Consider the following 57,671-nt stretch of genomic DNA (forward strand, 5'->3'; position numbering starts at 1 on the left):
TGATAAATTGTTAAAGAACGAAATAAAATTGGTCGGCGAGATAGGATTTGAACCTACGACCCACTGGTCCCAAACCAGTTGCGCTACCAAGCTGCGCTACTCGCCGTCTGTTACTCATTAAGAGTATATTTGAATGGGGTGGCTAATGGGATTCGAACCCACGACAACTGGAATCACAATCCAGGGCTCTACCAACTGAGCTATAGCCACCACTGTGTTGGTAGTGCTGTATTGACAACTGGCGCGCTCGACAAGATTCGAACTTGCGACCTTTGGCTCCGGAGGCCAACGCTCTATCCAACTGAGCTACGAACGCTTCGTTTAATCAATTCAACTTAATGCGTCGCAACGGAGGCGTATATTATAGACTTCGTCCTCGCTTGTCTAGCACTTTTTAAAAAAAATATAAAAAAACGCATTGTTTGGTTTTATTTTATTCAAAATGAATAATAAATATCAAAAACCTTACTTTTACTGGTTGGTTTATAGCCGGTTAGTTAGGTAATAGTAGGCATATTTAATTAAGTTTACCTGCCTTTGCCAGCGAGTCGGCTGACGTAATAAGCGGTAAAGCCACTCAAATCCATATTTTCGCCAAGAAATTGGTGCTCTTTTTATCTTGCCTGCAAAAACATCATATGTTCCCCCTACTCCCATATATAAAGCTTGAGGATATTGGTGCTTCGCCTTTTGCATAAATAATTCTTGCTTTGGTGTTCCCATTGCAACAGTAATAAATTTAGCTCCACTTTGTTTAATCTGCTTTATTATAGTTTGCTCCTCTTCAGCTTTAAAATAGCCATTTTGCAAACCAACTATATTTACATTCCACTGAGCTAACTTGTCCACTACCTTATTTAAGGTTTCATCGCTACTGCCAATCAAAAAAACAGGAATATTCAGCCGTCCTGCTTTTTGCATTAGTGTTTCCCATAGTTCTACACCTGCAATTCTGTCTAAATGATATTGTGGATATTTCTTTCTAATTGAATAAACAATGCTTACTCCATCTGCATAGTTAAATTCTGATTCTTGTAAGAATCGTGCTAGCTGTGGATTTTTTTCAGAAATAATGACCTTTTCTGCATTAATGGCAACTAATCCGCCTTGTTTAATTTCATTTTCATTCATCAAGAAATTTGCAAAATATTCTTTATTTTTAACCGCTTGTATTTCTATTCCTCGAATAGATACTTTTTTAATCATTGCGTTTACCTTGTCTTGTAGGGATTAAGTAAGCAATTAGCCAACAAGCTAAAAATACTAAACTGAAGAACATAAAGCGAGAGATAAAAGCATCTATCCCTTCTCTTACTAATACAATTAAATTAAATAAATTACCCAAACAGTAGGCTTGTATTACCGCTGAACAACAAGCTTCGCCATAGCTAAAGAGTTTGTCTAGCCCTTTTATAAAAAAAGCGACCGTAACCATTCCGATTCCGACTACCCAAAATCCCCCCATAATGTAGAAAGAGCCTAGTATTGTGGGGGAGATTGCAAGCCCTGACTGGTTTTCTAGAATAATTTTAGTGAAATAATTTGCTGTATTCCAAGCAATATCAGGACGTTCTGGCCAAATAGATTGAGGAATATAGACATAAAAATCTCTTATAATCGGCATTAAGCCCTGGTATTCAATCGGGTGGCTAAATAAGCGAGCTAGATTCTCCCAAGGTGAAAAGGTATCACGGCTTAAATATAAGAAAGTGTAGATTGCTTCGCTACCTGAAACGTCTAATTTATATCGAGCCAACGCAAGAGCAAACATTGCTACAAGGCTAATAATACCCGCTACTATAACGCCCCTTAAAGATAGATAACCTTGATAAAGCCCTATAAATAAGAAGAAAATAAAAGCTAGTGCTAAATTCGCCCTTGTTCCTCCCACGGCTAAATAGGTTATTCCACCAAATAATGCCCCTGCAATTAACAATGTCCACCAAGCTGTTTTATTCTTATACATAAAGAAGAAGATTAGTAATCCAGGTAAGAAGAAATAGAAAAAGCGTTTTAACGCTGCAGCTTCCACAATATTCTTTGCAAAAAGCTGGCTATATTTTTCTAACTTAAAGAGTAAGAATCCGTTTAAATACAGAAAATAAACTAACGTTAATGTTGCTAATAAAATCAAAATAAAAGCTGTTGATTTTGCCTGAAATCTTGCAAGATCATTAGTTTTAATATTAAGCTCTCTCTTGCTATTGGTAAAAGCAAATAAATAACAAAAGTAGTAAATTACATAGCTCACACCACTGGTAATAAAGACTTTCCATTGGGTTGAAATTTCAGGTAATTGGTAACCAAACCCAAATCCCATTAGTAAAGAGAATGGGAATCCCGCATAAAAAGTAACGAGATAGATTAAGCTAAATAGTAAATGAAAAGAAAATCTATGTTGTCGATACTCTTGATATATCAACGTTAAAATTCCGCCAACAGACAGTAAATAAAAACTAACTAGTAGAAAATAGTCTATCATTGCGTTACTAACTCATTTAATCGGGCTTGCCACAGTACAGTATAAGCTGGATAAAAAAATGCAATTTGCTCTTTATCCATTGCTTCAAGTTCTTGTTTTATTAATTGAATATTACTTTTTGTGATTGTATCAGGCTGTAAAAATGGCACTTTCTCCTGTTGCATATCCAAACAAAATGGATTATTCGGATGTAATACGCAGGGAATATTATACTCAACAAGTAAGGAAATTGTGCCGATTCCTTGCTGACGCTCAAAATTGAAATAGCCTAAATCACACTGTTTTAATAAAGTAGTATATTCCTCAAAATCGAGTTTCTCTTTTAAAATTTGCAAATTATTTGCCGAAAATAACCGCTTGCAATGTTGCTCTACCTGTAAAATATACTTTTCATTATTGGCAGGATACCCCATAGGAATAATAATTCGCACATTATTACCTAACTGTTGCTGAATTTGATTCAATGCTTCAATATGATTATTCGAGCTATCGCCAGAATTACCAAGCAAAATTGTGAATATTCTGTCTCTCTTTTTATTTACATCAGGGCTTTTCTTTGGCAACAATGTAGGAAAATAAAGAATTCGATCTTCTTTTGATCTTTCCCGAACCTTCTGCCAGAAATATGCAAGATCCCCCGAAGTCGCCCAGATCTTCCTTATTTTCTTCTGTGCCAGACGACGTATAGGGTAAAACAACTTAAACTTCCATAAGTTTGACGTTTCATATAGATCTGCTCCCCAAATATGCCAAACTAACTGCTTAGTTGGTAGCTGGTTTAGTAAAATAGCGAGCCAGATCCAAAAGTTAAATTGGCCGTGTAAAATAAAGTAAGCATTTGGATTTTTTCTTGCTTGCTTAATTATTGCTTTAGCAAGACGTAATGAAGAAGAAAATAGGCTAATATTAATGTCTGAAGAGTGCTGAATAACCGAGTTGTTTCCTACAACATAAAAAAAATGCTCCTGATTCATTAAATCAGGCAATAGATCTTGGCGAAAAAACTCGAGTAATCGGCGATTATGATGTGGAATATCCGCACCTAAAATATGATAAATATCAGTCATACTCTTCCTTAATTGAATACAAGCGGTAAGATTTTAACAAAATTTTGCAAAATTACTGCAACTTCTTTTTAAACAATCCATACTAAAAGCATCGCATATTCATTAAAAAGTGCTATGATATGTGGGCTTTTTATTTATCTATTTTCCTAATGAGGACTCTTTTTATTATGTCAAACGCCATCGCTAATGTGTCTAAACTGATTCAAGACAATGACATTAAATTTGTCTTACTAAAATTTACCGATATTAAAGGTAAAGAACACGGGGTCTCCCTGCCTGTCAGTTTAGTCGCCAACGATCTTGAAGATTTATTTGAGGAAGGCAAAATGTTCGACGGTTCTTCCGTTGAAGGTTGGAAAGCAATTAATAAAGCTGATATGCTTTTAATGCCAATCGCAGAAACCGCAGTTGTTGATCCTTTCGCCAGAATTCCTACCTTAACTATCCGTTGCTCAATTTACGACCCAAACACAATGCAGTCTTACGACCGTGACCCTCGCTCTATTGCTCAACGTGCCGAAAACTATTTAAAATCAACCGGCATTGCAGATAGCGTAATGTTTGGGCCTGAGCCAGAATTCTTCTTATTTGATGATGTACGTTTCAGTACAGAAATGAATAACGTGTCATATAAAATTGATGATGTTGAAGCAGCGTGGAATACTAATCGTAAATTTGAAGATGGTAACAATGCGTATCGACCATTAAAAAAAGGCGGATACTGTGCCATTGCACCAATCGACACCGCTCACGACATTCGTTCTGAAATGTGCTTACTTATGGAAGAAATGGGGCTTGTTATTGAGGCTCATCATCACGAAGTTGCCACTGCAGGGCAAAATGAGATTGCAACTAAATTTAACAGCTTAACCTTAAAAGCAGACGAAACCCAAATTTATAAATATATCGTTCAAAATGTTGCGGTTGAACACGGTAAAACCGCTTGTTTTATGGCGAAACCTTTCGCAGGCGATAATGGCTCAGGTATGCACTGTAATATGTCATTAAGCAAAGAAGGCAAAAATGTGTTTATGGGCGACAAATATGCAGGTTTATCCGAAACTGCCCTTTACTATATTGGTGGGATCATTAAACACGCAAGAGCATTAAATGCTTTTACCAATCCAACCACTAACTCTTATAAGCGTTTAGTGCCGGGCTTTGAAGCTCCAGTATTGTTAGCTTATTCTGCAAGTAACCGTTCGGCTTCTATTCGTATTCCTGCGGTAACTAGCCCGAAAGCTACACGTGTTGAAGCTCGTTTCCCAGATCCGATGGCAAATCCATACTTATGTTTTGCGGCATTATTAATGGCGGGTCTTGATGGTGTAATTAATAAAATTCACCCAGGTGATGCAATGGATAAAAACCTTTACGACTTACCGCCAGAAGAGTTGAAAGATATTCCAACTGTTGCTTCTTCTTTAGAGTCTGCTCTTGATGCATTAAGCAACGACTTTGAGTTCTTAACTCAAGGTGGGGTATTTACTAAAGACTTTATTGAAGCTTATATCGGTATTCGCCGTAAAGAAGTTGAGCGTGTGAATATGACGCCACACCCAGTAGAATTTGAGCTTTACTACGCTTAATTGCTTTTAACTAAACAAAACGGTTGAATTTCAACCGTTTTGCTTTTTTAGGAACTCACAAACCGCCTTAATGACTCTATTCTGAGCTTGTTCTGTTAAGTTATAAAATAGCGGTAATCTGACTAAACGCTCGCTTTCCCGTGTTGTCCATTTATCTTCTCCCACAAAACGCCCATATTTTTTCCCTGCAGGGCTTGTATGCAAAGGAATATAATGAAAGACCGTTAAAATATCTCGTGCTTTCATAAATTCAATAAAAGCGGTTCTTTCTGTTAAATCTCTTAACTTTAAATAGAATAAATGTCCATTATGCAAGCAATTACTTGATATTGAAGGAAGTTGAAAATTACTCGTTCCAAAAGGCTTAAACGCTTGGTAATAACGTTGCCAAAGAATTTGTCGGGTATGATTAATATGCTCAGCCGCATCTAATTGTGCATATAAATAAGCTGCTTGAATTTCCGACATTAAAAAACTCGAACCAATGTCCTGCCAACGGTATTTATCAACTTCCCCTCGAAAAAATTGATGACGATCCGTTCCTTTTTCTCGAATTATCTCTGCCCTTTCAATCAATTTAGGATCATTAATAATAATTGCCCCGCCTTCCCCGCCAGCACTATAATTTTTGGTTTCGTGAAAGCTATAACAACCAATATGCCCTATTGAACCCAATGCTTTTCCGTTATAAAAAGACATCACTCCTTGGGCGGCATCTTCTATAACATACAAACCATATTTTTCAGCGACCGCCATAATCGTATTCATTTCGCAGGGCAGCCCTGCATAATGAACCGGGACTATTGCTTTAGTTTTAGTTGTAATAGCTTGTTCAAGCAGTTTTTCATCAAGATTCATTGTATCAGGGCGAATATCTACAAATACAATTTTTGCCCCTCGTAAGACAAAAGCATTTGCAGAAGAGACAAAGGTATAACTAGGCATAATTATCTCATCGCCAGCTTGAATATCTAATAACATTGCGGCCATCTCTAAGGCTGCAGTACAAGAAGGAACTAGCAATACCTTAGAATGCTCTAAATTCTGCTCTAGCCACTGCTCACAGAGACTGGAAAACTTACCACCACCAGATAATCTCCCAGTTGTGATTGCTTGATGTATATAATCTAACTCAGTACCTACAACAGGCGGTTGATTAAAAGGTATAAAATGCGAATTCATCATATTTTTAACGTTTAGGGTAAAACCAATAATACACAGCTTTTATTTTTGCACCAATATGTTGGTATAAGCGTATTGCGTGAATATTGCTACTTTGGGTTGCGATGTGCAATTTCGTTCTATTTTGTTGCAAAGCCCAAATAACAGCTGCATTTAGTAATATTTTCCCAATGCCTTGTTGCTGAAAAGAAGGAGCTACCGCCAACAAACCAATTTTTGCGTGCTGATTTTGCTCAAGCTTTACTGTAATGCCTCCTTGCAACTGCCCTTTTTCACTGCGTTTAATCAGGCAAATATCATCAAACTGCCCACTGACTGCATTTGCAACCCAAGTTTGGTAAAAGCGTTGATTTTCTTCCAATGAAAAATAAGGCGGGCGAAACCGACTTTTCAAAAAAGCTGAACCAAAAAGTGTTTGTAATTCCACAAGATCGTGTTGCTGTGCTATTTTACAAGCGGTCTGATTTTCTAAAAATATTGCAAATTTCTCTAAATTATTAACCGCTTGGTTTGTATTCCAGAATGACGTTTGAGTAAGATCTAACTCAAATTCAATTTCCCCTTCGACAAAGCTAAACCTCTGTTTTTGTAACTGTGCAACCTGTTTTAGATCGGTTGCACTCACTTTTACTTGCACAATCTCTCTATTAAAAAATGTAGAAAGCCATTTATCAGGTTGGATCATTTTTGCCAGACTCCTCGGCAATCAATAATATATTGTTGTGAAATCTGTTTAGTATCTACTTTTTTAAAGGCAGAATGATCTACTAATAATACTAAAATATCAGCTTGAGTCAGAGCGTCATCTAACTCGACTAACTCAATATTATTCAATGATAATGATTGAATATTAGGCTCTACAGCAACTACATTACCACTGTGCCAACTCGCTATTTGTTGAGTAATTCGCAAAGCGGCACTTTCACGCAAATCATCAATATCTGCTTTAAATGTTAAACCTAAGCAAGCAATAGTTAATTCACTTAACTTACAATCTTTTTTAATTGCACATTCCGTTAAGGTAATTTTCACTTTTTCGACTACCCATTGTGATTTCTTGTCATTTATTTCACGAGCTGTGCGAATTAACTTAGCAAGCTTAGGCACGCTTGAAACAATAAACCAAGGATCAACTGCAACACAATGCCCACCAACCCCAGCACTTGGTTGTAAAATATTTACTCGAGGATGGCAATTCGCTAATTCAATTAGCTCCCATATATTAATATTCAACTCATCGCAAATCATTGAAAGTTCATTAGCAAATGCAATATTAACGTCTCTAAAACTATTCTCTACCAACTTACACAATTCAGCGGTACGGGCATCCGTTTTCAAGCATTGCCCTTTTGCAAAAATTTGATATAAAGCGACCGCTTGCTCAGTGCATTTTTCACTTAAACCACCAATCACACGATCGTTATTTACGATCTCTTCCATCGCCTTACCTGGCAAAACTCGCTCGGGGCAATAAGCAATATAAATATCGGTTTGTTCTTCAAAAGGAAAACGTAAATCAGGGCGAGCTTGTTTTAGCCATTTAGCGAGTTGTTCTGTGGTTCCAACAGGCGATGTTGATTCCAATACGATAAGATTGCCTTTAGATAAATGTGGTGCAATAGACAATGCGGCGGCCTGAATATAAGAAATGTCTGGTTGATTATTTGTTAGTGGCGTAGGTACGGCAATAATAAATGCATCGGCAGGCTTTGGGGTTGTTGTTGCAAAAAACAAACCATTTTCAACCGCTTGTTGTACGATTGGCTGAAGTTGTGGCTCAACAATATCTATTCTACCCTGATTAATATTCGTTACTTTTTCTAGTTGAGTATCTACACCAATAACTGATTTGCCACTACGGGCAAAAATAGCAGCCGTGGGCAATCCAACATAACCTAACCCTAAAATAGAAATCGTGCTAAAAGTTGCTTGAGGCATATTTAACTAACTTACCATTTATAATTGATAAATGGCACACTCAATTAAAGTGTGCCATCTTGAAATAATTATCTTAAATTTGTTTACTACGTTTAGAGCGTCGTTTTAAGCGTCGAACCAGACGGGTTACTCGCCAAGCGTGTGTAATAGAATAAGCATATAACAAGAATAACCCAATAAACATCAACATCATCATCCATTGGTTCCAATAATATACTTCACCTAAAACACCAATGGTTGAACAAAAACCTGCCCATAATGTAATGGCTAATAATGCTTGGCGAGAGGTTAAGCCTGCTCTCATCATTAAATGGTGTAAGTGCAAGCGATCGGGTTTAAAAGGGCTTTTACCTTTTTTTAAACGACGAATAATCACTGCCACCATATCAATAAGTGGCACCGCAATCAGCCATAAACCTGTAATTGGGCTAATTGGTGAACCTTGTCCTTGCGTACTTAAAAGCAGAATCCAAATAATGGTAAAGCCAATTAAGGTGCTTCCTGAATCGCCCATAAATACTTTCCATTTAGCCCCAAAAACACTTAAATTAAATAGGGCATAAGGTAATAAGACGAAAATAAGAGAAAAGCACCAATACCCTAATGTTGGCTCACCATTAATAAACATTAATGCACCTAGGCCTGCAAAACTCACGCTAGAAAGACCTGCTAATAAACCATCAATACCATCAATCATATTAAAGGCATTAATCACACCAATGGTAATAAAAATAGTAAATACAACGCCGAGCCAACCTAGTTCAATACTGAAAGGTGCGATAATCTGTCCTAAACTTTCTAGTGATAAACCGCTATAAATCATTGCTCCCGCTAAGCCTGCCTGAATGCCTGCACGTAATAACGGGCTAATATCGAATCTATCATCTAACACACCAATTACCAATAAAATGGTAACCGCTGAAAGATAAAGCTCAGGCAATCGCATATCTTGCCACTGCATAAAATAAAAGGTGAGATTACCAATAAATAAAGCAATACCACCAATTAATGGAATAACACCTTGATGACGTTTACGAAAATTTGGTTTATCAACTAACCCTATCATTTCCGCAACAGGACGCATTACAATCAAGGCTAAAAAAGAAACAATAAAGACTGTTAAAAAAGTAAGCCACATTGTGGGGTTATCTCGAAAATAAGCTTAAAAATATGCTTGCAGAATAGCATAAGCCTGCAAAGTCGTAAAATTTTTTAGCCAAAATTAGCCCTTTTCAGTACAATAGTAAACAGATTGTAAAAGCAAAAGGAATCATTATGTCTATTTCAGAAAAATTATTTGAACAAGCTCAAAAAGTTATTCCTGGTGGAGTAAACTCACCTGTTCGAGCATTTAAAGGTGTCGGCGGCACACCTGTTTTCATTGAAAAAGCAAAGGGAGCTTATATTACAGATAGCGATGGCAAACAATATATCGACTATGTAGGTTCTTGGGGGCCGATGGTATTAGGGCATAACCACCCGAAAATTATTGATGCGGTGCTAAAAGCAGTACCAAATGGATTGAGTTTCGGTGCACCTACTGCTGCTGAAATTACCCTTGCAGAATTAGTTTGCAAACTAGTGCCTTCAATCGAAATGGTCAGAATGGTAAGTTCTGGCACTGAAGCGACAATGTCGGCAATTCGCCTTGCTCGAGGCTACACAGGCAGAGATAAAATCATTAAATTTGAAGGTTGTTATCACGGGCATTCTGATTCATTATTAGTTAAAGCGGGTTCTGGTGCATTAACCCTTGGCCAGCCAAGTGGTCCGGGCGTACCTGCTGATTTTGCCAAACACACTCTTACTTGTACTTATAACGATTTAGATTCTGTTAAAGCCGCATTCGAGCAATACCCAAATGAAATTGCTTGCTTAATTGTAGAGCCTGTTGCCGGTAATATGAACTGTATTCCGCCGCATAAAGGTTTCTTGCAAGGTTTACGTGAGCTTTGTACTCAATATGGTGCAGTCTTTATTATTGATGAAGTGATGACAGGCTTCCGTGTTGCATTAGGCGGTGCTCAATCTTACTATGGCGTAACACCAGATTTAACCACGCTCGGTAAAATTATTGGTGGCGGTATGCCAGTTGGTGCTTTTGGCGGTAAAAAAGAGATTATGGAACACATTGCTCCAACAGGCCCAGTTTACCAAGCTGGTACACTTTCAGGCAATCCGATTGCAATGGCAGCAGGGCTTGCGTGCCTAACGGAATTAGCAAACGAAGGTAATGAAAAAACATTAGCCGATAAAACAAAAACCTTAGCAGAAGGCTTTAAAACACTTGCAGATAAACATAATGTTCCACTTACAGTGCAATATGTTGGAGGAATGTTCGGTTTATTCTTTACAGAACAAAAAGCAGTAACAAACTTCCAAGAAGTGATGAAATGCGATGCGGCTAAATTTAACCGTTTCTTCCATTTAATGTTAGAACAAGGTGTATATCTTGCACCATCTGCATTTGAGGCTGGCTTTATGTCTCTAGCACATTCTGATGCTGATATTGAAGCCACTTTAGCAGCTGCCGATAAAGCGTTCGCTCAACTATAACTCGCTCTATTACAAGCGGTTAAATTTAAAAATTATATTGCAAAATTTACTTAAATTTAAACCGCTTGTATTACTTTTCTAATCATATCAGCGAAGTGTTGTACAACCTTATCTTGCTTATCTAAATATAATGCAGGCTCAATTAATTCCAATTCATTCAGCAAAAAACGCTCGCCAATAATTGTGCCGTCCACCCGCACGTAATTCGGCATTTCGGGCAATGTAGTTAAAACGTTTTGAGCTTGTTGGATAATACTTTCACTTACTTTTTGAGCAGAAATCTGTACCCCGTAAGCAGAATTCGCCCGCCATTCATTTTCAGCCGGTTGTCGCTTAATACTATGACTAAATTCCCCACCGAAAAAAATTAGGCTGGTTTCACCATTGCTTGCAACTTCAGGAATATAAGGCTGTAAAATAATACCTGATTGATAATGCTCTAATTCAACAAGCGGTTGATTTTTGCAAACTTTTTGCACAAAACGACCGCTTTGCCCGATTACTGGTTTAATTACCACATCTTGCCAGCCTTGCTGAAGCAAGGTTTGCTGTAGAACTTTCGGATCTGCCGGCAATATTTGGCTAGGAATCACATCAATGCCCCACTGTTGCAGATCGACTAAATAACGCTTATTCATATTCCATTGCATTAAGGCTATGGAATTAAGAAAAACAGCCCCTTGTGCCGACATTTTACGCAACCATTGCTGAAAGAGTTCGGGTTGCTCGGCATAGTCCCACGCACAGAGCGGCAAAATCACATCGCTTTGTGCAGTAGTCTGCCAAGGGGTAATTTCCACCTTGAAATCATTGCTAAGTTGATTAACTAAAGGCTGTAAATTTTGTGGTAGCTGAGGGTATTTTAGGCAAGTTGTGAGCCTAAGTGTTTTCATTTGGATAACAGCGTTTAAAAAGCACAAACATTGAGGTCTGTGCTTTTATTTAAAGTAAATGGTTATTCAACCAAATCCATATAATCGAATAAACGTCCTTTATTTTCTTTAGTACGCTTCTCGATTTTCTCAACTTCTTTTTGAGCTTCTTCACGATTTACTGCGTTGCCTACTTGGATAATACCGCTCATATTCATTGTGCGGTGCGGTGGGCAATAGTAAACATAGACACCTTCGTGCGTGAGCGTAATAGTAAATTCTTCATCTTCTTTAGATAAAAATTTCTCCGCCCCTTCCGGAATGGCTCGGCTTTGCACCCAATGCCCTTTGTGAGTTGGTACGAATGTCACGGTATCACCCACTTCCGCTTTTAGATAGCCTGGCTCAAAGACCATTCCGCCTTCAGCATTATTATCTAACATTTTAATTTCGTGATGGGCAGCCATTGCTGTTCCCGAAAAAGCCACAAGGGCGGTTAATAATAATTTTTTCATTATGATTTCCTCTAAATTCTTAGTTTTTCTTTTTACGTAACGGGCGAATCACAGGTTGCCCCGTGCGGTCGTATAAGATTTCGGTTTCAACATTATACAATCGGCTGATTAAATCTGCCTGCAAAACTTGTTTTGCCTCGCCAAAACCTTGTAATTTGCCGTTACCGAGCAAAATAATATCATCTGAAAATTGTGCCGCTAAACTTAAATCGTGTAGCACCATAATCGTAATCAGTTGGTTTTGCTTCGTGTACTCGCAAACGTGTTCAAGCAGGTTGATTTGGTGATGCATATCTAACGCACTCACTGGTTCGTCCAACATTAAAATTTGCGGACTTCGTAGCAATACTTGTGCAAACATTACCATTTGCCGTTGCCCACCACTAAGCCGCATAATATCTTTATGAGCCAAGTGAGCAATGCCCAATTTTGCCATAATGGTTGCAGCTTCGGTTAAAAGTTCATCACTCACGTGCATATTAAGTGCATCTAATCTGCCGAGTAAAATCACTTCCAATGCGGTTAAAGAGGCTTCCACTTGGGTATCTTGCGGCATATAGCCAATCGCTTTTCGCCAAGCTAATAAATGGTGTTTATTTAATGTTTTATCATTAAATTGAATATTCCCTGTAAAGGGAACTTCGCCAAAAATTGTTTTAATCAGCGAAGATTTTCCTGCTCCGTTCGGGCCTAAAATCGTATAGATTTTGCCACGTTCTAAGTTCAATGACAAATCTTCGGCAATCACTAAACTCCCTCGTTTAATCTGTAAATTTTCCAGTTTTAACATTATCCGCCCCGTTTGCTCAGCACAATCCAGAAGAAAAACGGCACACCGACAAAAGAGGTAATAATGCCAACTGGGAATAATGCCCCCGGAATAATCGCTTTCGATAACACCGATGAAATGGATAAAAACGCTGCCCCGACTAGCATTGCTCCAGGTAAGAAAAAGCGTTGATCTTCGCCTAATAACATTCGAGCCACGTGCGGTGCTACTAATCCGATAAAGCCGATAATACCGACAAAGCTAATGGCGGTGGCGGTCATTATTGCCACAATAATCAAGGTTTTTAAACGTAATAACTGCAAGTTAATACCAAGACTTAATGCCCGCTCTTCCCCCAAGCGTAAAGCGGTCAATTTCCACACATCTTTTGCAAGTAAGGTAGTGCAAACAATGGTCACCACTGTTGTAACCGCTAAATTCTCCCACGTGGCTTTGGTTAGGCTGCCAAATAGCCAGAATAAAATCTGTTGGGAAATTTCAGGTGCGGCGATAAATTGAATCAGTGAAAGTAAGGATTGAAATAAGAAAAGTAAGGCAATTCCGACTAACACTAACATTGCGGAATTAAAACGTCGCATTGAAGCAAAAATAAAAAGCACGATCGAGGCAATCATTGTCATCACAAATGCCCCAATCGGTACGGAAATGGAGGAAGGAAGCCCAAAACCGCCAAACGCAATTACTGCCGAGGCTCCAAGCCCTGCCGCTGCCGCTAAACCTAAAGTATAAGGGCTTGCCATTGGGTTATTTAGCAAAGTTTGGATTTCTGCCCCACCTACTCCTAGAGCGGCTCCGACCACTAATGCCATTAATGCCATCGGTAAACGTAAGTCGTAAACAATAACCTTTGTTGTCGTTTCTGCTTCACCTATCCCAAATAGAGTAGAAACAACCTCCTCTAACGGCAACATTGAAGGCCCTGTAGCAATATCAAAGACAACACCAATCAAGCTAATTGCTAAGAATATAAGCACAACAAACCAACGCTTACGTTCTAGCAAGCGTTGGTTCCTGACAATATCTTCTACGGCTTGAGCTTGTTTTTTCTGTTCAGCCGAATCTACCATTATTTGCTCTCAGGCTCTAAGTAGAAGGTACCAGCTGGTACAATAGGAAGATATTTTTTATAAAATTCAACGTAGGTTTTGGTTGGGTTAATATCTTTAAATAATTCAGGGTAAATCGCTTTTGCGATAAATTGAATAGATGCACCATCAGAAACTGTGCGAGAGTTTGCGTGATAAACTCCGTATAATCTGTTATTTTTAATTGCTGGTAATTCAGACCAACCCGGACGTTTTGCAAAACCAGCTAAGCGTTTACGGGCTTCTGCTTCATCAATATTAAAACCTGCAACCATTGCATCTGGGTTTTTCTTCAACTCAGTTTCACGGCCACTGATAATCACCACATCTGGTTTTGCCGCTACCACTAATTCAGGGTTAATCGGGCTATAAAATTCCACCGCATTTTTGGCAATATTATCGCCGCCAACAAGATTTACCATTGCTCCCCACATACTTTTACCAAAGGTAAAACTATGCTCTGCTGGGCCTTTGTTCCCAAATTCCACATAAACTTTCGGTTTTGGTAAATTCGCTTTCGCAACACGGTCTTGAATATCTTTAGCTAGTGCGGTGTATTCTTCGTTAATTTGTTTTGCTTTCTCTTCTTGCCCAGTTAATTTACCGATAATTTCAGTCGATTGAACGTGTTTATCTACCGTTTGTGCCAAATAATCAACGACTACCACAGGAATACCAGCAGTTTCTAATGGAGCTAAATCGGAATCTAAAGCTTCAAACTGCCATTTTGCCATTAATACATAATCAGGTTTTAATGCTAATACTTTCTCAACAGAGAATGTTCCAACCTCTACTTCGCCCACATCTTCTAGCTCATTTAATTTTGGTACAGCTTTGGTAAATTCAGCCCAGCTTGCAGGTGCCCAGTCTGACCACACCGCTTTTGAGAAACCGACTACATTGTCTAATGCGTTTTCGCCACCAACTGCCATATAGTCTTGGTAGTTAAATGCCAATACCACACGTTTTGCTGGTAATTCGACGGTAAGCTTGCGATCCATCACATCGGTAATTTCAACTGGGGCGGCAAATGCTGAGCCTGAAATGGCGAGGAAAGTTGAAAGTGCCAACGCATTTAGTTTCATTTTGCTGAACATAAATTCTCCTATTGAAATATTAAACTAAGAATAACTATTATTTACTTTAATAGAAATAGCATAACAAAACAAGAATTATTCTTATTTAATAACCAAAATTGCTTAAGGTTGCAGGCTACTTCGTTCTCAGTAACTTATTAATTTTTTATGGATAGGGGGTTTATTTTGTTTTAGAATGATGTTCTCTTTTTGATAGGTGGATAAACCAATGAAAAAACTACTTTTAGTTGCCTTAGTGGCAACCTTAGGCTTAAGTGCGTGTGGGGTAAAAGGCCCGCTTTACTTCCCAGAACAAGCACCTAAACACGAACAGAAATAATATTAACAAGCGGTTGAATTTCACTAACATTTTGCAAAATTCGGCAAAAATTTAACCGCTTGTAAGATCGCTATTAAAGCTAAAACACAACGGAATCTCAATGAATCATTTTGAATATAAAAATAATCAACTTTTTGCTGAAAATGTCGCAGTGAAAGATATTGTCACACAATATGGCACTCCTGCTTACATTTACTCTCGTGCCACGCTTGAACGTCACTGGCACGCTTTTAATAATGCTTTTGGCACCCACCCTCATCTTGTTTGCTTTGCGGTAAAATCTAACTCAAACATTGCCTTATTAAATGTAATGGCTCGTCTTGGCTCGGGTTTTGATATTGTTTCGCAGGGAGAATTGGAGCGTGTACTTGCAGCAGGTGGTGATGCCTCTAAAGTTGTATTCTCGGGTGTAGCAAAATCGCACAGTGAAATTCAACGTGCATTAGAAGTTGGAATTCGTTGCTTTAATGTAGAGTCTATTCCTGAGTTACTTCGCATCAATGAAGTCGCAGGTCAATTAGACAAAATCGCCCCGATTTCATTACGTGTAAATCCAGATGTCGATGCTCATACCCACCCTTACATTTCAACAGGGTTAAAAGAAAATAAATTTGGTGTGAGCGTTACTCAAGCTCGTGAAGTGTATCGTTTAGCCAAAACGCTACCGCATATTAAAATTTCAGGAATGGATTGCCACATCGGTTCACAATTAACCGAATTACAACCGTTCTTAGATGCAACCGATCGCTTAATTGTGTTAATGGAACAGCTCAAAGAAGATGGTATTGAACTACACCATTTAGATTTAGGCGGTGGTTTGGGTGTGCCTTACAATGGCGAAGAACCGCCACACCCAACAGAGTATGCAACTGCATTACTTAATAAATTAAAAGGCTATGAAAATTTAGAAATTATTATTGAGCCGGGGCGTGCCATTACCGCCAATGCAGGTATTTTGGTGACTAAAGTGGAATACCTCAAACAAAATGAAGATCGTAATTTTGCGATTGTCGATACTGGTATGAACGATATGATCCGCCCTGCACTTTATGAAGCCTATATGCGAATCAGCGAGGTAGATAAAACTCTTACTCGTGAAACAGCCACTTATGATGTAGTTGGCCCAATTTGCGAAACCTCTGATTTCTTAGGTAAAGGCAGAGAACTAGCAGTGGCAGAAGGCGATTTAATTGCAATGCACTCAGCAGGTGCCTATGGTGCGGCAATGTCTTCTACTTACAACTCTCGCCCACAAGCTGCAGAAATTATGGTGGACGGCAACCAAGCACACTTAATTAAAGCCCGTGCCGAATTTGCTGATTTATGGCGTTTAGAAAAATTATTACCTTAATTGAGGATAACTTATGAAATTATATGGTTTAGTCGGTGCTTGCTCTTTTATTCCCCACGTAGCATTAGAATGGGTTAAAGCACACACCCAACAAGATTATGAGTTTCAAGCGGTAAGCAGAGAATTTATTAAATCTGAAGAATTTTTAGCGTTAAACCCAAACGGTGCGGTGCCGTTACTAGTAGATGGCGATCTTGTACTTTCTCAAAACCAAGCTATTTTGCACTACTTAGACGAAATTTGCCCAGAGGCAAAACTTTTTGGTAGTAAAACCGCTCGTGATAAAGCAAAAGCTGCTCGCTGGTTAGCCTTTTTCAATGCAGATGTGCATAAATCGTTTGTGCCACTTTTCCGCCTGCCAAGCTATGCCGAAGGTAATGAAGAATTAAGTAAAACTATTCGCCAACAAGCCGCCACACAAGTGCTAGAACAACTTGCTGTTGCGAATGCTCATCTAGAAAAGCACATTTTCTTTGGCGAGGCAATTTCAGTCGCCGATGTGTACCTTTACACAATGCTGAACTGGTGCCGTTTATTGGGGCTAGATTTCTCGCATCTTGAACAACTTTCTGCCTTTATGCAACGTGTTGAGGCGGACAAAGGTGTGGATAACGTAAGAATGCAAGAAGGCTTAAAAGGCTAAAACGCAGTTTGCATTCATCTCCCCTCTTTAGAAAAAGAGGGGAATTTATTTTTAGGAACAACAATGTTAAATAAAGTTTCAGAGAGCTTGCTTACACCAAGCGATATTGATTTATCACACTTAAACCAAGTGTTAGATCATTTCTCAGCTCGCAATATTGACTACGGCGATCTCTATTTCCAGCTCAGCCAAGATGAAAGCTGGAGCTTGGAAGACAGCATTATTAAAGAAGGCGGTTTTTACATTGACCGTGGTTTTGGTGTACGTGCGGTTTCAGGCGAAAAAACAGGTTTCGCTTATGCTGATCAAATTACCCTAAACCAATTAGAACAATGTGCGATGGCAGCTCGCTCCATTAGCCAAACAAGCGGTCAATTATTGGTAAAAAATTTCAAAAAAACGACCGCTTGCCCACGTTATGCCGCAATCAATCCGCTCGATACCATTAGCCGAGAGCAAAAAGTCGAGCTACTTCATTTAGTCGATAAAACCGCTCGAGCGGAAGACCCTCGTGTTATTCAGGTCAATGCCAATTTATCCGCTGTTTATGAAGAGATGTTAGTTGCCGCAACAGACGGCACACTTGCTGCCGATATCCGCCCGTTAGTGCGATTATCTGTTTCAGTTTTAGTGGAACAAAACGGCAAACGTGAACGAGGCTCAGCCGGTTCTGGCGGACGCTTTGGCTTAACTTGGTTTTTAGAGCCGAATGAAAGCGGTTATCGTCGAGCAGAATACCTCGCCAAAGAAGCGGTTCGCCAAGCGGTAGTTAATCTGCACGCTGTTGCCGCCCCAGCCGGCACAATGCCGATTGTATTAGGTGCCGGTTGGCCGGGGATTTTACTACACGAAGCGGTCGGACACGGTTTAGAGGGCGATTTCAACCGAAAAGAATCCTCTCTATTTACTGGCAAAATCGGCAAATTAGTTACCTCTCCGCTTTGTACTATTGTAGATGACGGCACGGTGGCTGATATGCGTGGCTCAATTACTGTGGATGATGAAGGTGTGCCTTCTCAACGCAATGTGTTAATCGAAAACGGAGTTTTAAAAGGCTACATTCAAGATAAACTCAACGCTCGTTTAATGGGAGTTGAACCGACAGGCAACGGCAGACGAGAATCTTACGCTCATTTACCTATGCCACGAATGACAAACACTTATCTAACCGAAGGCAATCACGAATTTGAGGAAATGATTGAGTCGGTTGAGTACGGTTTATACGCTCCCCACTTTAGCGGTGGCCAGGTGGATATTACCTCGGGTAAATTTGTGTTCTCTACTGCGGAAGCTTACCTGATTGAAAAAGGTAAAATCACCAAACCGGTAACAGGGGCTACCCTTATCGGCAGTGGTATTGATGCGATGCAACAAGTCTCAATGGTTGGTAAAAAAATGGAACTCGACCCTGGCATCGGCACTTGTGGCAAAGAAGGACAATCTGTGCCAGTTGGTGTAGGGCAACCAACAGTGAAATTAGATAAAATTACGGTTGGTGGTAGGGGGTAAAAGAGAAAATAATGTGAGTTTGCTCGAAAAGTATAGATATTGTCCTTGCACGCTAGAGCGTACAAGGTTAAGTATAAGTCAGTCCCTTTGGGACTGATGATACAAGGAGAGAGAATGAGCTATACGAGAGCTATTTATCATATTATTTTTCGGACAAAATCGGGGATACCTGCAATCACAGAAGAATACGAGACTATTTTATATAGCTTTATTTGGAAGTTTATTACGCAAAGAAAATCTGTGCTTTATCGTATAAACGGTATGCCCGATCATATCCATTTATTAGTCGATCTTCACCCTAAAATTGCCGTTGCCGATTTTGTTCAGCAGTTAAAAAATGCCACGCATCTTTTGTTAGAAAGGCATAAAGCAGAATTTCCGCTTTTTTCTGCTTGGGCTGTTGGTTATTGTGCTTTAACCTATAGCGAAAGAGATAAACCACAAATTCTTAATTACATCAAAAACCAAAAGAAACATCATCAACAAAAATACAAAACCTTCTCGGACGAAATAAAATTCTTAATGTCCGAAAATGGCATAGCCATTGATGAACAATTCTTTGAACGAAATATTTAACAGTCCCAAAGGGACTGACTCATACTTAACCCAGTACGGCTCTGCCGTGCTGAGAAAAAATAGACAATACATTTTTCAACAAAATACTAAACAGCCCCAAAGGGACTGACTTATGCTTAACCCAGTATGGCTTTGCCGTGCTGGGTTCCAAAATAAAAGGAAAAAACACTATGGCTTGGATTCAAATCCGTTTAAACAGCACAAATCAGCAGGCTGAACAGATCAGCGACTTTTTAGAAGAAATTGGGGCGGTGTCCGTTACCTTTATGGATAGCCAAGATACGCCGATTTTTGAGCCTCTTCCTGGGGAAACTCGCCTGTGGGGAAATACCGATGTAGTTGGTTTATTTGATGCTGAAACCGATATGAAAATGATCGTAGAGGCTCTTATTACCAGCACATTAGTAGCTCCTGATTTTGCTCATAAAATCGAGCAAATTGAAGATAAAGATTGGGAACGTGAATGGATGGATAACTTCCACCCAATGCAGTTTGGTAAACGTTTGTGGATCTGCCCAAGTTGGCGTGAAGTACCAGACCCAAATGCAGTAAATGTAATGCTTGACCCCGGTTTAGCATTCGGTACAGGCACACACCCAACCACCGCACTCTGCTTGCAATGGCTAGACGGTTTAGATCTAGAAGGCAAAACCGTAATCGATTTTGGTTGTGGTTCGGGCATTCTTGCTATCGCCGCACTGAAATTAGGGGCAAAAGAAGCGATTGGTATTGATATTGACCCTCAAGCTATTCTAGCTAGCCAAAATAATGCGGAAGCTAATGGTGTTGCTGATCGTTTAAAACTCTTTTTAGCCAAAGATCAACCGCAAAATTTAACCGCTGATGTCGTAGTGGCAAATATCTTAGCCGGCCCATTAAAAGAGTTGGCTCCAAATATTATGACCTTAGTAAAAACCAACGGGGATTTAGGATTATCCGGTATTCTAACCACACAAGCGGAATCCGTATGTGAGGCTTATGCTACACAGTTTGAGCTAGACCCTGTGGCTGAAAATGATGAATGGTGTCGCATTACTGGGGTAAAAAAATTCTAGTTACAGGTAGGAAGCCTAAATAGGCAAATGAATCTATCATTTGCCTATTTTTTCAAGTAATTTAGAGTAGTTATTGCATTACTTTGGGTGCTTTAAAAATTCTACCGCCGTATCAGGAAAATCAGTAAACACACCTGTGGCTCCTGCTTTATTTAATAAAGCATCGTACATTTGATTTACATCATCAAAGAATGGAGCTAAAGCATCTTTACGTACGGTGTAAGGATGAATTTCCATTTTGTATTTAGATAACTCTTGTACTAACGGAGTATATTTAATATCGCCTGTTTTTGAGTTTTTATCATCAATTAGCATATACCAACCAGGGCCAACACCATCAGCATATTTAGCAACTTCTGCCATAGCTCCTTCTTTAAACATCCAATCATAGCTATAATTTATCCATTTACCAGAACTATCTTTTTCTTCTGTTTCATTCCAATCTGTATAAGCTATCAACTGGACTAATTTCACATCCATTTCTAATTTTGGCAGTAATTCTGTTTTAATTCGTTTTAGCTCATTAAAGTCAAAGGTTTGTAAATAAACTCGATCTGTTTTTTTATCATAACCATATTTCTTCAATACTTTTAATGTTTCTAACGCAATATCTTTGCCTTCTTTATGGTGTAACCAAGGAGCTTTAATTTCAGGGTAAATCCCAATTTTCTTACCCGTTGATTTTTCTAACCCTTGAATAAACTCAATCTCTTCTTCAAAAGTATGAATTTTAAATGACGATTGCCATAATGGGAAACGATTTGGATACACTTGAACTTGTTTACCATCTTCTATTTTGAAATTTTCTGTCATTTCAAGTGTGCGGATTTCTGCTAAAGTAAAATCAGCAACATAGTAACGACCATCTTCACGCTTACGCTCAGGAAATTTCTTTGCAACATCAGTTAATCCATCTAAAAAATGGTCGTGAATAACAATTAAGCGGTTATCTTTAGTCATTGCAAGATCTTGCTCTAAATAATCCGCTTGTTGCCCAAAAGCTAATGCCTTTGATTCAAGAGTATGCTCAGGTAAGTACCCGCTTGCACCTCGATGAGCAATAACTAACTTATCTGATTGTTGAGCATAAGCACTGATTGCTACAGCAGATAATGCTAAGGCAGCGATAAGATTTTTAACTTTAAACTTCATCATAGTCTCCTTTTAGTATGTATAAAAAAGGAAGAACAAAATGCTCTTCCTTTAACAAACAATGAATTAGTTACCGTAGGTATCACCTATTTTAGCTTTATGTTTAGCTTCTTCAATCATTACGATGAAGGTTAAGATAACGGCTAATACACCACCACCGATCATTACATAGAAGCCACCATCCCAGCCAAATGTATCTGCTGCCCAACCAACAACTGCTGATGCTGCAACTGTACCACCAAGATAGCCAAATAAGCCTGTGAAACCTGCTGCTGTACCTGCTGCTTTTTTCGGTGCGAGCTCAAGAGCGTGTAAACCGATTAACATTACAGGACCATAAATTAAGAAGCCGATAGTCGTCATCCAAATAAAGTCCATTAACTGATATGGGTTTTCATACCAAGCGTGACCTTCATATAACGCAACTTCAGATTCTGGTGTTGCCGGATTTAACCATAATGCTACAACTGCCGCAGTAGTTAAAATCATAAAGATGAAACCCGTTAAACCACGTTTACCTTTAAATAATTTATCTGATACCCAACCACAAAGTAATGTGCCAGGAATAGCAGCAAGTTCATAGATTGTATATGCCCACGCAGTTCCTTTAATATTGAAATGTTTTACTTCACCTAAATAAACTGGAGACCATTTTAATACGCCATAGCGAATTAAATATACGAATACGTTAGCAATAGCGATATACCATAATAATTTATTTTTTAACACATAAGTCACAAAGATCTCTTTCGTGCTTAAATCGTGTTCATATGTTTTTTCATTATAATCATCTGGGTAATCATTACGCCATTTTTCAACAGGCGGTAAACCACAAGATTGTGGTGTATCTTTCATTACTAAGTAGATAGGAATTGCAGCCACCATCGCAGCGATACCAGGGAAATATAATGCTTGTTGCCAAATATCTTTTGCGTGAGCTTCCACTCCAAATTCACTAAAGTAAAGTGCACTTGCAAGAAGAACCATCGCACCTGGCACCATACCACCTAAGTTATGTGCAGTATTCCAAATAGAAACGATAGTACCACGCTCAGATTTTGACCACCAGTGTACCATTGTTCTACCGCAAGGAGGCCATCCCATACCTTGGAACCAACCATTTAGGAAGATCATTACCCACATTACTAAAATGCTCGATGTCGCCCACGGCATTAATCCCATTAAGGTCATACATAAACCAGAAAGCAATAAACCAAATGGTAAGAATACTTTCGGATTGGAGCGGTCTGACATACCAGCCATTACAAACTTAGATAATCCATAAGCAAGACCAGCAGCTGTACCAATTACACCAAGATCAGTTTTCGTGTACATTCCAGCTTCAATCAAACCTTTTTGTGCTAAATCGAAGTTAGCACGTACAAAATAATAAGCGGCATAGCCGAAGAAAATCCCAGCAAATACTTGCCAACGTAAGAATTTATATCTTGCATCAACTTTGTCCGCTGGTAGCTCTGCAATATGCGGAGCGGGTTTAAATGGACCAAACATAATATTCTCCAATATAACTTAGTAAAAACCCCAGAATAATTTCCCAGTTAGGGGAGGTAATAATAAAATAAAATTAAAAACTGCAAAGTATTTTTTTATAAAAATGTGATTCATTTCACAAAACATTTACTTAAAAGCACAAAAAACTAGCGAAAAAGAAAGAAAGCTACAGAAACCCCTCAACTTAGAATTAATCCCAAAACCTTTTAGTTACAAATAAAATAATTATAAAATAATATGTTATTAAAATTTTGTGACATAACTCTAATTTTTAAACAATTTTCTTTGAAGGATTTTAATTTTCGTTTATGCTAACAAAACTCAATAAAAACTCTAATTCGAGCAAAAAGGAGAAAGAGATGCAAAGAAATGAACAACTCGCTCAGCTACAACAAACTTCAAAATGGGATTTTATTATCATTGGTGGAGGTGCAAGTGGCTTAGGAATTGCAGTAGATGCAGCCTCTCGTGGATATAAAACATTATTATTAGAAAGTCACGATTTTGCCAAAGGAACATCAAGCCGTAGTACAAAATTAGTACACGGCGGTGTTCGTTATTTAGCAAATGGTGATGTAGCCTTAGTGAGAGAAGCATTACGTGAGCGAGGACGCTTAGCAAAAAATGCAGCACATTTATTTAAAAATCAAAGCTTTATTATTCCAAACTATAAATTTAAAGACTGTGTAATGTACCGTGTAGGTTTAGGTTTATATGATCTACTTTCTGGCAATTTAAGTTTAGGGAGAACAGAAAACATTAGTAAATCTGAGGCTAAAAAACGCCTACCTACCTTAAAGGATACGGGTTTACGCACTGGAACAGTATATCAAGATGGGCAATTTGATGATGCTCGCCTAGCTATTAATATGGCCCAAACCGTTGTAGAACACGGCGGTGTAGTAATTAATCACGCAAAAGTAACCGCTTTACATAAAACCGAAGCCGGTAAAATTGATGGTGTAACATTCTTTGATGAACTTAACCAGCAAGAACACCTTGTATTTGGCACTGCAATCATTAATGCTACCGGTGTATTTATGAATGATATTTTAAGTATGGATCACGGTAGTCAGAAAAAATTTGTAGTGCCAAGCCAAGGCATTCACTTAGTATTAGATCAATCGTTCTTACCAAGCAATGATGCCTTAATGATTCCGAAAACGTCAGATGGACGAGTCCTTTTTGCAGTACCTTGGCATAATGTTTTAGTGGTAGGAACAACAGATACATTAATTGAAAACCCATCTTACGAGCCAATTCCACTAGAACAAGAAATTAACTTTATTTTAGATACAGCTGCACAATATCTAACCCAAAAACCGACTCGTGATGATGTTAAAGCTGTATTTGCAGGGCAACGCCCATTAGCTGCACCGGAAAAAGAGGGGCAAAGTACAAAAGAAGTATCTCGTAGCCATAAGGTATTAACCGATGCAACAAGCGGTTTAATTACGATCACAGGAGGCAAATGGACAACTTATCGCCAAATGGCTGAAGATACCGTAGAAGAAGCGTTAAAATTACATTCAGAACTTGATAAAAAAGCTTGTATCACAGTGAACTTACCTATTCACGGCAATATTCCTGCAGAAAAAGTGAATTTACAAGATCATCTTTATGTATATGGCTCAGATATTCCAAAATTACAGGAATTAATGACAAGCCACCCAGAATATGCAGAAAAACTTCATCCAAGACTGGAACATACCGTTGCGGAGGTTATTTGGGCCGTTCGTCACGAAATGGCACAAACGGTAGAAGATGTATTAGCTCGTCGTGTTAGATTATTATTCTTAGATGCAAGAGCCGCTATTGATAGTGCAACCAAAGTTGCCGCAATTATGGCACAAGAACTTAATAAAGATGAGGTATGGCAACAACAGCAAGTTGCACAATTCCTTGAGGTTGCAAAACACTATCTATTAGTTGATTACCAACCTCAACCATAGTTTTATTCTAAATGATAGGGCATATTGATTTTTGATATGCCCTTTTCTAATATTAACTTTCCCATTTATGTTCTAATCGATTTGCCCAGAGTGAAAGCGGGTAACAAATCATAAAATAAAGCACAAAGATTAATCCATATACAAAAAAAGATGCACTTGGGTTGGTAAGCAATGAGTTTTCAATAATCTGTTGCCCAACTTTTACTACCTCAATCACACCAATTAAGGCAGCAAGCGAGCTGGTTTTAATCATTCGGGTAAATAAGTTAATCGTGCTTGGCAACACTCGACGAGTGCCTTGTGGTAATTCAATATAACGGAAAATTTGCCAGCGATTTAGCCCGATTGCTTTTGCTGATTCAACTTGATGCTTTTCAATAGAGGCGAGTGCTCCACGTACCAAATCGCCCATTTCTGCGGTTCCCCATAATGTAAAGACCCAAATGCACACCCAAAGTCCACTAATATGAATGTTAAACCACGTGGATAAACCGAAATAGAGCATAAATAACCAAACCAAAATAGGTACAATGCGGATTGTTTCTAAATAGAAACGAGATAAAGCACGCACAACTACATTATTGGAACGCATAATTAAACCAAAGAGCGTGCCAAAAATCAGCGAAAACCCAACAGAAATAAATGAAATTTTAGCCGTAAGCCACAATCCTTGAACTAAGCGAGCAGCATTCTGCCCTTCCCATAACCAATCAAATCCCATATTTTGCTTTCCTTACTCTATTTTCAAAATGACGTGCCAGAAGTGAAACAGGCAATAAAATGACCAAATAAGCAACAAACAGCATAAATAGAGCTTCGTTAGTTTTGTAATCCATTCCGATAATATCTTTGGTTACAAACATTAATTCAGCGACTGCCACCGCACTAATAACCGAAGTTTCTTTCATTAAAAACAAAATATTCGCTCCAATAGCCGGAATAGATACCGCCCACGCTTGCGGGAAAATAACATAGCGAAAAATCTGAAAAGAGCTTAGTCCGATAGATTTAGCAGCCTCAACCTGCCCTTTGGGAATAGCTTGTAAACCAGCACGCAGGCTTTCTGCCATATAGCTTGAACCTAAAAATACTAAAGCGATAATGCCACACGTAAAACCATCCCACTTAATGCCTATTTTAGGCAGCCCATAATATAAAAAGAAAAGTTGAATTAATAATGGCGTGTTGCGAGAAAGCTCAATGTAACCTCTGGTAAGGGTATAAAGCGGGCGAACTTTGTAGGTAGTAATCACTGCAATCAACAAACCAAACATTAATGAGAGAAGGATTCCCCAAAAGGAGAGTTGTAGGGTAAGCCAAGTAGCATCAACAAATTTGGGGATACTGTCAATAATATAAGACCAATTCATATAAAAAATAAATATTTTGGGAGAATGGCAACTATTTTGCAGAAAGTAAAATAAGAAAGGAAAGAATTAGAAATACTTTTTTATAGTAATTAGTTATAAAAAAATCAGCACTAAAAAGTGCTGATTTCTTAAATATTTTATTACTGCCCGTAATAAGCATTCGCACCGTGTTTGCGTAAATAGTGCTTATCTAACAACTCTTGTTGCATAGAGTTAATTTGTGGGCGAATTTGGTGGCTGATGAAATTCATATAAGCCACTTCTTCTAATACCACAGAATTGTGTACGGCATCGTGTCCGTTTTTACCCCACGTGAACGGGCCGTGTGAGTGAACCAGCACACCCGGCACCATATTCGGGTCGATTTCACGTTTACGGAAGGTTTCTACAATCACTTTACCTGTTTCTAATTCGTATTCGCCGGCAATTTCTGCGGGGGTCATACGGCGGGTACAAGGTACAGAACCATAGAAATAGTCGCCTTGCGTTGTACCTAATGCCAAAATATCTTCGCCTGCTTGTGCCCAGCCTACTGCGTGGCGAGAGTGTGTGTGAACCACACCGCCAATATCAGGGAATTGGCGATATAACTCTAAATGCGTCGGTGTGTCTGAAGAAGGTTTTTTGTTCCCGTAAACACGGTTGCCGTCTAAGTCCATAATCACAATATCTTCTACGGTCATTACATCATACTCTACGCCAGAAGGTTTGATTGCGACTAACCCTGTTTCACGGTCAATTTCACTCACATTACCCCAAGTGAATGTTACTAAACCATATTTAGGCAGTTCTAAGTTTGCTTTTAATACACGTTCTCTTAATGCTTGTAATGCAGGTGTTAATTCGGTTAATTGACTCATAGTGTGAAGCCCCCTTCTTTCATTTTTTGTTCAATCCAACGGCGAGCATTGATGATCTCGGCGATTGGTTCTTCTGCTTTTTCCGTCCACATTTCAATTAAGAATGCACCACGGTAGTTTAATTTTTGTAATACACGGAACACATTTGCGAAATCTACACAACCGTTGCCAAATGGTACGTCACGGAATTGACCTTTGCAGGTATCGGTTACTTTGTAGGTATCTTTTAAGTGAATAGCCGAGATTTTATCCATACCTAAGGTTAATTCTTCTTCCACATTGTCATTCCAAGCGGATAGGTTGCCCACATCAGGGTAAACAGTAAACCAAGGCGATTTAATGATTTCGTCCCATTTTTTCCAACGGCTGATAGAACTCATAAACTTGGTATCCATAATTTCTACCGCAATGGTGACTTGATTGCTTGCAGCAAGCTCAGTCGCCCATTCTAAACCTTCTTGGAAACGTTGAATAGTGCCTTCGTCTTGTTCTTCGTAATAGACATCGTAGCCAGCTAATTGAATGGTGCGAATCCCCGTATCTACCGCAAATTGGATCGCTTTTTCCATAATTTCATAGGCTTTTTGGCGAGTCGCTTCATCACGTGAGCCAAACGGAAAACGGCGATGCCCAGATAAACACATTGACGGAATCGTCACACCTGTAGTAACAATCGCTTTCACTAACTCTAAGCGTTGCTCTTTTGTCCAATCTAAGCGTGCTAAACGTTCGTCCGTTTCATCAACTGACATTTCCACAAAGTCAAAACCGCAAGTTTTTGCGATAGACAATCTGTCTTGCCAAGAGATATTTTTTGGCAAGGCTTTTTCATAAATACCGAGTTTGTGTTTTCTCATAATCATTCCTTGGGGATAGTGTTTTGCAAAATGCAATGAAAATATAACCGCTTGTTGGCTAAGCCAAAATAATATCTAACCCGTTCTCACGCAATTCCTGAATAATATCAGGATCGGCTTCTTTACCTGTAATCAGTAAATCAATTTTATCTAATTCTTTAAATAACATACCGACTTTTTTGCCGAGCTTTGTGCTATCTAGTAATACCACATAACGCTCAGCTTGCATTGCCATTTGTTGTTCTGCATTGGCAATAATCATATCGGTTTTAAATAAACCTTCGGTTGTTAATCCTTTACCACTGGTAAACATTGTGGTTGCAGCATAGATGATCTCATTTTGGGTATTAAGTGAGAGCATCACTTTTTTATTTTTATTATATTGCCCCCCCATAATAACTACATCATCATGAGAACCTTCAATAAGCTGATTTGCAAGCGGTAGATAATTGGTAATAATTTGCAATTTTTTACCACACAATGCGTTGCCTAGCATTTCCATTGTTGAGCCACAAGTTAAAATAAGGCTTTCGCCTTCTTTGCATAGGCGACTGGCAGCTTCTGCAATACGCTTTTTTTCTTCCGCATTATTGGTTTTTTTCGGTGCTTTTATATTTTTAGATGAAACAACCGCTTCTGCACCGTTTCGCACCTTTTTTAATTTCCCTTGCTCATCGAGTTTACTAATATCACGGCGAGCGGTTGCAGGAGAAACATCTAATAACTGCATAATATCCGCTGTTGAAAGAGCTTTTCGCTCTTCCAATAGCTGTAATAGTTCTTTGTGTCGATAGCTTTCGTTCATTATTATATTCCATTGATTATCTTCATTTTGTCATAATGAACAAGATTAAAAGAAAGCCACTCTAAGTGAGAGTGGCTTTTGCTCACTTATAACATTGATTTAAATTGAATATTTGGCTCCTGCTCGAAGCAATCATCGAATCCACGTGGGTGATGATATTCAATTAAGTCTTTATCACGAGGATAAACGTATTTGCCGCCCACTTCCCAAATAAATGGATGGAATTGATATTGTAAACGATCTTTACGCATACGCCATAAATCAATGATTTCTTGCGTGCTTGCCATAAAGTTTGTCCAAATATCGTGGTGAACAGGAATGATTACTTTTGCACGTAAACATTCTGCCATACGTAGCAGATCAATAGAAGTCATTTTATCAGCAATACCTACTGGATTTTCACCATAATTATTTAATGCTACATCAATATCAAACTGTTTACCGTGTTTTGCAAATTGGATTGAATAGTGTGAATCCGCACCGTGATAGATATTACCGCCTGGTGTTTTAAATACATAGTTTACTGCTTTGCGTCCCATTTCTTCATCTGATGGGCAAAGACCCGCTAATTCGCCACCTTGTTCATCAGCACCTTCAACAGGTAGAGTCACTAAGCAAGTACGGTCGAAAGAGTCTAAAGCGTGAATTTCAACATCTTTAATTTTTACAACATCGCCCGGTTTAACAATAATAATACGTTCTTCTGGCACACCCCATTTTTTCCATAGTTCTGCACAATGCCAAGGGCCAACAAATTTCACGTGATCTAATTTCGGGTTATTACAAATTGCAGCGGCAACATTCACATCGATATGGTCACTATGATAGTGAGAAGCCAGAATAAAATCCACTTCGTTGATTGCAAATGGGTCTAGTACCATTGGTTGTGCACGTAAGTTTGGTTGTAGTTTACGTACCCCCGCCATATTTGCCATTTGGTGACCACGCACCATATCTTTTACTTTCTTAGTTGATTTACCACGGCTACACCATAAGTCCATACAGATGTTTGCACCTGCAGGGGTTTTAATCCATACACCTACGCAGCCGAGCCACCACATTGCAAAGTTACCCTCTGGTACCACTTCTTCTTCGATTTCTTCATTTAACCAAGTACCCCATTCTGGAAATGTTGAAAGGATCCAGCTTTCACGGGTGATTTCAGAAATTTTGCTCATAATAATAGACTCCTAATTAGGCTAATAAAATAAAACTTTAATCAAAAACAATCATAAACAATCAAAACAATTTATACAACACTTTTATTTAAAAATGTGATCATTGTCTAATTTTTTCTTTAATTTTAAATTACTACACCTTTTACATCTTCTAAGGTTGATATTTAAGCTGAGAAGTGAGGCTTTTTTTATTTGAATATAGCCTCTTATATTACCAAACTATATTTAAGCAATGTGACTAAAAGCTATTGAAATAGCTATGTTATAAGAACTTTCTAGCAAGTTTATTAATTGTATCGGCAAAAAACATTGGAATAAAAATCAAAATTAATAAAATAAAATGTGATCTTGCTCACAAATAATAAAAAATAATCTTTTACAATCTTTTTTAAGCATTTATCATTATTGTGATAACTTCATTGAAGTTTTTTTAGTTCTATTTATTCTCTCAAACATAGAGGCTCACTATGGACTTTTTAACTGAAATTCTCCTTTTCTTAAAGGATCAGGTGTTAAATAAAGCACCATTCTTACTAGGTATTGTAGCTTGCTTGGGCTATATCCTTCTTAAAAAAGATACAACAACAATTCTTAAAGGTACGATTAAAACTATTGTTGGTTTTATGATTGTACAAGCGGGTTCCGGTTTCTTAGTGTCAAACTTTAAACCTGTTATTGACGGGCTTGCAAAATACCACCAATTAGCCGGTGCGGTTATCGACCCATATACCAGTATGCAATCAACCATTCAAACAATGGGCGATAATTATGCTTGGGTAGGTTATGCAGTTATCGGTGCATTATTATTAAATATCTTATTAGTGCTTTTCCGCCGTATCACTGGTATTCGTACCATTATGCTAACAGGCCATATTATGTTCCAACAAGCAGGTCTTGTTGCGGTGTTCTATATGATTATCGGTGCTTCAATGTGGGAAACTATCATTTATACATCGGTATTAATGGCACTTTACTGGGGTATCTCTTCTAATATTATGTATAAACCAACGCAAGCGGTAACAGGCGGTGCGGGTTTCTCTATCGGTCACCAACAACAAATTGCCTCTTGGATTGCAGTAAAACTTGCACCAAAACTTGGTGATAAAAATGATACTGTAGATAAAATGAAATTACCTAACTGGTTAAATATTTTCCACGACAGTATCTCTGCAACTGCATTAGTAATGACAATCTTCTTCGGTATTATCTTACTTTCTTTCGGTTTAGATAACTTAAAAGAGCTTGCAGGCAAAACCAACTGGTTTATGTATATTCTTGAAATGGGCTTGAAATTTGCAGTAGCGATTCAAATCATCGTAACAGGTGTACGTATGTTCGTTGCGGAACTTTCAGAAGCTTTCAAAGGGATTGCAGAACGCTTAATTCCAAACTCTGTATTAGCGATTGACTGTGCGGCGATTTACGCTTTCTCACCAAATGCAATGGTATTCGGCTTTATGTGGGGTGCAATCGGTCAATTTGTAGCAGTAGGTATCTTACTTGGTTTTAGCTCACCAGTATTAATTATTCCTGGCTTCATTCCAATGTTCTTCTCTAACGCAACTATTGGTGTATTTGCTAACCAATTCGGTGGCTGGAAAGCGGTAATGAAAATCTGTTTTGTGATGGGTATCATTGAAGTATTAGGTTCTGCATGGGTAATTCAAATGCTTGCAAGCCAAGGTACAATCTTCAATGGCTGGATGGGTATGGCTGACTGGGCATTATTCTTCCCACCAATTTTACAAGGTATTATCAGTGTTCCTGGATTCTTCTTCTTAATTGTGGCGGCGGCATTAGTGTATATGTTCTTTGCATCTAAACAACTTCGTGCAGAAGAAGCAGAAGCGACTGCAAAAGGTTTAACACTTGAACAACTTGATGGCTACGGCTTAGATGACGTGAAAACTGAAGAACCAAAAGCAGAAGAAGTGGCTCCACAAGCGGTTAAAAATGCAGAAAATTCTGCAAATCCGGTTCGTATTTTAGCAGTATGTGGTTCTGGTCAAGGTTCATCTATGATGATGAAAATGAAGATCAAAGGCTACCTCGATAAACGTGGCATTCCAAATATTATGGACTCTTGTGCGGTAACCGACTATAAAGGTAAAATCGGTACAGTCGATATCATCGTATGTTCCAAACATTTACAAGATGAGATTGTGGCAAACGACAACATCTCTGTATTAGGGGTGCAAAATATGCTAAACCCAAATACCTTTGGCGATGAACTACTAGAGTTAATCAAAAAATATCAATAATTAATCTCCCCCCTTCTTCTCTTTACAGAAGAAGGGGGCTGAAAACAAAGGAGTAAATAATGCTAAAAGAATCTCTTATCGAAAATAATTCAATTCTACTCAACCAAAAAGCAACAGATTGGAAAGCAGCTATCAAACTAGGAACTGATTTATTAGAAAAATCAGGTGCGATTGAACCACGTTACTACGATAGCATTATCAATAACATCGAAAAAATGGGCCCTTATATTATTTTGGCTCCAGGTCTGGCAATGCCACACGCTCGCCCAGAAGAAGGGGTAATCAAAACCTCTTTTGCTTTAGTTACACTTGCCGAACCTATTTATTTTGCAGGTGAAGAAGAACCTGTTTCAGTACTTGTTACTCTTGCCGGTAGCGATTCCGATCGCCATATGCAAGGCTTAATGGAAATCACACAAGTATTAGATGATGAAGAGAGCGAAACAGGGGTTAATTTAGAAAAAGTGTTAGCCTGCAAAACCGCAAATGATGTCTATGTGATGATTGATAACGCATTAAATGGTTAATTACCCCTAAGACCTAACAAGCGGTTAATTTTGATGATTATTTTACACATTTAGAGGAATACATTATGTCAAAACCAGCATTACAAATTGCATTAGATTCATTAACACTTGAAAAAGCCGTTGCCGATGCAAAACAAGCAGAAAGCGTTGTTGAGATCATTGAATGTGGCACAATTTTAGCTTGTGCAGAAGGAATGAAAGCCGTTTCAACTCTACGTGCATTACACCCAAATCACATCATTGTATGCGATTTAAAAACAACCGATGGCGGCGCGATTTTAGCAAAAATGGCATTTGAGGCTGGGGCAGACTGGCTGACAGTTTCAGCAGCCGCACACCCAGCAACTAAAGCTGCTTGTAAAAAAGTGGCTGACGATTTCAACGCAGCTCACCCTGAGTTAAAAGTGAAAAAAGAGATCCAAATTGAAATTTATGGTAACTGGACAGTTGAAAAAGATGCAAAAGAGTGGGTAGATTTAGGGGTAACTCAAGCTATTTACCATCGTTCTCGTGATGCAGAATTAGCGGGTAAAGGTTGGACGACAGAAGATGTTGAATTGATGAAACAACTTTCAGCTCTTGGTTTAGAACTATCTATTACCGGCGGTATCGTACCTGAAGATATTCATTTATTTAAAGAAATCAAAAATGCAAAAGCCTTCATTGCTGGCCGTGCATTAGTGGGTGAAAAAGGTAAACAAACTGCAGAAGCAATTCGTGCCGAAATAGACAAATATTGGGTATAACACAAGCTAAAATGTAGAAGATCAGACTTATTCTTCTACAACTAAAAGCGGTTGTTTTTTATTACACAAAAACAACCGCTTTTTACTTTTATCTTTTAGCTTTATTATTCTGCTGCAGCAGAAATAAAGCGGCTAGTCCTAAAGCAGAATAGCTCATACCTTTTATGGTAAATAAGCGTTTTAACATAAAATTTAATGCTACACTTTTGACTACGGGCGATGTGACTAACGATAATCCAGTTGTTCTTACCTGCTGAAAAGGTTGCATAATTTCACTTTTTGCTTTGTTTGTTTCTGCTTTAAAACGCATTCTTAATGCGTTGCCTTTTAAAATGAGAAGTTCTTTTTCAGTGAGTTTTTTTGCCATTTTACATATCCCCATTTTTCTTAAATATTAAAGCATTTTTAAATGCTGCAATATCTAATTTTAATTCATCTAATGTACTTTGCATAAAACTACGCTGTTTTCTTAAAGAGAAGAAAATCATAATGCCACAAATAACAACAAATAATAATGTTAAAATCGAAATTGTAAAAAACACTTTTACTTTTTGTTCGGGTAATAAATAATTATCTAAACCAAATAGCAAACTAATAAAAGAAACTAATAGAAATATAAAGGCTAACAAAACTAATATTAGAACAGAAATTAAATTATTTTTTTGTTCATTAATTTCTACTCTTGCCATATCTGCACGAACTTGAGCAAGCTCTAACAACGTAACAATACTGTTTCTAAATCCTGACTTAATATTCTCTAACATTGCATTGCTACTCCCTTATTCTATAAAAAATAAAGCCAAACCAAAATTATTTTGGTATGGCTTATTATCTAATTAAAACTTAATTTATAAGAATTATCTTCTTGCCACTAGAACACCTAATAATAATCCAACCACACCTGCAACAGTAATTGCTTTATAAGGGTTATCGTGAACTAAGGCGTCTGTCTGCTTGGCGACTGCTCTTGCGTTATCAACAGTATCATCTTTTAAAGTAGCAAAACGATCTTTTACATCATCAAATTGTTTAGCTAATTTATCTTTTAATTTCTTATACTCTTCAGTTGATGAATCCGATGTTTCATTAAACAATTCTTCCGCATTTTTTAAAATATCACGGATTTCATTTGTTAGTTCTTCACGTTTTGCATCTAAGCTTTTACTCATAACTCATCTCCTTATTTATTTGGATTAAATATAAGTACTGCTAAACATAATTATTTATGTTTCATATTTAAAATACTTGTACTATAAATTAATGTCAAGTCTTAATTTTTATATTATTTAATTAAAATAAAAAATTAAATTGATAAAAAAGCGATATTATTTTGCAAATTTCTTACAAAATATTACCGCTTGAAAAATATATAAAATCTAATTAAATCATCGCTTTAAGTGCTTCTGTTAGCTTTTGGTAACGCTGATATTTCGCCTGGTAAGCTTCATAATTTGCTTTATTCGGTTCAAACACTTGCATTTCCGCATTTAAAGCCTGAACTTGGCTAATATCTAAACCGACACCTTGCATCGCCATTAATGCCGCACCTAAGCAACCTGTTTCTTCTACTTGTGGAATTTCTAAACGCATTCCCGTTAGGTCTGCCAACATTTGCATCCAAACCTCTGATTTAACCGGCCCACCTGTTACACGCAATACATTGGTTTTTGGAAAACGAATAAACATACGGTTTAAATGTGTCATTAAGCTAAATAAAACACCTTCGTAAATAGCTTGTAGCAGGTGCATTTGTGTGTGATAAGACTGCATACCGTAAAAGCTTGCTTGCATTCCTAACCCAGCATTAGAGCCATAAAGGAAAGGGACAAACAATACTGAACTACCTGCTGGAGGCAGGGTTGCTATGCCTTCATTAATCTCTTGGTAACTTAAATTGCTCCATTGTTTCACAAACCATTCAAGGTTGCCTGCTGAAGTGGGGCTGGCTTCGTGTACAATAAATTTTCCAGCTTCGGCATAACGCCCATACACAAAAGGGAGTTCTTGGGTTTGATCGATATAGTCTGTAATTCCACTTACTACCGACCAAGTACCTAATACCGCATTAAGCTTGGTTTCATCTTCTAAGCCTGCACAACGTGCGGTGGAAACCACATCAAATAGTCCTCCAACAACTGGGGTACCTACCGCTAAGCCCGTTAGTTTTGCAGCATTTTCCGTCACATAGCCTGCGATCTTATTTGGCTCAATCACAGGAGGTAGCTTATCCAGAATATCTGGCATTCCTAGTAGATCCGCCAATGTCTGATCATATTTTCCTGTTGCCATATTATAGAGATTGGATTCCGAAATATTGGATTCTTCGCAATGCAATTCTCCCGTTAAACAAAAACGTAAATAGTCGTGCGACATCAAAACAGAACCAATTTGAGCATAACGCTCAGGTTCATTTTGTTGAACCCATTTTAGAATAGAAACAGGGTGTCCCGTCCATAAGGTTTGGCGGGTAATAGAGTATAATTTTTGCGGGATCCCTTCGGATTGCCACTGTTTTACAATCTCAAGCGAGCGTTGATCTGAGGATAAAATTGCTCTTCCAAGAGGCTTATTTTGTTTATCTAATAAAAATGCTCCTTTCCCCTGAGCAGAAATTCCTACACCTTTAATTGCTGAAGGCTTAATTTGGCTCTTTTCAATGGTTAAACGCACAACTTCGGCACAGATAGCCCACAGCTGCTGCATATCACGCTCTGCATAGCCTGCAGTTTCACTAATAACAGAGACATTTTCCCGATGAAGGGAATGCAAATTGCCCAGCTCATCAAAAAGAGCAGCTTTAATAAAGGTACCGCCACAATCAATGCCAAGAGTGTAGTTCATAATATTATTTCCTTTGTTTTTATTTCATTTTTAATCGATAAAGACTATTTGAACATGTAATAAATAGTGTTTGTTCATCATTACCAAATGCACAGTTTGACGTTGGTTTACCGAGTATAAAACGGCCTAATTCCGTACCATCTGGCAATAATGCAATGATTCCATTTTCGCAAGAACAGAAAATAACGCCATTACGTTTAATTCTAAAACCATCTGGAATACCTGGCGAAATTTCAGTAACATCTCGGCGATTTTTCAATTTACAGCCATCTACATCAAACACAACTAAATGATGCAATCCATCATCATTAAATTCTACACTTGACATATCCGCCACATAAAGTTGTTTTTCATCAGGCGAAAATGCTAAGCCGTTTGGTCGCATCGTATTAAAAGTGGCAATATTTAACTTTTCTGTTTTTGGGTTAAAACAATAAACATAGCAACCAATGATTTCACTTGGTGATTGCTTTCCCTCATTGTCAGATAAAATCCCATATGGTGGGTCGGTAAACCAAATCGTGCCATCCGATTTTACCACCACATCATTCGGCGAGTTTAAACGTTTTCCATCTAATTGACCAACTAAAAAGCGATACTCTCCATTAGGGGTTGTTAAACTAATACCACGATTGCCATGTTCACAGGTAATTAAATTATCTTCTGCATCAATGGCATTTCCATTAGAAAAATAGGATGGCTGACGAAAAACTTGAGTACCTTCTGCTTCCGTCCAGCGATACATTGTACAGCCTTTCACATCGCTAAAATACAATGCTTGTTGAGCATTACTCCATGCAGGGCCCTCAGCCCAAATTGCACCATCAAACAACTCTTCAATTTCAAAAAAACTTCCAACCAACTCGTTAAAACGAGTATCCGATATTTGTGGAATAAATGAATGACTCATGTGTTATAGGCTCCGTTTTGCTATAACTATAAAATTAGAAAATTATATAATTTCTATTGAATAGAATTTGCAAGCGGTCAGATTTCGCAAAAAAGTTGGATTTACCAAATCTAACCGCTTGTAATAAGGTTACTTCACGCCCCAAATTGCTTTATAAGCATCTTTATAACCATTTTGTGGATCATAAAGATTCTTATCGCCACCATCAAAAGCAACATTCTCTTTAGTAACTAAATGTGCAGGAGTTACATAACCTGATGCTTTTTCATTGGCAAATGCACGGTTAAGTTCATCAACTAACTGCCAACCGTGTAAGTTAAGTGGCTCTGGTACTGTCGCAAACTGTTTATCGCCTGAACGAATACGTTGGTAAGCCGTTACTGAGCCATCGCCTGCAGAAATGCTCAATGGTTTATCTTTATTTGCCGTACGTAATGACGGTGCCATAAAGTCAAAATAGAGATCGTTAATCGCTAATGCATATTCTAAGTCATCGCCATATTTTTGTAATAAATTGAACGTTAAGTTCGGCATACGGCTTGAAGTGTCAGCAAGTGGAGTATCAATAAACTCTAATACCTTACACTCTTTACATTTTTCAATCACTTCCTTCATCACATTTGCTTTACGTAATGCAATTTCATAAAGTGAATCGGTCAAAATAATCGCTTTTGCTTTACCATTTGATTCTGCAACAGCAAGCATTGCCGATAAACGTGCAATTTCATCAGAATCAGAAGTTACATTATAGAAAATGCCATATTTTTCAATCGCACCTGGTTCTGGTGTCGCATGCCATGCCGCTAATGTAATGCCATTTTTAGTCGCTTTTTGTAATGGAATTCTTGCTACATTTGGATTCCAACCACCAATAACAATCGCATCAGGCTTACGAGCGATTGCTTGATTCAATGCTGCAAGTTGGTTATTTACTGTACCAGCACCATCTAATACGTCTAATTTCCACCCTGTTACACCAACAGCTTCTTTCATACCATCAATAACACCTAAGACACCACCATTTTTCATATCAGATGCAATGAAAATAACTGTTTTTTCTTTTTGTAATTGAGGTCCTGTTGTTGGGCCATCCCATTTTTCCTGCTTTGCAGTTGCTGCAGCAACAAATTGTTTAGCTTCTTGAACGAAAGGATCTTCGCTCGCAAAAGCACTGCTACCGAAAGTAACCGCTGTGAATGCTGCAAGAGCAGTTAAAGTAGTACGAAAGGTATTTTTCATAATCAAATCCTCTTATTTAAGGTTAGTTAGTTGATTTTTTCTGTACAGCTTTTTGATTTAACAAGCGTTTGCGTTGAGCATAGCCTGCGATAGTGATGGAAAGAAGCAATGTTGCCCCATTAAACAATGGCTCAACCCAGAACGCTCCACCAAATTGTTGAATACCTGAAATCCCGATAGCTAAAATCGCAATACCAACTACGGTTCCCCAAACATTAATACGCCCTGGTCGGATGGTTGTACTACCTAAGAAGGCACCAACTAAAGCTGGAAGTAAGTAATCCATACCTACACTTGCCTGACCAACACCTTGCTGAGCAGAAATTAACACACCAGTGAAAGCTGTTAATACGCTGGAAACTATGAAAGGAACAATAGTATATTTTTTAATATTAATACCATTTAAACGAGCAGCTGTTGGATTTGCACCTACAGCATACATTGCACGACCTGTTGGTGTGTGTTCTGTCACTAACCACATTACAATAGCAACGGCTAAAACATAAAATGCGGAGATAGGTACACCAAACACCTCAGTGCTATTTAATGCAATAAATTCATCAGGTAAATCACCAACAATTTGACGCCCACCTGAGTGCCATAACGCCACAGCATAAAGCACAGTTCCTGAACCAAGGGTTGCCACAAAGCTGTCAATATCGGCTAATGCAACTAAAATGCCGTTTAGCAAACCGTAAAGCGCCGCAATGATTAATACAATCAGGATTGCCATATACCAAGAGAATCCGTATTGCACCTGTAAGGTAATCACAAGGATGTGCCATAACACAATCCCAAAACCAACATTTAAATCAATTTTACCTACAATCATTGTAGTTGTTGCCGCTAATGCGAGTAGTGCTATTTTCGATTTACTTTCTAAGATTGCATTTAAAGTCAGCATCGAAGCAAACGATTCCGTTGTCAGTGAAAAAATGATCACCAATAACACGCAAAGCCCCAATAAACCATAACGAGTGGACATTTGAGAGAACCACGCAATAAAGCCATCCCGTGCAATAGAAACAGGCTGTTCAAGTGCTGTAGATTTAATATTTGTTTGAGCCATAAATTACTCCAGTTAAATGTTATTGTTCTCTGTCACACTTATAAAGCAACAGAGGCAAGCTATCTATTTTTTACAAAAGACTCGCTTATTATCCTTGTTTAGATTTACTATCAGATGCAAGAGCTAGTAAGTTAGCAAAACTAACGTCCTCATTTATTAGCTCTCCTGCAATTTCACCTCTATTGAATACTAACGCTCGATTACATAAATGAGCGATCTCTTCAAAATCTGTCGAAATCACAATAATAGCTATTCCCTCAGCAAGCGCCTTGTTAAGTAAGTCATAAATCTCGGCTCTTGCACCTACATCTACACCTGCAGTCGGATCTTCTAAAATCAGTATTGGGGTATTAAGATGCATCCAGCGTGCCAACACAATTTTTTGTTGATTCCCTCCTGATAATGCACTTGCATCAATAAACAAATTTTTAGGACGAATATCAAATAATTGGAATTTATACCAACTTTCTCCCCATTCCTCACGGCGAGAATAGCGTTTTAATGCAGAATGCCCACTTAATGCAGGGTTGATAAATAAGTTTTCGCTAGTTGTCATCGACATAAAGACACTTTCACGTGTACGATCTCCTGCAACTAAAGCAATTCCTTTATGAATCGCATCTTGTGGATCTTTTGCTGAATAAGGCTGATTAGCTAAACGAATTTCGCCTTGATCTAAAGTCCTCTCACCAAATAGTAAACGACCAATTTCCTCTTGTCCTGCTCCACGCAATCCGGCCAGAGCTATCATTTCACCTTTGTGTAATTTGAAATGAACAGGGCCGGTATCGCCAACAACAACATTTTCTAACGAAAGAATTTCTGGCGTGCCAGTTGGTAAATCAACACGTTGTCTTCCACGACTTTCTTCCCCAACAATAGCTTTTACTAGACCTTTTACATCATAGAGCGTGGTTTGACCTTCTGCGACAGGGAATCCATCTCTCATAACAAGGATACGGTCTGAGATTGCAATAACTTCATCTAATCGATGCGTTACATAAATCATTCCTACGCCTTGATCACGTAAACGATTTAAAACCGTAAATAAGTGTTCCACATCAGAAGCTGGAAGAGAGGCAGTTGGTTCATCTAATACCAAAATTTCTGCATTAACAGCAATAGCACGAGCAATAGCAAGTAGTGCTTTTTCAGTACGGCTTAAATCGAAAACTCTCGTATCAGCCGAAAGCTTGATACCAACAAAATCTAATGCTTTTTGCGATTGTTCTCGAACTTTTGCCCAATCAATTAACCCGAACCGACGGGGAAAGCCCATTACAAATGCCATATTTTCAGCAATAGTCATCCATTCAATCAATCCTAAATCTTGGTGAATGAAGGCTATTGGCTTTTTATTCCCTTTCTCAAGGGCCTGAGCTGATTGGATTTTTTGGTTATGAAATAAAATCTCACCTTCATCACGGTCGTAAATACCAGCAAGAATTTTAATAAGAGTAGACTTTCCAGCCCCATTTTCTCCAAGCAGTGCAACTATTTCTCCTGGATGGATATCAAGGCTGACATCATTCACCGCAGTATGGCTACCAAAGCGTTTGATGATATGTTGTAAACTTAAAATGGGTTGTGACATTGCTCACCCCTTATATAGAAATATTTCGGCAAATAATTATAAAAATGCAATCTTAATAGATGTGTATACACACACCTATTAAGTAACCATCTATCAATTATTTAGCTAACTTATCAATCGCATCCACTAAATCCGCCCCGTTTTTCTCAATAAAGGCTTTTCGAGTGTCACTCGATACTGCATTTTTAAATGGTGTGGTATCTAAATTATCTACAAATTCAATCCCTGCTTTTTTCAGCGATTCAATAATAGTTTGCTCATTCTCTAAATTAAGCTGACGTTGATATTTTCCTGCTTCAACAGCAGCATCTGTAATCGCTTTTTGCTGTTCCGCTGAAAGTGCATCAAATTTAGCTTTATTCATTACCACAATTAATGGTGTGTAGCCGTGGTTAGTAAAGCTGAAGTATTTCTGTACTTCATACAATTTTGCCGACCAGAAAATACCAATTGGGTGTTCCTGAGCATCTACTGCTTTTGTTTCAAGGGCTGTATAAAGCTCAGAAAGAGGCATTGGCACAGGGTTTGCCCCTAAAATAGAAAACGCTTGAATATACATTGGGTTTTGATTGGTGCGAATTTTTAACCCTTTAATATCTTCAGGTTTAGTAATTGGCTGTTTAGAATTTGAGAATGCTCTAAAACCAACCTCCCAGAACGCTAAACCTTTTAAACCTTGTTCCTCAAGCGATTTTAATAAACCTTGTCCAATTTCACCATCTAACGCTGCATAAGCATGGTCACGATCTTTAAAAATAAACGGAATATCAATAACATTTAGTTGTGGCACTAAGCCGGTGAAGTTTGAAGAACTCGACATTGCTAAGTCGATAGTACCACCACGCACACCACTAATTGCAGTTTGAGCATTACCAAGCGTACTATCTGCAAATAAGCTTAACTTAAGCGATTTTGCTGATTTTTCTTGTAATAAATCATTAAATTTTTTAGCCGCAATATGCTGAGTATCAGAGCGAGGTGCTTCATAAGCAAAGCGAAAAGAGGTTTGAGCATGTGCAGTGGCAAAAATAGAAAAACTAGCAACTAATGCAGCAACAGTTTTGAGATTGAAGAGTTTCATAATATTCTCCTACATTGATGTAGAAACTCCCTCCGAAAAGGAGGGAGCTTTAATAAAAAATACGATTAGTTAGCTAACGCATCTACTTGTTTTAATAATTCATCACCGTGTTTTTCAACGAATGCTTTACGAACTTCTGCCTCAATCGCAGCTTTAAACGGTGCATTATCAACTTGTTCGATCACTTCAATGCCTTGTTTACGTAATTTTTCAATGATCTCTTTTTCATTTTTCACATTTAAATCACGTTGGAATTGACCTGCTTCTTTTGCAGCTTCCACTAATGCAGTTTGAAGCTCTGGCGATAAACCGTCGAATTTCGCTTTGTTCATTACTACGATTAACGGAGTATAGCCGTGATTTGTTAAACTTAAATGTTTTTGTACTTCAAAAAGTTTAGACGACCAGAAAATACCGATTGGGTGTTCTTGAGCATCTACTGCACGAGTTTCTAATGCAGTGTAAAGCTCTGCTAATGGCATTGGCACTGGGTTACCGCCTAACAATGTAAATGCTTGAATGTACATTGGGTTTTGGTTTGTACGTACTTTTAAGCCTTTAATATCTTCAGGTTTAGTAACTGGATGTTTAGAGTTAGAGAATGCACGGAAACCAACATCCCAGAATGCTAAGCCTTTTAAGCCTTGTGCTTCTAAATCTTTTAATAAGCCTTGACCGATTTCGCCGTCTAATACTTTGTACACGTGTTCACGATCTTTAAAGATGAACGGAATATCAATTACATTTAATTTTGGCTCTAAACCAGTGAAATTTGGCGAACCTGACATTTCAATATCAATAGTACCGCCACGTACCGCACTAATCATTGTTTGTGCATTACCTAAAGTACTATCTGGGAATAATCTTAATTTAATTTCTCCCTTAGTTTTTTCTTTAAGTAGATCATCAAATTTTTTCGCTGCAATATGTTGGCTGTCTGAGCGAGGGGCTTCGTAACCAAAACGTAGAGAAATTTCAGCCATTGCCGAAGAACTCATTACGGCAACGCCTGCCACTAATGCTGCTAAAGTTTTTAAATTAAAAAGTTTCATAGGGTTCTCCTGTGATAAAAAATGGTTTATAAGCGGTCGTTTTTTGCAAACTTTTCACAATTTTTAACCGCTTGTCTCAGAGGTTAAGGTTACTTTATTGCATCCAACTTAACGGTACTAAAATCAACGATGGGAAGAATACAAATAAGAGTAATAATACAAACATCATTATCAGATAAGGCATTACACCTTTTGCTGCTTGGTCAAACGGTAATTTTGACACACCGGTAATCACGTTTAACACATTACCTACAGGTGGCGTAATTAAGCCGATTGAAGTATTTAAAATAAAGAGTACACCGAAATAAACTGGGTCTATCCCCGCTTCTTGTACTAATGGCATTAATACCGGTGTTAAAATCAAGACGGTTGGAGTTAAATCCATTACCATTCCGATAATAAATACCGCAAACATAATCACTAATAACAATGTGGTTGGGCTTTCAATTAATGGCTCGAGCAATTCGGTCAGCATCATCGGAAGTTCCGCAATGGTAATTAACCAACCCGTTACATTAGCAGCCGCCACCAAGAACATTACTACTGCGGTTGTTTTCGCTGCGGCTAGAACCACTTTATATAAGTCTTTTAGCTTTAATTCACGATAAACGAATAATGAAACAATCAACGCATAGAAGGTTGCAACCGCCCCTGCTTCTGTTGGGGTAAACATTCCTGAACGGAACCCACCAATGATAATAACTGGAAGTAATAATGCCCAAATACTGTTTTTAAATGAGATGCAAAGCTCTTCTTTAGTTGCTTTTGAGAACGTCATTAAATCTAAACGTTTTGCTTGCCACCACCAAAGTGTTGCTAAACAAATACCCATCATAATGCCAGGGAAAATCCCGGCTAAGAACAATTTAGTAATAGAAACACCGCTTGCAACCCCAAATACAATAAACGGAATAGAAGGCGGAATAATTGGTGCAATGATACCAGCTGTACCAATTAAGCCTGCAGAACGGTCAATCGGATAGCCTGTCGTTTTCATCATCGGCAATAACATTGCCGCAACCGCTGCGGTATCTGCCACTGCAGAACCTGAAAGGCTCGCCATAATCATAGCAGCAAGAATAGCTACAAAACCTAAACCACCACATTTATGCCCGACTAATTTCATCGGCAAATCGATAATACGTTTAGATAAGCCCCCCTCATTCATAATTTCACCGGCTAAGATGAAAAATGGGATTGCCATTAACGAAAAGCTATCTGCTCCGCTTACAATCTGTTGAGCAAGAATTTGGGCATCGAATAGATCCAAATGTACCATTAATGCCACACCACAAACTAATAGCGAGAATGCAACGGGAATACCTAATAAGATAGAACCGAGTAATACGGAAAGAAAAATTACAACTGTCATTTAGCTTCTCCTTTCGCAATCACACCAATAGTTGCAACAACACGAGCAATGATTAATACACCAATTAATGCACCGGCAATAGTGCTTGCAAGAAAGGTAATTCCTTGTGGCAAACCTGAGATCGGTGCAAGGTTATTAATATTTAAGTTAAATTGCGTCCAACTACCATCTACAATTAAATAGCAACAGAACAACATTGCCAAATCAGTCAAAACACTTAACACTTTAGCTACAAATGGCGAAAGTTTATCTGTCAGAATGGTTACTCTAACGTGCTGATTTTCACTAAAAGCTAATACCGCTCCTAAAAAAGCTAACCAAACAAACATAAAACGAGAAATTTCTTCTGTTACGTTAATACTGCTATTAAAACCATATCGCAATACTACGTTTAGAAAAACCAAAATAGACATTGCCGATAAAATAAGCACCGCCAATGCTTCTAAAATTTTTCCTACTAGTTGAGCAAAGGCTTTCATAAAGACTCCTTAATCTCACTCATTGCAATTTTGACAACAATTTTGCGAATCATTTTCTCACCTGCAAAAATTGCTGTACGGTGGGCATCTTCAGGGAAAAATACGGCAAAATTGCCTGCCACACAGTGGAATTCATTTTCATTTTGAACAGATGAATAGAATTTAATATCACGCTCAGGGTTGTATTCCACTGCAACAGGGTTATTGCCTAAATCAATGGAAGTAGCCATCAACTCCACCCCTTTATGCAAATATTGCACATCTAAGTAATTTTGATGAACCTCAGGTTGGAATGCTGATTTTTCTTTTGTTTCCAGATCTAATACTTGTACATAAATGCTACGACCTTTTAACTCATAAACACCCGCATCCATTGCATCAAAATCGGTATTTTTTAAATAATCTAATGCAAATTGAATTGCCTTTGGATACTGAGCCGGATTGTAATTTGAAATATGTCCGAAAAACATAACTTGCTCCGTTTGTAAAATTTGGGGAAAATCTAACCGCTTGCATTTTCAGGTTAATAAAAAATTCGCTCTATCAGATCCCCCTCTTTAGCAAAGAGGGGTTAGGGGAGATTTGATTACAATTTCAACATCTCGTATGAACGTATTTTCTTTATAGAGACTGCAATTTCGCCCAAACCGTATCATCAACCGGAATACCATTCGCTTTGTTATCTGCAAGAATTTGAGTAAATTCGTGTCCTGGTAAACGAACCGCTACTTCAGGGTCTGCACGCTCTGCTGTGCGAACATAATCCATAATACGGTTAAGTTTTTCGTCTTTTGTTTTGCCGTCAATTAAGCGATCCACTTCAATCGCAATAAAGACTTGTGATACACAGTATTCATCATCTTTATCTTCTGTTACCGCAGCGGTTGATTCACCGTTAGATAATAGTGTTGCAATCATATCTAACACAATTGATAAGCCTGAACCTTTCCAGAAGCCCATTGGCATTAAGCGACGGTTTTTCTCAACCGTTGCTGGATCACGTGTCGGGTTCCCTTCATCATCAAAGCCGGCATCAACAAATGTTTGGCGACCTTGTAAGCGATGAATTTCAAGCATTCCGTAAGAGTACATTGAGCAAGACATATCAACCATTGTGATTGGTGTAGTTGGCACTGCCACGATAAGTGGGTTTGTCCCGATACGGCACTCTTTTGCTCCCCAAGGTGGCATAACTGCTAAAGCGTTTGTCCAGCAAATGCCGATATAACCTTTTTCTGCCGCTTGCCAACCGTAAGAACCACCACGCATCCAGTGGTTTGCATTACGTAAAGCCACCACACCGATACCGTTTTGTGAGGCAAGCTCCATTGCTCTGTCCATCATTTTTTTCGCAGTTAAGTTACCGATTGCTTGGTGGGCATCCCATTGTTCAATTGCACCTAATGAAAGTACTTTAGTTGGCACTGCTTCCGGCACAATATCGCCATTTTCTAATTGTTGAATAAAACGAGGGAAACGGTTTACGCCGTGTGAGTAAGCACCTGCTTGGGTTGTATCAGCAAATACGGTTGCACACTCTTCTGCAATCTCTTCACGTACATTGCGAGAAAGTAATACACGTTTAAACTGTGCTTTTAAATCATCATAAGAAACTCGAATAGTCATAATTAAATACCTCTAAAAATCAAATTATTTCAAATAGTAAAATCACGTTTCATAAGGTACTCTTTAGACAAACTAAAGTCAATGAAAGCAAAAATATAAAAACCATTTAAAATCAAATAGTTAAAAACATTTTTGTAAATTTGAGAGGTAGATCACACTTTAGAACAGTAATAAAATAGGAAGAAATGGGAAAAGCAAGCGGTTATTTTTTTGTAAAAATTTCACAAAAAACAACCGCTTGTAAATGGAAGATTAAAGTGGGAATAGAATTGGGATCATAAATACAGAAAGTAGCATCACTAATACCGTAAATGGCACACCAACTTTTATAAAGTCCATAAATTTGTAACCTGCTGGAGCCAGCACCATAGTATTCACTGGAGAAGAAACCGGGGTCATAAAGGCGGCAGAAGCAGAAACCGCAACGGTCATTACAAATGGTAATGGCGAATAACCGAGTTGGCCTGCAATCGCAACAGCGATTGGCATTACTAAAATTGCGGTTGCCGTATTGGAAATAAAGGCACTGATAACCGCAGTAAATATAAACAGAGCCATTAGCACGAAATGTACGTCTAGATCTTGCATTACATCAAGCAAGAATCGCACGGTTAAATCAACCCCGCCTGTTTTTTGCAAAGCAATAGAAAACGGCATCATTCCAATAATCAACACAATGCTTGGCATATGAATGGAATCATAGGCACTTTTCATATCCACACAGCGAAATTTCCCTAATAATAGACAAGCAATAAGTGCAGCCATTACATTTGGTACAATGCCTGTAATCATCAACACCACCATCACTAATACGGAAAACAGTGCGTGCGGTGCTTGGCTTAATGCCGGCGGAGCTTTTTTGCTTTCCTCAGGGGTGCGTAGCAAGAAGAAATCTCGATTATCTTTATCTAGACGATGAATTTGCTGCCATACGCCCATTATCAACAAAATATCACCAAATTTCAGCGGTGTATCTAATAAATCCTGCTGAATAACCTCTTCTCCTCGTTTTAAGCCAATAACACTTAAATGGTATTTTGAACGGAATTGAAGTTCACGAATAGTTTTGCCAATACATTCAGCTTCTGGCATAACTGATAATTCCGCCATACCTACCGATTTAGAATGGGAAGAAAAATACTCGCCTTTTAATTCAATTTGACGTAGATTCAGTTGTTCACAATATTGTTGATAGGTTTCATCATCAAGTGCAGTATCTAACAATAAAATATCTTTCGGCTGAAAAATTTCATTTACCGAGGCATTGATGGTAATTGTTCTAAAATGTTTATTACGTTGAATAGCAATAATATTTAAGCCATACTCAAAACGTAGGTTTAACTGACTAATAGATTTACCTACAAATTCAGAATCTGGCTCAACTAATGCCATTTTGGCTCTACCCTTTAGCTGATACTCCTCAATTAAATTTGCCATTGAAAAATCTTGTATTTTGCCTTGAGCCTCGCTTTCCTCACCGTTATCTAACCAACGGCGAGCAATCAGCATATAGCCAATTCCTAGCACTAACACCATTAAACCAATGGGTGTAAAGCTAAAAAAATTAAATCCCTCGAAGCCTGATTTCACTAATTCAGAATGAGCAACAAGGTTAGGGGGAGTTGCAATTAAGGTCATCATTCCACTAATTAAGCCTGCAACACTTAATGGCATCATTAAACGACGAGGCGAAATGCCCATACCAGAACAAATCGCAAGCACTACCGGAATAAAAATAGCGACAATCCCCGTTGAACTCATAAAAGAGCCTAGACCTGCAATCGAAAGCATAAGAAGTATCAGCACCTTGGTTTCATTAGCTCCTGAAACCCGCATTAACCAATCACTAACTTGATTTGCAACACCGGTTCTTACCAGCCCTTCTCCCACAATAAAAAGCAAAGCTATCAGCACTACGTTAGGGTCACTCAACCCCGCTAAGACTTCTTGCACAGATAAAATATCCGTAATGCTAAAAAACAGCATTACAATCAGTGCGACAATATCCATTCGCAGTTTGTTTTGAATAAACTGCCAAATAGCAAAGACTAATAATGCCATTGTCCAAAACAGTGGTTGTTGAAGAAAATTAGGAAGAGAAGAAATGAGAGGTTGCATAATCATATCCTTAAAACAATTTAAGGATAGATTACACTTCTTTGCTAAAAGAAAAAAGCCGAAGTCGTCAAAAAACCAACAGAAATTAAGCTTAAAGCGGACTTTCTACATTTAGTTGTTCATCAATTTCTGTTACCGCTAGAATAAGACTGGAACGAATGATTTTTTCTAAACGCATTTGTTGCATTTGAAATAACATAGAATCTTTATTTTCCATTGTGGTTTTAACATTCAATAATTCATTAATCGGCAAAAAATCAATGTGGTGTAAATCTTTTGCAAATTGAATTACCGCAGGATGAGAAAAAGTAAATTCTTCCTCTTCATCTTTCAAATGCCGTTTCACTTCTAAAAAAAGTGAAATATCTTCAAACACTTTAGGTGAAATCACACCAAGCCCAAGTAATACTTTTAAACGAACAGAAAGATCGGCTAGCGGCCCTTGATGTTCAAACAAGGAATCCACTACCGATTTTAGTGCAAAATCCGTTTTACGAAATACTCGCTCAATCAACTGTTCAACATCCTTTGTAAACAGTTGATTTGCCAATGTGAAAAAGCCTAATAAACTAGGCTCTTCACTGAGTTTATCTATATAGTCCACAATAGCTTAATTATTATTGATAAAGAGTAACCACTTTCTCGATAACAGCTTGGTCAGTTAAGCCTGTATATTTTTCAACTGCTGCCGCCACACCATTATTTGCAATAAATTCTGCTAATTCAACCGCTTGTGGGTCATCTTCATTACGATATTGTAATGCCATTACCACGCCATTGACTAAATGTGTATGAGGTAAACCATACTCTAATGTGCCTGAAAGCGGTTTGATTAAGCGGTCATTCGGGCTTAATTTACGGATTGGCTCACGACCTACTCGGTTTACATCATCATTTAAATACGGATTTGCAAAGCGTTTTAAGATTTTTTCGATATAAGCTGCGTGAGCTTGAGGGTCAAAACCGTAGCGTTTAATTAGCACAGCACCGCTTTCTTCCATTGTCGCTTTAACGGCAGATTTAACCGATTCAATCGCAATCGCTTCTTTAATCCATTGCACACCAGCTTGTTTGCCTAAATAAGCACAAATCAGATGTCCTGTATTTAAGGTAAAGAGTTTACGCTCAACAAATGCCATTAAGTTATCGGTTAATTCCATTCCTTTAATATCTGGAATAGTACCGTTGAATTGAGTTTTATCCACAATCCATTCGCTAAACTCTTCAACAGTTACCTCAAGCGGATCGTCTGGATTAAGCTCTGCCGGTGGTACTATTCTATCTACCGCAGAATCTACAAAACCTACTGTTTTTTCAATCGCCGCTTGTTGATCTGCCGTTAAGTTTTCAAAAATTTTACCTTTAAAGAAAGTTGTGCCACGCACCATATTTTCACAAGCAATAATGTTTAATGGTTGGGTATTACCACTTTCTACACGAGCCACTAAGGCTTTGGCAAATAACGGAGCGATAAAACCAAGTACATTTGGGCCAACTGCAGTGGTAATTAAATCAACAGTTTTGACTTGTTCAATTACTGCGGTTTCATCTTTCGAGTTGATTGCTGCAATATTTTTTACTGTTTCGACACGGCTGGCATCGCCTACAATTTTTACACCGTATTGTTTGTTTTGGTTGATTTGGTCAATTTGCGTTTGGTTAATGTCAGCAAAAGTGACAAAAACACCAGAATCCGCTAATAATTTACCGATAAAGCCACGACCAATATTGCCAGCACCGAAATGAAGTGCGTTCATAATTTATTCTCCGAAAATAATGTAGTGATAGCAACCAACGCCCACGTTGGAGCTTCTATTTTAACTTTAAACTTATAAAAACAAAGGCACAAGCGAGAACGCTTGCACCCTCAAAAAGTGATTACTTCGCTAACAACGCTAACACTTCATCTACATTTGTAGTTTGTGTTAGGGTTTTCATTGCTTCGTCATCATCTAAAGCATTAGTAATTGCACTTAAAATTTGAATGTGATCATTACCTTTTGCGGCAATACCTACAACTAATTTTGCTACGCCATCTTCTTCATCAGTAAAGCGTACACCGTTTGGATATTGGCAAACCACAATCCCAGTTTTTAACACGCTATCTTTAGCATCAGAGGTGCCGTGCGGAACAGCTAAACCTTCGCCTAAGTAAGTTGAAACCATTTCTTCACGGGCAAACATTGCATCGACATAACTTGGTTGTACAAAACCTGCTTTAACTAATTGTTCACCTGCAAAACGAATCGCATCTGCTTTAGTTTCAGCTTGTAAGCCTAAAAATACTTGTGCTGCTTGTAATTTTAAACCTTCTGGCTGAGTTTCTGTATTTGCAGAATTTTCAACATTTTGCACCGCTTGTTGTGGCTGAGATTGACCTAATTTTGCGACTAAACCATCATAGAATGCACTGTCTAAGAAGTTAGTTAAAGATAAATGCTGTGCTGAACCTACACGTTGTTGAGCACGAGCGGTTAGGTCTTTGTGAGTAATCACTAACTGTGCATCTTGCGGTAAATCGTTAATTGCTAGGTTTTGTACTTCAATGTTTAAGCCGGCTGCCTGTACTTTTTTACGTAACATACTTGCACCCATTGCACTTGAGCCCATACCTGCATCACAAGCTACATAGATTTTACTCACGTTGCCATTTAAAGTAGAGGTTGCCCCTTTACTTTCTGCTTTCATTGCTTGTGTTTGAGCTTGTGCATCTTCAAGTGAGGCTTCGCCTTTTTGCATTTTTAGTAAAACGGATGCAATCGCAAATGTTACAGCACAAGAAAGAACAACTGATGCAATTACCGCAAAGTGAGCACCTGCTGGTGTCATTGCTAATACCGCAATAATTGAACCTGGAGATGCCGGAGCACTTAACCCACCGCCTAATAATGAGTTAGTTAATACACCTGTTGCACCACCAGCAATAACCGCTAAAATCAAACGAGGATTCATTAACACATACGGGAAGTAAATTTCGTGAATACCACCTAAGAAGTGGATAATAGAAGCACTACCAGCCGTTTGTTTCGCCGTACCACGACCAAAGAACATATATGCAAGTAAGATACCAAAACCAGGGCCTGGGTTCGCTTCAATTAAGAATAGGATAGATTTACCCACTTCTTGTGCTTGTGCCGTACCTAGTGGTGTGAATACCCCGTGGTTAATCGCATTGTTTAAGAACAAGATTTTTGCAGGCTCAACAATAATAGAGGTTAATGGTAATAAACCAGCATCAACTAATGCACCAACACCTGCACCCAATAAAGTAGAAAGTTGAGTAACAATACCACCAATGAAAGCGAAAGATAACATCGCTAAAATCATACCGATAATACCTGCTGAGAAGTTGTTTACCAACATCTCAAAACCACTTTTCACTTTACCTTCAATGGCTTTATCAAAAGTTTTGATTGCCCAGCCACCAAGAGGGCCCACAATCATCGCACCCAAGAACATTGGGATTTCGCTACCAACAATAATACCCATTGTGGTAATTGCACCAACAACAGCACCACGCTCGCCGCCGACTAAACGACCACCGCTATAACCGATTAAAAGTGGTAATAAATAAGTGATCATCGGGCCAACGAGTTTCGCAAAACTTTCGTTTGGTAACCAACCTGTTGGAATGAAAAGTGCGGTAATAAAGCCCCAAGCAATAAAGGCACCGATATTCGGCATTACCATATTAGAGAGAAAACGCCCAAAACCTTGGACTTTCACTTTTAAATTAGACATAAAAACCTCGAAAAAGGAGAGAAATATTAGGGTTGAATAAATTGATGAGTAAATTAGCACCACTTTGAAAAGTTACAAAAATATTTCTCTTAAAAATGTGAACTAGATCACATTAAATTTTTGAGGCTAATTTTAAAAATGTGATCTAGTTCACGCTTTTGTGATTTTTAGTACATAAAAAAGCCCAAACATTGCTGTTTGGGCTTCTGAAAAATATTCATTTACAGTACTTTTGCAGAATAATTTAATTTTTCGACCGCTTGTATCAATTTTTCATTCTCAACATTAGGTTTTACAACCACATTCACTTTGCGTTCTTTCATTGAGGCTTTAGTTGAAATAACTCCATCGACTGCACGGAGTTCTTTATTCACTAAATAAACACAAAGCTGGCAGTACATTTCTGGAATTTCTAAAACAACATTTTTCTCAGCTTGTTCTGTTGCTTGTGGTGCTTGCTTTTCCTCTGCATAAGCGAAAGGAACGCTTACTAAAGATAAACCTAAAATCAGTAATAGTTTTTTCATTTTATTCTCCGCCTTACATTTCTAAAATATAAGGTAAAACATAAGGGTAGGTTAGAAAGAAGATCACTACCACAAACACAATCCAATATAAAATCACTAACGTTTTTCGAGAAAGGTATTTGGTGCAGATAATTTTATTGGAAAAATTAAGTAACCAAAAACCGTAGCCAAAAGCAATGAGTGAAAGAATTAACATTGGTAGTTGTAAAAACTCCAACTGGTTTAACTCCATTAACCAAGGGGAAGAAATCCCGAATACAAGATAAACCAATGGGGCAATACAACAGAGTGTGGAACCGACCGCAGTGGCTACTGCGGCCACACACATAGTAATGAATTTACTGTTATAGCTCTTTTGAGATGAATTCATAACCAAATTCTTTCGGAACAAAGTAATTTAATGGATCGCCCCCCACTTCTGCATAAGGGTAACCAAAGTTATTTAATGGGGTTAATTCCGGTTGTGGATATAAATCAAAATCACGACCGTGGTTAAAACCAACCCAGTTCATTTCCCAGTTGCCGAATAGGTATTTTGAAACGGCTTGCACATCCGCATCTGATACTTCTTTTTTCTCTGCTAAACGCATTTTTGCTACATCTGCTGAATCTACCGGTACCCAGCCAAAACCAGCCAAATAGAACTCTGCACGGCAGTGCTGACCACCACTTTCGTTGGCAATACCATCTTTGGAGCTACCAAAGGCTGTTTTAGAATATTGGCTCATTTTATCCGCTTTACCTAAACGGATACCAAAGACTTCACGAGCTGGAATATCAGACGCTCTGGCTAAGGCGACAAACACAGAGTTAATATCGGTACATTTTCCTTTTAGCACTTTAGTGGTTAAGATTTTTTCCACATCACCATCACCACAACCAATAACAGAGTTATCACGCTCCATATTATCCACAATCCAGTTGTGAATAAGTTCGGCTTTTTTCAGTGGATTTTTCTCATCGCCAACAATTTTATCAGCATACTCTTTTACGATACCGTCGGTTTTAATGTGTGCGGTTGGTTTTAAATATTCCAATACATCAACCGAATAGATGATTTTTTCCGGCATTTGGTAATTATCTAACGCACCTTGTGCCATTGGCTCACGATCTTTGGTTTCGATCAACAACTTCACTTTCATATCACGTTTTGGGGCATCAGCATCCCAGCTAGCAAACAAGGTTTTGGCACCATAAGCGTTGTTTTCTGTGATATAGGCAGTTTTGTAACTTCCCTCAAACTCAATAGATTTAATCTCTTGATATTCGGTTGTAGAAGGCAACGGAATCCATAAATTGGTTACGCCAGAAGAGCCTTGTGGCACGACTAAATCATAAGATTGCGTAAATTCGTAAGTATGGGTGTTAGTGTGGAAATTGTTTTGTTGAACAGGTGCGGCAAAAGCTGTTGCGCAGCTTGAAGCCACCAAAGAGGCAATAAGTTTATTCATTGAATGATCCTTATTAGAGTGAAAAACAGTTAAAACTTAACATATTAAGTATTCTAACTACGGATGAGGTTGCATAGTAGCCAATAAAAAATTGAAAAGCAATAGCCTCTCTCAAATAATCTTTAGTAAGCACAAGCGGTCTGTTTTTTCTTCAATTTTGTAAATTTTGAAAGAAATATCACCGCTTAGTTATTTCAACACTTGTATTTATAAAAATCATCCCCATTAACTTTCCTTGTATTCATTTTTAATACATAACTTAACAAAATTCAAAAGGAACACATAATGGCATTAGATTTCAACTCAGTGGCTTTAGAATCAGTAGAAGCAAAAGGCGGATACGGTATCGGTTTACAAATTGGTCAGCAACTTTTAGGTAGTGGTATGGATGTAAGTGCTGAAGCGGTTGCTCGTGGTATTTACGATGTATTAAACAACAACCCACCTGCTGTTGACATTAACGAAGTTACTGCTGCGTTACAAGAATTAGGCCAACGTGCAGAAGCAGCACAAGCAGAAGCATTCAAAGCGATTGATGCAGAAAACAAAGCATTCTTAGAAGAAAACAAAAAAGCAAAAGGTGTTGTTGTAACAGATAGCGGTTTACAATATGAAATCTTAACTGAAGGCACTGGCGAAAAACCAACAGCAACGTCAACAGTACGTGTTCACTACACAGGTTCATTAATTGACGGTACTGTATTTGATAGCTCAGTACAACGTGGGCAGCCGGCAGCATTCCCAGTAAACGGCGTAATTCGTGGTTGGACAGAAGCATTACAATTAATGCCTGTTGGTTCAAAATGGCGTTTAACTATCCCTCAAGAACTTGCTTATGGCGAACGTGGTGCAGGTGCATCAATTCCTCCATTTGCTACTTTAGTTTTTGAAGTGGAATTATTAGATATTCTTTAATCTAAAATAAATAGAAAAAGCCCTGTAAAATCAATTTACAGGGCTTTTTAAATACTTTAACCCGCTTTAGAATTTCCAATGAATAAGAAAAAATCGCTCATCACTCGCTTTCTCAAAAATATCTTTATATACGGTGGCTTATTTATCATCGTGAGTTTTCTGGTCGATTGGTATAGAGCTCCAACCGCTCCAGCTCAATTTGGGCAACAAGTACAATACGATATTCAAAACCAACCGAAGATCATTGCTCAATTAAGCCACAACAAACCAATGCTTCTCTATTTTTGGGGAAGTTGGTGCCATTACTGCAAAGTGGTTTCGCCAAATATTCAGCAATTTGCAAATGAAGGAATGGAAGTGTTAAGTGTGGCACTAAAATCTGGTAGTGATATGGAAGTAAAAAATTATCTTGATGAAAATGGCTACGCTTTCCCAACCTTAAATGACCCAATGGGCGAATTTTCTCAAGGTTGGAATATTCAAGCCACACCAACGATTTTAATCATTAAAGATAGTAAAATTTTACACCACACGACAGGCTATACCAGCTATTGGGGGTTAAAAATTAGGTTATGGTTATCGGAATTGTTACCGTAAAAACCCTTGCCTGTTATTAAATGAGAAAAACAACAGGCACTAAATTCATCGTAATCATTGTGGTGATCGATAAAATCAGCCTTGATGAGCCAAAAATAAAACCTCGGTTCTTTCCGTTATCAAACTTCACTAATAAATTTGCCATTGCGGTTAAAGCGTACACTTCCACCACCGTAAAAATAACCGTATAAACGTAAGCAGCAGTTAAAGTGGCAATTTTTACCGTAATAAACCAAGGTAAAATCATTGCAACGGCTAAAATTGGTGAAATCCAAATCAGCTGAGTTTTGGTTAAATTGATTCGTCTGGAGAAGGAAGACTGAAGACTGACCGTTAAAATACCGTTAATAAACAAAGCGATAGGCGAATGTTCTGGCACGCCTAGCACTTTATCAAATAGGTACGGAAAGATAATAAAATAGGATGAGGCAACGCTTAACGGCACAAATAGCATTAAGTGAGCGAATAAAAACTCTTTACTGATAATTTCTTTAATTTGAGCAAAACGGAATTTTACCTTTTCACTCACACCTTCCACACCATAAAAAGGTTTTACCATAAAGGCGAATAGTGCCGCCTCAAGTAAAAAGCAGATCCAAATCAGCGTTTCAATCAGCTCAAACTTAATAAAAGGGATAACGATAAGCGGAGCCAGCATTGACGACATACTGGTCACTTTTAAATATTTGCCTTGCAATCGGGTTTTTGCGGCATATTCATTGCCGGCTAAGGCGAGTAAACAGGCTCGGGCATTGGTACCGAATAAACAGCTCCCTAAGCCGAAGCAAGTGGTTGCTAACAATAGCACCATATAGTTATCCGCCGCTAAAAACAGCATATAGGCAAGCACATCTAACAAACAGCCGAGCAACATCATTTTCGCCAACCCATAACGGTCGCCCCAAATGCCAGCTAAAATCGCCAAAGCTTGATTACAAAACAGTAATAACGAAAGCGAAAAAGCAATTTGAGCGTTGTCTAGCCCTTTATCTTTGAGATAAAAGAAAAAGACACTCTGCATTGAAAAAAATGCAGTGGTGGAAACAAAACGGCGAGTGAGTAAGAGTTTTTCTAAAGGCATTTTGGCATTGGGGATAAATAAAAGGGGATATTCTACTCTCTCCACTTATCGTGAGCAATCACACCGCCTTTTATTTTACCTTTTCCGTTGGTTTCGGTATCATAGCCACTATTGAAAGCGGTCGGATTTCCG

The 57,671-nt window shown here is 38.2% G+C and carries 56 protein-coding genes and 3 tRNA genes; 14 read left to right on the top strand and 45 right to left on the bottom strand.

What is annotated here, in order from left to right:
* Positions 1–29: 29 nt before the first annotated feature.
* From PTQ27_RS10885 to PTQ27_RS10910, 6 genes are all read right to left on the bottom strand, one after another.
* Positions 30–106 (bottom strand) — tRNA-Pro (locus PTQ27_RS10885).
* 28 nt (positions 107–134) lie between these two features.
* A tRNA-His gene (locus PTQ27_RS10890) sits at positions 135–210 on the bottom strand.
* Between the two features lie 29 nt (positions 211–239).
* Positions 240–316: transfer RNA gene (locus PTQ27_RS10895), tRNA-Arg, on the bottom strand.
* A 167-nt stretch (positions 317–483) separates the two neighbouring features.
* Positions 484–1,206: a lipopolysaccharide N-acetylmannosaminouronosyltransferase gene (wecG, locus tag PTQ27_RS10900; protein ID WP_273749780.1), complete on the bottom strand. Its 723-nt coding sequence runs from the start codon at positions 1,204–1,206 to the stop codon at positions 484–486.
* Positions 1,199–2,482: an ECA oligosaccharide polymerase gene (gene wzyE, locus PTQ27_RS10905; protein ID WP_273749781.1), complete on the bottom strand. Its 1,284-nt coding sequence runs from the start codon at positions 2,480–2,482 to the stop codon at positions 1,199–1,201. Before wzyE ends, wecG begins: the two co-directional genes overlap by 8 nt.
* Positions 2,479–3,549 carry a TDP-N-acetylfucosamine:lipid II N-acetylfucosaminyltransferase family protein gene (locus PTQ27_RS10910; RefSeq protein WP_273749782.1) on the bottom strand — a complete coding sequence of 357 codons (1,071 nt, stop codon included), beginning with the start codon at positions 3,547–3,549 and terminating at the stop codon, positions 2,479–2,481. Before PTQ27_RS10910 ends, wzyE begins: the two co-directional genes overlap by 4 nt.
* A gap of 167 nt (positions 3,550–3,716) precedes the next feature.
* On the opposite strand from PTQ27_RS10910, the gene glnA reads away from it, so the two are divergent.
* On the top strand, positions 3,717–5,138 hold the full coding sequence (gene glnA, locus PTQ27_RS10915; RefSeq protein ID WP_273749783.1) for a type I glutamate--ammonia ligase: 1,422 nt from the start codon (positions 3,717–3,719) through the stop codon (positions 5,136–5,138).
* 30 nt (positions 5,139–5,168) lie between these two features.
* Here the strand turns inward: glnA and rffA are convergent, their stop codons facing one another.
* The 4 genes from rffA to wecA form a co-directional block, all read right to left on the bottom strand.
* Entirely contained in the window at positions 5,169–6,323 is a 1,155-nt protein-coding gene (rffA, locus tag PTQ27_RS10920; RefSeq protein ID WP_273749784.1) for a dTDP-4-amino-4,6-dideoxygalactose transaminase, read from the bottom strand.
* 4 nt (positions 6,324–6,327) lie between these two features.
* Positions 6,328–7,005 (bottom strand): dTDP-4-amino-4,6-dideoxy-D-galactose acyltransferase, encoded by a 678-nt coding sequence (gene rffC / locus PTQ27_RS10925; protein ID WP_273749785.1) that lies wholly within the window; start codon positions 7,003–7,005, stop codon positions 6,328–6,330.
* Complete coding sequence (gene wecC / locus PTQ27_RS10930; RefSeq protein WP_273749786.1) at positions 7,002–8,258, bottom strand: UDP-N-acetyl-D-mannosamine dehydrogenase; 1,257 nt, start codon at positions 8,256–8,258, stop codon at positions 7,002–7,004. Before wecC ends, rffC begins: the two co-directional genes overlap by 4 nt.
* 73 nt (positions 8,259–8,331) lie before the next feature.
* A complete protein-coding gene (gene wecA, locus PTQ27_RS10935) occupies positions 8,332–9,396 on the bottom strand; it encodes a UDP-N-acetylglucosamine--undecaprenyl-phosphate N-acetylglucosaminephosphotransferase (protein ID WP_273749787.1) in 1,065 nt (354 codons plus the stop codon).
* 137 nt (positions 9,397–9,533) lie between these two features.
* Between wecA and hemL the strand changes: the two genes are divergently transcribed.
* Positions 9,534–10,814, top strand: a complete 1,281-nt coding sequence (gene hemL / locus PTQ27_RS10940; protein ID WP_273749788.1) for a glutamate-1-semialdehyde 2,1-aminomutase — start codon at positions 9,534–9,536, stop codon at positions 10,812–10,814.
* A 56-nt stretch (positions 10,815–10,870) separates the two neighbouring features.
* Here hemL and PTQ27_RS10945 read toward each other — a convergent pair whose 3' ends face one another.
* From PTQ27_RS10945 to PTQ27_RS10965, 5 genes are all read right to left on the bottom strand, one after another.
* Positions 10,871–11,707: an ATP-grasp domain-containing protein gene (locus PTQ27_RS10945; protein WP_273749789.1), complete on the bottom strand. Its 837-nt coding sequence runs from the start codon at positions 11,705–11,707 to the stop codon at positions 10,871–10,873.
* Positions 11,708–11,769: 62 nt separating this feature from the next.
* The gene (locus tag PTQ27_RS10950) at positions 11,770–12,201 is read right to left on the bottom strand and encodes a pseudoazurin (protein ID WP_273749790.1); all 432 of its coding nucleotides are present in this window, start codon (positions 12,199–12,201) and stop codon (positions 11,770–11,772) included.
* A gap of 19 nt (positions 12,202–12,220) precedes the next feature.
* Entirely contained in the window at positions 12,221–12,991 is a 771-nt protein-coding gene (locus PTQ27_RS10955; protein ID WP_273749791.1) for an ABC transporter ATP-binding protein, read from the bottom strand.
* The gene (locus PTQ27_RS10960) at positions 12,991–14,058 is read right to left on the bottom strand and encodes a FecCD family ABC transporter permease (protein ID WP_273749792.1); all 1,068 of its coding nucleotides are present in this window, start codon (positions 14,056–14,058) and stop codon (positions 12,991–12,993) included. Before PTQ27_RS10960 ends, PTQ27_RS10955 begins: the two co-directional genes overlap by 1 nt.
* Entirely contained in the window at positions 14,058–15,173 is a 1,116-nt protein-coding gene (locus PTQ27_RS10965; RefSeq protein ID WP_273749793.1) for an ABC transporter substrate-binding protein, read from the bottom strand. The genes PTQ27_RS10960 and PTQ27_RS10965 overlap by 1 nt, the downstream gene beginning before the upstream one ends.
* 208 nt (positions 15,174–15,381) lie before the next feature.
* Here PTQ27_RS10965 and lptM point away from each other — a divergent pair, with 208 nt between their 5' ends.
* The 6 genes from lptM to prmA all read left to right on the top strand — a co-directional run bounded on the left by lptM (position 15,382) and on the right by prmA (position 20,626).
* The gene (lptM, locus tag PTQ27_RS10970) at positions 15,382–15,492 is read left to right on the top strand and encodes an LPS translocon maturation chaperone LptM (RefSeq protein WP_273749794.1); all 111 of its coding nucleotides are present in this window, start codon (positions 15,382–15,384) and stop codon (positions 15,490–15,492) included.
* A gap of 100 nt (positions 15,493–15,592) precedes the next feature.
* Positions 15,593–16,843, top strand: a complete 1,251-nt coding sequence (gene lysA / locus PTQ27_RS10975) for a diaminopimelate decarboxylase (RefSeq protein ID WP_273749795.1) — start codon at positions 15,593–15,595, stop codon at positions 16,841–16,843.
* A gap of 13 nt (positions 16,844–16,856) precedes the next feature.
* Positions 16,857–17,486, top strand: coding sequence for a glutathione S-transferase family protein (locus PTQ27_RS10980; RefSeq protein WP_273749796.1), 630 nt, complete (start codon positions 16,857–16,859; stop codon positions 17,484–17,486).
* 63 nt (positions 17,487–17,549) lie between these two features.
* Positions 17,550–18,995, top strand: coding sequence for a metalloprotease TldD (gene tldD, locus PTQ27_RS10985; protein ID WP_273749797.1), 1,446 nt, complete (start codon positions 17,550–17,552; stop codon positions 18,993–18,995).
* Positions 18,996–19,109: 114 nt separating this feature from the next.
* Positions 19,110–19,571, top strand: coding sequence for an IS200/IS605 family transposase (gene tnpA / locus PTQ27_RS10990; RefSeq protein WP_273749798.1), 462 nt, complete (start codon positions 19,110–19,112; stop codon positions 19,569–19,571).
* Between the two features lie 170 nt (positions 19,572–19,741).
* Entirely contained in the window at positions 19,742–20,626 is an 885-nt protein-coding gene (prmA, locus tag PTQ27_RS10995) for a 50S ribosomal protein L11 methyltransferase (protein ID WP_273749799.1), read from the top strand.
* Between the two features lie 78 nt (positions 20,627–20,704).
* On the opposite strand, the gene glpQ is transcribed toward prmA, so the two are convergent.
* Together glpQ and glpT are read right to left on the bottom strand one after the other, a co-directional pair.
* A complete protein-coding gene (glpQ, locus tag PTQ27_RS11000) occupies positions 20,705–21,778 on the bottom strand; it encodes a glycerophosphodiester phosphodiesterase (RefSeq protein ID WP_273749854.1) in 1,074 nt (357 codons plus the stop codon).
* 66 nt (positions 21,779–21,844) lie between these two features.
* Positions 21,845–23,290: a glycerol-3-phosphate transporter gene (gene glpT, locus PTQ27_RS11005; RefSeq protein ID WP_273749800.1), complete on the bottom strand. Its 1,446-nt coding sequence runs from the start codon at positions 23,288–23,290 to the stop codon at positions 21,845–21,847.
* 359 nt (positions 23,291–23,649) lie between these two features.
* Between glpT and PTQ27_RS11010 the strand changes: the two genes are divergently transcribed.
* Entirely contained in the window at positions 23,650–25,242 is a 1,593-nt protein-coding gene (locus PTQ27_RS11010) for a glycerol-3-phosphate dehydrogenase/oxidase (protein ID WP_273749801.1), read from the top strand.
* A gap of 52 nt (positions 25,243–25,294) precedes the next feature.
* Here PTQ27_RS11010 and PTQ27_RS11015 read toward each other — a convergent pair whose 3' ends face one another.
* The 6 genes from PTQ27_RS11015 to ulaG all read right to left on the bottom strand — a co-directional run bounded on the left by PTQ27_RS11015 (position 25,295) and on the right by ulaG (position 30,312).
* Complete coding sequence (locus PTQ27_RS11015) at positions 25,295–25,963, bottom strand: amino acid ABC transporter permease (protein WP_273749802.1); 669 nt, start codon at positions 25,961–25,963, stop codon at positions 25,295–25,297.
* Positions 25,953–26,612 carry an amino acid ABC transporter permease gene (locus tag PTQ27_RS11020; protein WP_273749803.1) on the bottom strand — a complete coding sequence of 220 codons (660 nt, stop codon included), beginning with the start codon at positions 26,610–26,612 and terminating at the stop codon, positions 25,953–25,955. The genes PTQ27_RS11015 and PTQ27_RS11020 overlap by 11 nt, the downstream gene beginning before the upstream one ends.
* A gap of 140 nt (positions 26,613–26,752) precedes the next feature.
* Positions 26,753–27,472: an L-ribulose-5-phosphate 4-epimerase gene (gene araD / locus PTQ27_RS11025; RefSeq protein WP_273749804.1), complete on the bottom strand. Its 720-nt coding sequence runs from the start codon at positions 27,470–27,472 to the stop codon at positions 26,753–26,755.
* Positions 27,469–28,329 (bottom strand): L-ribulose-5-phosphate 3-epimerase, encoded by an 861-nt coding sequence (locus PTQ27_RS11030; RefSeq protein WP_273749805.1) that lies wholly within the window; start codon positions 28,327–28,329, stop codon positions 27,469–27,471. The genes araD and PTQ27_RS11030 overlap by 4 nt, the downstream gene beginning before the upstream one ends.
* Positions 28,330–28,387: 58 nt before the next feature.
* Positions 28,388–29,134, bottom strand: coding sequence for an HTH-type transcriptional regulator UlaR (gene ulaR / locus PTQ27_RS11035; RefSeq protein WP_273749806.1), 747 nt, complete (start codon positions 29,132–29,134; stop codon positions 28,388–28,390).
* An 86-nt stretch (positions 29,135–29,220) separates the two neighbouring features.
* Positions 29,221–30,312 (bottom strand): L-ascorbate 6-phosphate lactonase, encoded by a 1,092-nt coding sequence (gene ulaG, locus PTQ27_RS11040; protein ID WP_273749807.1) that lies wholly within the window; start codon positions 30,310–30,312, stop codon positions 29,221–29,223.
* Between the two features lie 467 nt (positions 30,313–30,779).
* Here ulaG and PTQ27_RS11045 point away from each other — a divergent pair, with 467 nt between their 5' ends.
* The 3 genes from PTQ27_RS11045 to PTQ27_RS11055 all read left to right on the top strand — a co-directional run bounded on the left by PTQ27_RS11045 (position 30,780) and on the right by PTQ27_RS11055 (position 33,846).
* Positions 30,780–32,573, top strand: coding sequence for a PTS ascorbate-specific subunit IIBC (locus PTQ27_RS11045; RefSeq protein ID WP_273749808.1), 1,794 nt, complete (start codon positions 30,780–30,782; stop codon positions 32,571–32,573).
* Between the two features lie 59 nt (positions 32,574–32,632).
* The gene (locus PTQ27_RS11050) at positions 32,633–33,100 is read left to right on the top strand and encodes a PTS sugar transporter subunit IIA (RefSeq protein ID WP_273749809.1); all 468 of its coding nucleotides are present in this window, start codon (positions 32,633–32,635) and stop codon (positions 33,098–33,100) included.
* 65 nt (positions 33,101–33,165) lie between these two features.
* On the top strand, positions 33,166–33,846 hold the full coding sequence (locus tag PTQ27_RS11055; protein ID WP_273749810.1) for a 3-keto-L-gulonate-6-phosphate decarboxylase UlaD: 681 nt from the start codon (positions 33,166–33,168) through the stop codon (positions 33,844–33,846).
* Positions 33,847–33,934: 88 nt separating this feature from the next.
* On the opposite strand, the gene PTQ27_RS11060 is transcribed toward PTQ27_RS11055, so the two are convergent.
* From PTQ27_RS11060 to PTQ27_RS11160, 21 genes are all read right to left on the bottom strand, one after another.
* Entirely contained in the window at positions 33,935–34,213 is a 279-nt protein-coding gene (locus tag PTQ27_RS11060; protein WP_273749811.1) for a hypothetical protein, read from the bottom strand.
* Position 34,214: 1 nt separating this feature from the next.
* A complete protein-coding gene (locus tag PTQ27_RS11065) occupies positions 34,215–34,610 on the bottom strand; it encodes a phage holin family protein (RefSeq protein ID WP_273749812.1) in 396 nt (131 codons plus the stop codon).
* 93 nt (positions 34,611–34,703) lie between these two features.
* On the bottom strand, positions 34,704–35,015 hold the full coding sequence (locus PTQ27_RS11070) for an ElaB/YgaM/YqjD family protein (RefSeq protein WP_273749813.1): 312 nt from the start codon (positions 35,013–35,015) through the stop codon (positions 34,704–34,706).
* Positions 35,016–35,226: 211 nt separating this feature from the next.
* Positions 35,227–36,687, bottom strand: a complete 1,461-nt coding sequence (locus PTQ27_RS11075) for an FGGY-family carbohydrate kinase (RefSeq protein WP_273749814.1) — start codon at positions 36,685–36,687, stop codon at positions 35,227–35,229.
* 19 nt (positions 36,688–36,706) lie between these two features.
* On the bottom strand, positions 36,707–37,597 hold the full coding sequence (locus PTQ27_RS11080) for an SMP-30/gluconolactonase/LRE family protein (RefSeq protein WP_273749815.1): 891 nt from the start codon (positions 37,595–37,597) through the stop codon (positions 36,707–36,709).
* A gap of 129 nt (positions 37,598–37,726) precedes the next feature.
* Positions 37,727–38,836, bottom strand: a complete 1,110-nt coding sequence (locus PTQ27_RS11085) for an ABC transporter substrate-binding protein (RefSeq protein ID WP_273749816.1) — start codon at positions 38,834–38,836, stop codon at positions 37,727–37,729.
* A gap of 22 nt (positions 38,837–38,858) precedes the next feature.
* Entirely contained in the window at positions 38,859–39,905 is a 1,047-nt protein-coding gene (locus PTQ27_RS11090) for an ABC transporter permease (protein WP_273749817.1), read from the bottom strand.
* A gap of 88 nt (positions 39,906–39,993) precedes the next feature.
* A complete protein-coding gene (locus PTQ27_RS11095; RefSeq protein ID WP_273749818.1) occupies positions 39,994–41,499 on the bottom strand; it encodes a sugar ABC transporter ATP-binding protein in 1,506 nt (501 codons plus the stop codon).
* Between the two features lie 97 nt (positions 41,500–41,596).
* Positions 41,597–42,580: a TRAP transporter substrate-binding protein gene (locus tag PTQ27_RS11100; RefSeq protein ID WP_273749819.1), complete on the bottom strand. Its 984-nt coding sequence runs from the start codon at positions 42,578–42,580 to the stop codon at positions 41,597–41,599.
* A 65-nt stretch (positions 42,581–42,645) separates the two neighbouring features.
* The gene (locus PTQ27_RS11105; RefSeq protein WP_273749820.1) at positions 42,646–43,632 is read right to left on the bottom strand and encodes a TRAP transporter substrate-binding protein; all 987 of its coding nucleotides are present in this window, start codon (positions 43,630–43,632) and stop codon (positions 42,646–42,648) included.
* 94 nt (positions 43,633–43,726) lie between these two features.
* Positions 43,727–45,004, bottom strand: coding sequence for a TRAP transporter large permease subunit (locus PTQ27_RS11110; protein WP_273749821.1), 1,278 nt, complete (start codon positions 45,002–45,004; stop codon positions 43,727–43,729).
* The gene (locus PTQ27_RS11115; protein ID WP_273749822.1) at positions 45,001–45,483 is read right to left on the bottom strand and encodes a TRAP transporter small permease; all 483 of its coding nucleotides are present in this window, start codon (positions 45,481–45,483) and stop codon (positions 45,001–45,003) included. The genes PTQ27_RS11110 and PTQ27_RS11115 overlap by 4 nt, the downstream gene beginning before the upstream one ends.
* Positions 45,480–45,953, bottom strand: coding sequence for a NanQ anomerase/TabA/YiaL family protein (locus PTQ27_RS11120; RefSeq protein ID WP_273749823.1), 474 nt, complete (start codon positions 45,951–45,953; stop codon positions 45,480–45,482). The genes PTQ27_RS11115 and PTQ27_RS11120 overlap by 4 nt, the downstream gene beginning before the upstream one ends.
* A 151-nt stretch (positions 45,954–46,104) precedes the next feature.
* Entirely contained in the window at positions 46,105–47,103 is a 999-nt protein-coding gene (yiaK, locus tag PTQ27_RS11125) for a 3-dehydro-L-gulonate 2-dehydrogenase (protein ID WP_273749855.1), read from the bottom strand.
* 258 nt (positions 47,104–47,361) lie between these two features.
* Positions 47,362–49,227: an SLC13 family permease gene (locus PTQ27_RS11130; RefSeq protein WP_273749824.1), complete on the bottom strand. Its 1,866-nt coding sequence runs from the start codon at positions 49,225–49,227 to the stop codon at positions 47,362–47,364.
* A gap of 91 nt (positions 49,228–49,318) precedes the next feature.
* Entirely contained in the window at positions 49,319–49,834 is a 516-nt protein-coding gene (locus tag PTQ27_RS11135; RefSeq protein ID WP_273749856.1) for an MltR family transcriptional regulator, read from the bottom strand.
* A 10-nt stretch (positions 49,835–49,844) separates the two neighbouring features.
* Positions 49,845–50,984, bottom strand: a complete 1,140-nt coding sequence (locus tag PTQ27_RS11140; protein ID WP_273749825.1) for a mannitol-1-phosphate 5-dehydrogenase — start codon at positions 50,982–50,984, stop codon at positions 49,845–49,847.
* Between the two features lie 121 nt (positions 50,985–51,105).
* A complete protein-coding gene (locus PTQ27_RS11145; RefSeq protein WP_273749826.1) occupies positions 51,106–52,968 on the bottom strand; it encodes a PTS mannitol transporter subunit IICBA in 1,863 nt (620 codons plus the stop codon).
* A gap of 221 nt (positions 52,969–53,189) precedes the next feature.
* Complete coding sequence (locus PTQ27_RS11150) at positions 53,190–53,495, bottom strand: cation transporter (protein WP_273749827.1); 306 nt, start codon at positions 53,493–53,495, stop codon at positions 53,190–53,192.
* A gap of 13 nt (positions 53,496–53,508) precedes the next feature.
* Positions 53,509–53,865: a mercuric transporter MerT family protein gene (locus tag PTQ27_RS11155; protein ID WP_273749828.1), complete on the bottom strand. Its 357-nt coding sequence runs from the start codon at positions 53,863–53,865 to the stop codon at positions 53,509–53,511.
* A complete protein-coding gene (locus PTQ27_RS11160) occupies positions 53,840–54,946 on the bottom strand; it encodes a transglutaminase-like domain-containing protein (protein ID WP_273749829.1) in 1,107 nt (368 codons plus the stop codon). The genes PTQ27_RS11155 and PTQ27_RS11160 overlap by 26 nt, the downstream gene beginning before the upstream one ends.
* Positions 54,947–55,231: 285 nt before the next feature.
* Between PTQ27_RS11160 and bamJ the strand changes: the two genes are divergently transcribed.
* Positions 55,232–55,861, top strand: a complete 630-nt coding sequence (gene bamJ / locus PTQ27_RS11165) for a BamJ family beta-barrel-assembly machinery protein (RefSeq protein ID WP_273749830.1) — start codon at positions 55,232–55,234, stop codon at positions 55,859–55,861.
* Positions 55,862–55,939: 78 nt separating this feature from the next.
* Entirely contained in the window at positions 55,940–56,458 is a 519-nt protein-coding gene (locus tag PTQ27_RS11170; RefSeq protein ID WP_273749831.1) for a protein disulfide oxidoreductase, read from the top strand.
* A 16-nt stretch (positions 56,459–56,474) separates the two neighbouring features.
* Here the strand turns inward: PTQ27_RS11170 and PTQ27_RS11175 are convergent, their stop codons facing one another.
* On the bottom strand, positions 56,475–57,539 hold the full coding sequence (locus tag PTQ27_RS11175) for an MFS transporter (RefSeq protein WP_273749832.1): 1,065 nt from the start codon (positions 57,537–57,539) through the stop codon (positions 56,475–56,477).
* Between the last annotated feature and the right edge of the window lie 132 nt (positions 57,540–57,671).

Source organism: Mannheimia cairinae (genome assembly GCF_028649535.1).
GTDB lineage: Bacteria > Pseudomonadota > Gammaproteobacteria > Enterobacterales > Pasteurellaceae > Mannheimia > Mannheimia cairinae.

Excerpts from the sequence above, each read along its gene's own strand:
- PTQ27_RS11065 (WP_273749812.1), bottom strand. The coding sequence starts at position 34,610 with ATGTTAGAGAATATTAAGTCAGGATTTAGAAACAGTATTGTTACGTTG.
- PTQ27_RS11130 (WP_273749824.1), bottom strand. The coding sequence starts at position 49,227 with ATGCAACCTCTCATTTCTTCTCTTCCTAATTTTCTTCAACAACCACTG.
- PTQ27_RS10910 (WP_273749782.1), bottom strand. The coding sequence starts at position 3,549 with ATGACTGATATTTATCATATTTTAGGTGCGGATATTCCACATCATAAT.
- PTQ27_RS10945 (WP_273749789.1), bottom strand. The coding sequence starts at position 11,707 with ATGAAAACACTTAGGCTCACAACTTGCCTAAAATACCCTCAGCTACCA.
- PTQ27_RS10980 (WP_273749796.1), top strand. The coding sequence starts at position 16,857 with ATGAAATTATATGGTTTAGTCGGTGCTTGCTCTTTTATTCCCCACGTA.
- PTQ27_RS11115 (WP_273749822.1), bottom strand. The coding sequence starts at position 45,483 with ATGAAAGCCTTTGCTCAACTAGTAGGAAAAATTTTAGAAGCATTGGCG.
- tnpA (WP_273749798.1), top strand. The coding sequence starts at position 19,110 with ATGAGCTATACGAGAGCTATTTATCATATTATTTTTCGGACAAAATCG.
- wzyE (WP_273749781.1), bottom strand. The coding sequence starts at position 2,482 with ATGATAGACTATTTTCTACTAGTTAGTTTTTATTTACTGTCTGTTGGC.
- PTQ27_RS11105 (WP_273749820.1), bottom strand. The coding sequence starts at position 43,632 with ATGAAACTTTTTAATTTAAAAACTTTAGCAGCATTAGTGGCAGGCGTT.
- PTQ27_RS11010 (WP_273749801.1), top strand. The coding sequence starts at position 23,650 with ATGCAAAGAAATGAACAACTCGCTCAGCTACAACAAACTTCAAAATGG.
- rffC (WP_273749785.1), bottom strand. The coding sequence starts at position 7,005 with ATGATCCAACCTGATAAATGGCTTTCTACATTTTTTAATAGAGAGATT.
- tldD (WP_273749797.1), top strand. The coding sequence starts at position 17,550 with ATGTTAAATAAAGTTTCAGAGAGCTTGCTTACACCAAGCGATATTGAT.
- PTQ27_RS10960 (WP_273749792.1), bottom strand. The coding sequence starts at position 14,058 with ATGGTAGATTCGGCTGAACAGAAAAAACAAGCTCAAGCCGTAGAAGAT.
- lysA (WP_273749795.1), top strand. The coding sequence starts at position 15,593 with ATGAATCATTTTGAATATAAAAATAATCAACTTTTTGCTGAAAATGTC.
- PTQ27_RS11090 (WP_273749817.1), bottom strand. The coding sequence starts at position 39,905 with ATGGCTCAAACAAATATTAAATCTACAGCACTTGAACAGCCTGTTTCT.
- PTQ27_RS11100 (WP_273749819.1), bottom strand. The coding sequence starts at position 42,580 with ATGAAACTCTTCAATCTCAAAACTGTTGCTGCATTAGTTGCTAGTTTT.
- ulaR (WP_273749806.1), bottom strand. The coding sequence starts at position 29,134 with ATGAACGAAAGCTATCGACACAAAGAACTATTACAGCTATTGGAAGAG.
- ulaG (WP_273749807.1), bottom strand. The coding sequence starts at position 30,312 with ATGAGCAAAATTTCTGAAATCACCCGTGAAAGCTGGATCCTTTCAACA.
- PTQ27_RS10965 (WP_273749793.1), bottom strand. The coding sequence starts at position 15,173 with ATGTTCAGCAAAATGAAACTAAATGCGTTGGCACTTTCAACTTTCCTC.
- wecG (WP_273749780.1), bottom strand. The coding sequence starts at position 1,206 with ATGATTAAAAAAGTATCTATTCGAGGAATAGAAATACAAGCGGTTAAA.
- PTQ27_RS11175 (WP_273749832.1), bottom strand. The coding sequence starts at position 57,539 with ATGCCTTTAGAAAAACTCTTACTCACTCGCCGTTTTGTTTCCACCACT.
- glnA (WP_273749783.1), top strand. The coding sequence starts at position 3,717 with ATGTCAAACGCCATCGCTAATGTGTCTAAACTGATTCAAGACAATGAC.
- wecC (WP_273749786.1), bottom strand. The coding sequence starts at position 8,258 with ATGCCTCAAGCAACTTTTAGCACGATTTCTATTTTAGGGTTAGGTTAT.
- PTQ27_RS11160 (WP_273749829.1), bottom strand. The coding sequence starts at position 54,946 with ATGAATAAACTTATTGCCTCTTTGGTGGCTTCAAGCTGCGCAACAGCT.
- PTQ27_RS11050 (WP_273749809.1), top strand. The coding sequence starts at position 32,633 with ATGCTAAAAGAATCTCTTATCGAAAATAATTCAATTCTACTCAACCAA.
- PTQ27_RS11020 (WP_273749803.1), bottom strand. The coding sequence starts at position 26,612 with ATGAATTGGTCTTATATTATTGACAGTATCCCCAAATTTGTTGATGCT.
- araD (WP_273749804.1), bottom strand. The coding sequence starts at position 27,472 with ATGAGTCAATTAACCGAATTAACACCTGCATTACAAGCATTAAGAGAA.
- lptM (WP_273749794.1), top strand. The coding sequence starts at position 15,382 with ATGAAAAAACTACTTTTAGTTGCCTTAGTGGCAACCTTAGGCTTAAGT.
- PTQ27_RS11030 (WP_273749805.1), bottom strand. The coding sequence starts at position 28,329 with ATGAGAAAACACAAACTCGGTATTTATGAAAAAGCCTTGCCAAAAAAT.
- glpT (WP_273749800.1), bottom strand. The coding sequence starts at position 23,290 with ATGTTTGGTCCATTTAAACCCGCTCCGCATATTGCAGAGCTACCAGCG.
- PTQ27_RS10950 (WP_273749790.1), bottom strand. The coding sequence starts at position 12,201 with ATGAAAAAATTATTATTAACCGCCCTTGTGGCTTTTTCGGGAACAGCA.
- PTQ27_RS11150 (WP_273749827.1), bottom strand. The coding sequence starts at position 53,495 with ATGAAAAAACTATTACTGATTTTAGGTTTATCTTTAGTAAGCGTTCCT.
- PTQ27_RS11080 (WP_273749815.1), bottom strand. The coding sequence starts at position 37,597 with ATGAGTCATTCATTTATTCCACAAATATCGGATACTCGTTTTAACGAG.
- PTQ27_RS11015 (WP_273749802.1), bottom strand. The coding sequence starts at position 25,963 with ATGGGATTTGATTGGTTATGGGAAGGGCAGAATGCTGCTCGCTTAGTT.
- prmA (WP_273749799.1), top strand. The coding sequence starts at position 19,742 with ATGGCTTGGATTCAAATCCGTTTAAACAGCACAAATCAGCAGGCTGAA.
- PTQ27_RS11045 (WP_273749808.1), top strand. The coding sequence starts at position 30,780 with ATGGACTTTTTAACTGAAATTCTCCTTTTCTTAAAGGATCAGGTGTTA.
- PTQ27_RS11145 (WP_273749826.1), bottom strand. The coding sequence starts at position 52,968 with ATGTCTAATTTAAAAGTGAAAGTCCAAGGTTTTGGGCGTTTTCTCTCT.
- PTQ27_RS11155 (WP_273749828.1), bottom strand. The coding sequence starts at position 53,865 with ATGAATTCATCTCAAAAGAGCTATAACAGTAAATTCATTACTATGTGT.
- PTQ27_RS11170 (WP_273749831.1), top strand. The coding sequence starts at position 55,940 with ATGAATAAGAAAAAATCGCTCATCACTCGCTTTCTCAAAAATATCTTT.
- bamJ (WP_273749830.1), top strand. The coding sequence starts at position 55,232 with ATGGCATTAGATTTCAACTCAGTGGCTTTAGAATCAGTAGAAGCAAAA.
- rffA (WP_273749784.1), bottom strand. The coding sequence starts at position 6,323 with ATGATGAATTCGCATTTTATACCTTTTAATCAACCGCCTGTTGTAGGT.
- PTQ27_RS10955 (WP_273749791.1), bottom strand. The coding sequence starts at position 12,991 with ATGTTAAAACTGGAAAATTTACAGATTAAACGAGGGAGTTTAGTGATT.
- wecA (WP_273749787.1), bottom strand. The coding sequence starts at position 9,396 with ATGTGGCTTACTTTTTTAACAGTCTTTATTGTTTCTTTTTTAGCCTTG.
- PTQ27_RS11140 (WP_273749825.1), bottom strand. The coding sequence starts at position 50,984 with ATGAACGCACTTCATTTCGGTGCTGGCAATATTGGTCGTGGCTTTATC.
- PTQ27_RS11120 (WP_273749823.1), bottom strand. The coding sequence starts at position 45,953 with ATGTTTTTCGGACATATTTCAAATTACAATCCGGCTCAGTATCCAAAG.
- PTQ27_RS11075 (WP_273749814.1), bottom strand. The coding sequence starts at position 36,687 with ATGAACTACACTCTTGGCATTGATTGTGGCGGTACCTTTATTAAAGCT.
- PTQ27_RS11085 (WP_273749816.1), bottom strand. The coding sequence starts at position 38,836 with ATGAAAAATACCTTTCGTACTACTTTAACTGCTCTTGCAGCATTCACA.
- PTQ27_RS11095 (WP_273749818.1), bottom strand. The coding sequence starts at position 41,499 with ATGTCACAACCCATTTTAAGTTTACAACATATCATCAAACGCTTTGGT.
- hemL (WP_273749788.1), top strand. The coding sequence starts at position 9,534 with ATGTCTATTTCAGAAAAATTATTTGAACAAGCTCAAAAAGTTATTCCT.
- PTQ27_RS11110 (WP_273749821.1), bottom strand. The coding sequence starts at position 45,004 with ATGACAGTTGTAATTTTTCTTTCCGTATTACTCGGTTCTATCTTATTA.
- PTQ27_RS11055 (WP_273749810.1), top strand. The coding sequence starts at position 33,166 with ATGTCAAAACCAGCATTACAAATTGCATTAGATTCATTAACACTTGAA.
- glpQ (WP_273749854.1), bottom strand. The coding sequence starts at position 21,778 with ATGAAGTTTAAAGTTAAAAATCTTATCGCTGCCTTAGCATTATCTGCT.
- PTQ27_RS11070 (WP_273749813.1), bottom strand. The coding sequence starts at position 35,015 with ATGAGTAAAAGCTTAGATGCAAAACGTGAAGAACTAACAAATGAAATC.
- PTQ27_RS11060 (WP_273749811.1), bottom strand. The coding sequence starts at position 34,213 with ATGGCAAAAAAACTCACTGAAAAAGAACTTCTCATTTTAAAAGGCAAC.